Origin of the sequence: Vibrio sp. B4-6, assembly GCF_963888245.1 — a bacterium.
Classification (GTDB): Bacteria; Pseudomonadota; Gammaproteobacteria; order Enterobacterales; family Vibrionaceae; genus Vibrio; species Vibrio anguillarum.
This window is the reverse complement of record NZ_CAWPIM010000055.1, coordinates 173,015-230,685: the sequence shown is the minus strand read 5'-3', so window position 1 is coordinate 230,685 and position 57,671 is coordinate 173,015. Positions and strand designations below refer to the sequence as shown.

The window sequence follows — 57,671 nt, the reverse complement described above, 5'->3', positions numbered from 1 at the left end:
TTTTGCTTGGCACGCTTGCTGGAAGGTTTCTTTTTCGATAGGGCGCAGTTTTACGCGTTGCAATAGCTCTAGTAATGCTTCGCGACGGCCTTCTGATTCGACGGAAAAAATGATTTTCCCAGTGAAACTCTCACTAAATTGCCGGATGGCGGCTAAAGGCTCTTTATTTTGATGCATGACCGCCAAGTCGGGTAATGCACTGACCGCTAAATTGATCCGCCCTTGCTTTTCTGAAATCGGTTCCACATTGAGTTGTATCTGAGCCACGTTTTTGAAAAGACTGAAAAGCTCATCTTTTTTAAGCCACAATTCATGAGGTGGCAGCAACGGGCGAAGAGGGTCAACTTTACGCTGCTGGTAACGATATTCGACGTCGGTTAAAAACTGGTCAATCGCTGTTTCGATATTTCCTACGACAATTAGTTGGCTTTCTGGCGCGATATAATCGAACAAAGTTTCGGTGTGTTCAAAAAATAGTGGTTGCCAGTATTCAATACCGGCTGGCCAAATCCCCTTTGAGACTTGCATATAGACAGATTCTGGTTCACGACGCGCTTCAAATCGTTGACGCCAGCGGGTGCGAAAATCTTCAATTGCACTTTCTGTGGTGGGAAATTCATGAGCAGGTAGTAAGCGTATCTCACTGATCTCTTCAATTGAGCGTTGATTCTCAGGATCGAAGGTGCGTATGGTGTCGATTTCATCATCAAAAAAATCAATGCGATAAGGATCGCTGCTGCCCATTGGAAATAAATCAAGAATCGAACCTCGGCTGGCGTACTCGCCTGGGCCAAACACTTGATCAACATGACGATAGCCCGATTTTTCCAGCTGAAGACGCAGTTTATCTAAGGAAAACTGATCGCCAGTTTTAACCATCAGGGTATGCTGTAGCAGAAATTCTCGCGGCGTCTGACGCTGCAATATGGTGCTCACTGGCACAATGGTAATGCCTGTTTTCAAGCTCGGTAATTGATACAGGCGCGCGATGCGATCAGAAATGATCTCTTGATGAGGCGAAAAACTATCATAAGGCAAAGTTTCCCAATCAGGAAACAGCGCCACTTCGGCGTCACTAAACTGCTCAATTTCGTGCTGCAGCTTTAAGGCGGTTTGAGGATCAGGTACAGCCAGTAAAGTGTGGCTATTATGCTGGTTGGCCAGCTCTGCAATTGCCAACGCAAGGCTTGCACCACGTAGGTTACCAATGTGTTTTTTGTCGCCCGCGCCAGCAGGTTTAATCAGAGTCAGTAAAGAGTGTGTAGTCATGAGAACGCTTATGGTTTATTTCGGTCTAAAGAGCGTTGACGCAGCAATTTTTGCTGCTGGTACAGTGCGGCTTTAATCAAGAGATCTTGGTCAGTATCTCGCAGTAAATCGTATTTCATCGTGATGAGATAGTGTTGCTCGTCCGCTTGGCAATCAATCACCGAACTATAGCAATAAATAGCGGCTGCAGGGTGGTCCAAAAACAGTTTACAGCGGGCTTGGGTACCAATCTCTAGTGCATTTGGATAACGAAGAGAGAAGCGACTGGCACCAAATGTGCTGGTGATGAAGCGTGAATGTGGCTCATCTTGCTGTGACAGCATAAAGGTTAGCAACAAATTCAGTTTCGAATTTTGAGTATCAAGTAACTGAACGACGTGCTTGAAATCACTATTTTTCAGTTCTAGTCGTGCACTTTCGGTGAGTGCATCCAACTGGCTAAACTCACTGGCCACAATAAATGGGGCAGGAATCTCCGCTTCAAATATTGATTGGGAAGGTAGCATAAATGTGCTGTCTAAAAGTTCAATATTGGTTGTCAGTCCATAGTGAACCGTAAAAAATTCTTGCTCGGTCATAAAGGCATCCTTCTCATCGCTTTGTTGATTATCGTCATACCGGCGAACTAATCAAGGTATGTCCTTGTTATCGAGTCTATTTAACCGATTTTTGGCAAATTAAAGCTACAACCTTCCACCGTTTCTCGTTACAGTACTGAGCATCACTTTTAGGCGGTTTTTCTTATGTTTCATCCTATTTCGGCGTTCATCGGCTTGCGTTATTTACGTGGGCGATCCGGTGATAGATTCAGTCGATTTGTCTCTTATATGTCTACGGCGGGAATAACCATTGGCGTGATGTCACTGGTGACGGTGCTTTCGGTCATGAATGGTTTTGAATCCCAGCTCAAAAATAGAATTCTAGGTGTGTTGCCTCAGGCTGTAGTTTCGCAAAATGGCGATCGCACTTTGCTCACGCAAGATGTGCCTCAATTCATTAGCCAGCTCTCTAGCGCCAGAGCGGCTGAACCGATTGTACGCAGTGAAGCGGTTGTTCAAAGCTCATCGCAACTGGCCGCAGGCTTGTTGGTGGGAATTGAACCTAATCAAAATGATCCGATTGCGGCGCACTTGATTGCGGGTCAAGTGAGTGCGCTCAAGCCGGGCGAATATCAACTCTTCCTTGGCCATTCACTGGCGCGGGCGCTCAACGTGACAATTGGCGATAAAGTGCGTTTGATGGTCACTTCAGCTAGCCAATTTACCCCCTTAGGTCGTATTCCTGCGCAGCGTAATTTTACAGTCGCAGGCATCTTCAATACGGGGTCTGATGTGGATGGACAGCTGATGCTGACGCACATCAAAGATGCAGCGCGATTGCTTCGTTTACCACCAAATACTGTGTCGGGATGGCGGCTCTTTTTTGATGATCCTTTTGTGGTTGCAGACCTAGCTAGCGCACCTTTGCCTGAGGGATGGCAATGGAGTGACTGGCGAGATCAGCGTGGCGAGTTGTTCCAAGCTGTTCGCATGGAAAAAAATATGATGGGTTTGATGCTTGGGTTGATTGTTGGCGTGGCGGCTTTCAATATCATTTCCGCGTTGATCATGGTGGTGATGGAAAAACAAGCTGAGGTCGCGATTTTGAAAACGCAAGGCATGACAGATCAACAAGTACTGGCCATTTTTATGGTTCAAGGCGCGAGTAGTGGAGTGATTGGTTCGCTTGTCGGTGGTGTGTTAGGCGTATTGCTGGCGGATAACCTCAATGGATTATTAGAAAGCATGGGTGTAGCGCTGTTCTCTGTGGGGGGAACGCTGCCTGTAGTGATTAACCCCATGCAAATTATGTTGGTGGTGATAGCAGCCATCACGCTCAGCTTATTCGCGACACTGTTTCCTTCCTACCGCGCGTCATCCGTAAAACCTGCCGAGGCTTTAAGATATGAATAACCTTTTACAATGCAATAACGTATGCAAAACCTACCAAGAAGGGGAGCTACGGACTCAAGTGCTAAAAGGCGTCAGTTTTGGCATTCAAGCGGGGGAGTTAGTCTCAATTATTGGGACTTCTGGATCTGGGAAAAGTACGTTATTACACATTCTGGGTGCACTGGATGAGGCAACCGAAGGTTCAGTGTCGTTTTTAGGTCAGGATTTATCGAGCTTAAGCTCCAATAAACAAGCGAACATTCGCAATCAACATTTGGGTTTTGTGTACCAGTTCCACCATTTATTAGCCGATTTCACCGCTCTTGAGAATGTTGCCATGCCGTTGCTTATTGGTGGCCAAAAAGTATCGCGTGCTAAACAGGCCGCGCAAGCACTGTTAGAAAAAGTGGGGTTGGGACATCGTTTATCTCATCGACCCTCTGAGCTCTCTGGTGGAGAGCGGCAGCGGGTAGCGATTGCGCGAGCGCTTGTCAATCAACCCGATTTGGTGTTAGCCGATGAGCCTACGGGCAACCTTGATCACAAAACGGCGCTGGCGATTTATGATTTGATGCGTCAAATGAATCAAGAGTTTGGCACGGCATTTTTAGTGGTAACGCATGATAGCGAACTTGCTGCAAAAATGGACAGACAGATGCACATGCAAGATGGTTTGCTGATTAATGTGGAGGCATCGTAGATGTTCACCTCGCTCTCTTTAGTGATTGGTCGGCGTTTTAGCATGGCAAAGCAGCGTAATAAAATGGTGTCGTTTATCTCGCTCTCTTCCATTATCGGTATCGCTGTGGGCGTTGCGGTGATCATCGTGGGTTTGTCGGCGATGAATGGTTTTGAGAGAGAGCTGCAGAATCGCGTGTTATCTGTCATTGCACACGGAGAGTTTGAAGGGGTTCAACAACCCATCGCGAACTGGTCGTCATTAGTCAAGCAAGCCGTGCAGCATCCAAAAGTGGAAGCGGCCGCTCCTTATGTAAAATTGACGGCGCTGGCAGAGAAAGGCGCACAACTGAAAGCGATTGAGGTGCGTGGAATTGATCCGCAAATGGAGCGCGCCGTGTCGCGTTTATCTCAATTTGTCTCTTCCGATGCATGGCAAGGTTTTGTCGCAGGTCAGCAACAGGTCATTTTAGGCAAAGGAGTGGCGGATAAATTGGGCGCGGCAGTCGGTGACTATGTCACTTTGATGATCCCCTCTGCGAATGAGAGCGCTAAAGTTCAAGCGCCAAAGCGCGTGCGCGTCAAGGTCTCAGGGCTTTTGGAACTCAATGGCCAAATTGACCACAGCCTTGCATTAGTGCCATTGGCAGATGCACAAGCTTACGCCAAATTAGGAGAGCGAGTGACGGGCGTTGCTATCAAGGTCTCAGAGGTATTAAATGCAACTCAAATTGTAAGAGAGGTCGGCAATACGCTTGATCAATACGTCTATCTACGCAGTTGGCAGCAAAAGTTTGGCTTTTTGCACCGTGATATTCAGCTGGTCAGGACCATTATGTATTTGGTGATGGTGCTGGTGATTGGTGTGGCGAGCTTCAACATCGTTTCAACACTTATGATGGCGGTAAAAGATCGTGCGGCTGAAATCGCCATTTTGCGCACTATGGGCGCGACCGATGGATTAGTAAAACGAATTTTTGTCTGGCAGGGTGTTTTCTCTGGTGTATTAGGCAGTGTGATAGGTGGCGTGTTAGGTGTGTTGATTGCGTGGAATTTAACAGCGTTAATCAAAGGATTAGAACGATTAGTCGGCCATCAGTTTTTGTCTGGTGATATCTATTTTGTCGACTTTTTGCCATCACAAGTGAACCTATCGGATGTGGTGCTTGTCTCTTCGACGGCGATTGTGTTGAGCTTATTAGCTACTTGGTATCCGGCCTCTAGGGCCAGTCAACTGAATCCGGCGTCTGTGCTTAGCGCTAAATAATCTCAACTCGGATTCTTTTCGTGCATCAGCATTGAGCTATTTTTAGCAAACAAAAAGGACCATTTGGTCCTTTTTCAACATCATGCGACATCGTTTTACATGCTCAGTTGTATAGCCAGTCTCAATCTCTTGAAGCTTTTATCTCGTTTGGCGCTTTTGCCAGCTTCTTACGACAGAATAGCGCCATAAACCGTGAATGCCGAAGTAGCCGATTATGGCGGAGATCACTCCACACATCATGCAACCCAAAAGGAATGGCGGACCAATGGTACTCATTTGTTGCATGATAAAATGCCAAGAGAGTTCAAAGTGAAATGGTTGTGGTGGTGTTTGCATTACCCATGCGCCAAGCTTGTAGGCGAAGTAGAACAGCACTGGCATGGTGATGGGGTTGCTAATCCAAACCAAGGCTACAGAGAGCGGTAAATTGACGCCGCACATAATGGCAAGGCCAGCGGACATGATCATTTGACTCGGAAGTGGAACAAAAGCCATGAACAAACCTACGGCGAAGGCGCCCGCTGCTGAGCGGCGGTTCAAACACCATAAATTGGGGTTGTACAGCACATTGCCAAAAATTTTCAATGCCTTCTGACGCTTAATTACTTCATGGTTAGGCATAAAACGTTTGATGAACTTTCTTGGCATCGTGACATGACTCTCTTATCTAATTACTGGACCCTAGCTTCGTTTTCGCTAACCGCCATTTCTGCTTCTTATTGGCCTTGGATGCCAGATTGGAAATGGATTATGCCTCTATTCGCCATTCTTATACTCTCTGTCGGTTATAGAAAACTGCGCTTTCTCTCAGGAGTAACAATGGCTTTAATGGTCATTGTGATCAGCGGGAACTTATTACGTGAGCAGTCCAACACTATTTTTCAGACAGGTTCGGATATTACCATAAACGGACAGGTTAACAGCTTTTTTAGACAAATTACTCATGGTTATGAAGGAACAATTTCGATTCGATCAATCAATGGTCAAACCTTAGGCATTTTTTTGCGGCCCAAGGTGCGATTAATTGCTCCTTTACCGTTGAAGTATGGTGACGTGGCTGAATTCTCCATCACAGTAAAACCTATCTTTGGTCGGTTAAATGAGACCGGGTTTGATGCAGAGGCGTACTCTTTGAGCCAAGGTATTGTGGCTCGTGCAACGGTTAATAATGGACAGTCTTATCGCATTGAATCATTACCAGAATGGCGAGCACAATGGTACCAGAAGATCAAAACCTGGCTCGCTGATGATCCCAATCTTGGTATTTTAATGGCGCTTACGTTTGGTGAGCGCAGTGATATTTCAACGGCACAGTGGAAAGCATTACGAGACAGTGGGCTGATTCATTTGGTTGCCATTTCTGGTCTGCACATTGGCATCGCGTTTGGTTTTGGTTATAGCCTTGGGCTCGTATTGATGCGTTTGCATCATCGCATGGGGTGGTCGCCATTCGTCGTAGGAAGCTTGTGCGCACTAGGCTATGCTTGGTTGGCTGGCTTTACCTTGCCCACTCAACGCGCGCTCATCATGTGTTTGCTCAATGTGGCGATGATTGTCCTCAATGTCCGTATCAATACTTTGCAGCGACTGCTTATGACGTTATCGGCGGTGCTGCTTATCGATCCTTTTGCTGCGTTATCCAGTAGCTTTTGGATGTCCTTTATTGCTGTCTCGGTTGTGTTCTACCAACTTTCTCTACCTCAAACTAATCGATTTTTTTTATGGCGTTTATTGACGATGCAGATTGGGTTAGTGCTGTGTATGCTTCCGGTAACCGCTTATTTTTTCGGTGGGGTCAGTACCAGTGCGGCGCTCTATAACTTAGTGTTTATTCCTTGGTTCAGTTTTGTGGTGGTTCCGGCGATCTTTGTTGCTTTAGTGTGTACGGTTTTGACTTTTGATGGCGCACCTATGGTGTGGCATTGGGTGGCCAAATTACTCATTCCAGTTGATTGGTCAATACATTATTCAAGCCTCAGTTGGTTTCCTATTTCTGGGTCTGTTTTGGCTCTGTTGAGCAGTGCTCTGTTGCTGTTTGTGTTTTCACCGTTGATCTCGCGTTTTGCACTGGCGGTTTACAGCATCATTGCGATGGTTTCTTGGCTCACCATTCCGATAAAAACAGGTTGGCGGATTGATGTGTTAGATGTTGGGCATGGGTTGGCGGTGTTGATCGAAAAAGAAGGACGCTACGTGCTTTATGATACTGGTGCAAGTTGGCAAGGCGGTGATCACATCCAGGCAACAGTTGCCCCCGTGTTAAACAAACGGGGAGCTACGCAATTAGACGGGTTGATTTTGAGTCACTTGGATAACGACCATGCAGGTGGAAGAGCGGAAGTTGAGCGTGTTTGGCAGCCCAAATGGAAACGTGCTAGTCAAACGATAGCGGGTTACCAACCTTGTATTGCTGGTGAACAATGGCAGTGGCAACAACTCTCTTTTGATGTTATCTGGCCACCAAAAACTGTAGCGCGTGCTTACAATCCTCACTCTTGTGTGATTCGAATCTTTGACCAAAATACCGGTTTTTCAGTGCTTTTACCCGGGGATGTGGATGCCATGAGTGAGTGGTTACTTGCGCGAAAAGAGCAATCCTTACAAAGTCATATCCTGCTTGTACCACACCACGGTAGTAGGACATCTTCTACTGTTGCTTTGATTAGTAAGGTTAATCCTGAGGTCGCTATTGCCTCGCTCGCCAAAGGCGGACGCTGGCAATTACCTTCCGCACAGGTTGTTCAACGCTACCAGCAACATGGAGCAAACTGGTTGGATACGGGTGAAGCAGGGCAAATTAGCGTTATTTTTGGCATGCAGAATTATCAAGTTAGCAGCTTGCGTATCTCTCACTCTCAGGCTTGGTATAGGCAGATGCTCCGTAACGAGGTAGAATGAGCGCAATATTTTCTTAAAAACAAAGCATTTCTATGTCACTCAATACTGACGAAACCACTTGGCAAACCTTCAAACGCCTGTGGACCTATATCCGCCTATATAAATCTGGCCTAGCAGTTGCGGTTGTCGCATTGATTATCAATGCGGTCTCTGACACCTATATGGTGTCATTACTTAAGCCTCTTCTAGATGAAGGATTTGGTAATGCGGAATCCGATTTTTTGCGAGTGCTGCCTTTTATTATTTTGGGGATGATGGCGCTGCGTGGTTTAAGTGGCTTTGTCTCCTCGTACTGCTTGAGCTGGGTTTCTGGCAATGTTGTGATGTTGATGCGTCGAAAAATCTTCAATCAATTCATGCACATGCCTGTCAGTTTTTTTGATAGAGAATCAACGGGTGGTCTGTTATCACGTATCACCTATGATTCAGAGCAAGTGGCTGGGGCGACCAGTCGTGCATTGGTCAGCATTGTTCGCGAAGGTGCGAGTATCATCGGCCTATTGACCTTGATGTTTTGGAATAGCTGGCAGTTATCTTTGGTATTAATCGTGGTTGCGCCAGTGGTTGCGATGGGGATTGGTATTGTCTCTAAACGTTTTCGCAAGATCTCAAAAGGGATGCAGACCACCATGGGTGATGTGACCTCTTCAGCAGAGCAGATGCTAAAAGGGCACAAAGTCGTGCTGAGCTATGGTGGACAAGACGTAGAGCGTAAACGTTTTGACCATGTCAGCAATCAAATGCGCCAACAAACAATGAAGCTGGTTGCGGCGCAGTCCACTGCTGACCCTATTATTCAAATGATTGCTTCTTTAGCACTTGTCACTGTGCTGTTTTTAGCCAGCGTTGATTCTATCCGTGCCGAATTAACACCAGGTACTTTTACGGTGGTGTTCTCGGCAATGTTTGGCTTGATGCGACCACTGAAAGCGTTAACGAGTGTTACCTCCGATTTCCAACGTGGTATGGCGGCCAGCCAAACATTATTTGAGCTGATTGATTTAGAAATCGAGCGCGACACTGGCCAGTTTGAAGCCGAAAAAGTACGTGGTGACGTTAGAGTTCAGGATGTGACCTTTACTTATCAAGGTAAAGAAAAACCAGCGCTGTCTCATGTGAGCTTTGAGATTCCTCAAGGTAAAACGGTCGCGCTTGTTGGGCGTTCTGGCTCAGGGAAAAGTACTATCGCGAGCCTCTTGACTCGTTTTTATGATGTCGATTCAGGTGCTATCTATCTAGATGATCATGATATTCGCGATTATAAACTGAAGAACTTGCGCACCCACTTTGCGCTGGTTTCGCAAAATGTTCACCTCTTCAACGATACCATTGCCAATAATATTGCTTACGCGGCAGAAAATGAGTATACGCGTGAGCAAATTGAGCACGCGGCTAGGCTTGCTCATGCCATGGAGTTTATCAATAACATGCCTGATGGCTTGGATACCATGATTGGTGAGAATGGAGCCAGTTTATCGGGTGGTCAACGTCAACGAGTAGCGATTGCACGAGCGTTATTACGTGATGCACCCGTACTTATCCTAGATGAGGCGACTTCTGCGTTGGATACAGAATCTGAGAGAGCGATTCAATCAGCACTTGAAGAGCTACAAAAGAATAAAACGGTATTGGTCATTGCGCACCGCTTGTCGACGATTGAAGAAGCCGATGAAATTCTAGTGGTCGATGAGGGTGAAATTATCGAACGTGGTCATCATGCTCAGTTAATTGCACAGGATGGGGCGTATGCCCAACTACATCGAATTCAATTTGGTGACTAATCAGTGATTGAAAAAATCTGGTTCGGACATCACACAGCGTGTTTTTTGTTGTGGCCACTGTTGTGGCCACTGAGTGTCTTGTTTCGGTTGGTCAGTCAAGCACGTAAGCGAGCATTTCAAGCGGACAAAAAAGAGCGCTATAAAGCTCCTGTTCCTGTGGTGGTGGTGGGTAATATTACCGCGGGTGGTAATGGTAAAACACCGTTGGTTGTATGGTTAGTGGAAGCTTTACAAGAACAAGGTTTCAAACCAGGAGTTGTTTCGCGTGGGTATGGTGGTAAAGCTCCGATTTATCCATTAGTGCTGCAAAGTGACACGCCAACCACTCACTGCGGTGACGAACCTAAATTGATTCACCAGCGCACGGGTGCTCCGGTTGCTGTTGCACCAAAGCGCTCACAAGCAGTGCAAGCCCTGCTTCCGTTGGGTGTTGATGTGATCATCACTGACGATGGCCTTCAGCACTATGCATTGGAGCGTGATCTCGAATTTACAGTCGTGGACGGCGTTCGTCGCTTCGGTAATGAGCAGTTCATGCCTTTAGGTCCGTTAAGAGAGCCACTCTCTCGGTTAGCGGAAGTTGATTTTATTGTGACTAATGGCGGTCAAGCTCAATATGGCGAATTGGCTATGCACCTTTCACCTAGCTTAGCCGTTAACTTAGTGACCGGTCAGCAAGCGCCAGTGAGCCAGTTACCTGCATTAGTGGCTTTTGCTGGCATTGGTTATCCCACGCGCTTTTTTAATACATTAGAAGCTTTAGGTGCAAAGACGGTATTGACCCAAGGTTTTGCTGATCACCGAGAGTATCAATATTCAGAATTAGAGGCGCTTGCGCAACATGGAGCAAACGTCATCATGACAGAAAAAGACGCAGTGAAATGTGCGGCCTTTGCACAAGAAAACTGGTGGTATCTCCCCGTTTCTGCGCAATTTAGTTCGCCAGATGAAAGGCGTATTTTGGACAAAATAAAAGAGGTAATGGAGTCATATGGATCACCGTCTGCTTGAAATTGTAGCTTGCCCTGTATGTAAAAGTAAGTTGACTTATGATAAAGAAAATCAAGAGCTTATTTGTAAATTAGATCGTTTGGCCTACCCAATAAAAGAAGGGATTCCTGTGTTGCTTGAGCCAGAAGCGCGCAGCATGACGATGGATGAGGGGCGATAATGGCTTTCACCGTTGTTATCCCTGCTCGTTATCAGTCAACTCGCTTACCTGGCAAACCTTTGGCTGATATCGGCGGTAAACCCATGATTCAGTGGGTTTATGAGCAAGCGTTACAATCGGGAGCTGAGCAGGTCGTTATTGCTACTGATGATGCTCGTGTTGAAGCGGCTGTCCATGCGTTTGGTGGCAATGTTTGTATGACATCATCACATCACGAGTCCGGTACTGAGCGTTTAGCCGAAGTGGTGAAATTAATGGGCATTGCCGATCACCACATTATTGTTAACGTACAAGGTGACGAGCCACTCATTCCACCGAGCATCATCAAGCAGGTCGCTAACAATTTAGCCAACAGTAGCGCGCCGATGGCGACTTTAGCGGTTGAAATTACTGATCAAGCTGAAGTGTTTAACCCTAACGCGGTTAAAGTGGTAACAGATCAAGAGGGTTACGCGCTGTATTTCAGCCGTGCGACAATTCCTTGGGATAGAGACAATTTTGCAGCTGGTGGTCAAACGGTGATTCAGCCATTGCTACGTCATATTGGTATTTACGCTTATCGGGCTGGTTTCATCAATACTTATATCAACTGGCAACCCAGTGTACTTGAGAAAATTGAGTGTTTAGAGCAGCTTCGAGTACTGTGGTATGGTGAAAAAATTCACGTTGCCGTTGCTAAAGAAGCACCACCTGCAGGGGTAGATACACCAGAAGATTTAGAGTTAGTGAGAGCGATAGTAAGCCAACGTTAGCTAAAAAAGGAGCAATTATGCTCCTTTTTATCACCGAGTTAATCACGGTTTTATGCGTGCCATGACCTGATCTTTTACGATGAAGTGATGATAAAGAGCCGCTGCGATATGACCACCGATAACAGTCAATACAATCACCTGCATTACTTCACCGTGTAAAGTTTTCCCTATGTTATAAAGCCAATCACTCTTACCTATCAATGAGGGAATAGTATCGCCTGCCAGAGTTAATGTCCGACCTTTTCCTGCAAAACGAAGATAACCACTGATTGGAACAAGCAATGTAAGGAGGTAAAGGGCAGCATGCGCTCCATATAGCAGCTTCTGCATAAGGTCACTTTCATACACTGGCGCTGGTGCTGTTGTGCTTAGTTTTACGGCTAAACGAATCATCGATAATCCAAAAACAGCGACTCCAAACCATGCATGTAAGTTCAGCCATAACACTCGCATTTCGCTACCTTTATCGGAGAATGAACGAAATGAATCGCTTAGAAACAGCAATACGAACAGTAATGCTATAACCCAGTGTATAGCGATGATGATTTTGTTGTGCTTCATTAGTTAAATACCCTTATAAATATTAGTGATTTTATTTAAGCAAATATTTAATGAATGAAATGTGAACAAAGCTGTAAGGATGTATTACAAATATTTTTTTAATAAAAAATGCGCAACGAATGAGGTTGCGCATTATGAAGTCGATATTTAAGGTAACGACTTGTTCTTATGTGTCACGTTCGCCGTGTGGTGGGCAAGTCGCTAAAATTTCACGTCGGCCACTCTCTTTGACTTCCTCTAAAATGACATCAAACCCCCATAAACGGTAAAGGTGTTTTAGTACCTCATGACAGCTTTGATCTAAAGGAATTCTATCGTGTGGAACGTGTTGAAGCGTCAGTGAACGATCACCACGTACATCCACGTTATAAACTTGAATATTCGGTTCTAAATTACTGAGATTGTACTGTGCCGCAAGCTTTTCACGGATGGCGTGATAGCCAATATCATCGTGAATGGCACTAACTTCAATAAAATTCTTGCGATCGTCATCCACAATGGCAAACAGCTTGAAATCGCGCATTACTTTAGGTGAAAGATACTGACTAATGAAGCTCTCGTCCTTAAAGTTGTGCATAGCAAAATGAAGCGCATCTAACCATTCTGTGCCAGCAAGCTCAGGAAACCATTCCCTGTCTTCATCGGTTGGCTCTTCACAAATACGTTTAATATCTCGGAACATAGCAAAGCCAAGTGCATATGGATTGATGCCACTAAAATAGGGGCTGTTGTAAGAAGGTTGTGCGACGACACTGGTGTGGCTGTGTAGAAACTCAAGAATGAATTTCTCAGAAACAAAACCTTCATCATAAAGGTGATTCAAGATAGTGTAGTGCCAGAATGTGGCCCAGCCTTCATTCATCACTTGCGTCTGTTTTTGTGGGTAAAAATATTGGCTTATTTTCCTCACAATACGAACGATCTCCCGTTGCCATGGCTCAAGCAGTGGCGCATGTTTCTCAATGAAATAAAGAATGTTTTCTTGTGGCTCACTTGGAAAACGAACTTTAAGATCTTCTTCTTTGGTTTTTGCTTTGGGCACGGTGCGCCACAGTTCATTAACTTGTGATTGTAGATAAGCTTCGCGCTCTTCTTGACGTGCTTTTTCTTCTGCTATCGATATTTTTTCAGGTCGTTTATAGCGGTCAACACCATAATTCATTAACGCATGGCATGAGTCGAGCAGCGATTCGACTTCGGGTACGCCATATTTTTCTTCGCATTCTGAAATGTAGTTTTTGGCAAACAAGAGATAGTCAATGATAGAGCTCGCATCCGTCCAAGTTTGGAAAAGGTAGTTGCCTTTGAAAAACGAGTTGTGTCCATAGCAAGCGTGCGCCATCACTAAGGCTTGCATGGTGACGGTGTTTTCTTCCATCAAATAGGCAATGCATGGGTCTGAGTTAATCACGATCTCATACGCGAGCCCCATTTGGCCATGTTTGTAACCTTGTTCCGTTTGAATAAATTTTTTGCCAAATGACCAGTGGCTGTAATTAATCGGCATGCCAATGCTGGAGTAGGCATCCATCATCTGCTCGGAGGTAATAACTTCAATTTGATTAGGGTAAGTATCGAGACGATAAAACTCAGCTACCCGGCGTATTTCAGTATGGTATTTCTCCAAAAGCTCAAACGTCCAGTCAGGTCCGTCTGGTAACAATTTGCTCTTGCGTTTTGAAGTACCTTTCGCTTTTGTTGTCATTAGTATGCCTCCCTAAGCTGTTTCCTTTTGGAATAGCTCCCTAAATACAGGGAATATGTCATCCACGGTGCGAATGTTTTTAATCGCAAAATTGCCAAATGAGGGTTGTAATTTTTCGTACTCGTGCCACAAGGTTTGGTGTGAGCGACGAGTGATTTCAATATAAGCGTAATACTGGCAATATGGCAGAAGCTTATTGGTGAGGAGTTCTTTACAACGAGGCGAATCATCAGCCCAGTTATCACCATCGGATGCTTGAGCTGCGTAGATATTCCATTCGCCGAGAGGGTAGCGTTGTTCAATGATTTCATGCATTAATTTCAGTGCGCTAGAAACAATCGTGCCGCCGGTCTCTTGAGAGTAGAAGAACTCGTGCTCATCCACCTCTTTGGCTTGCGTATGGTGACGAATAAACACCACTTCGACATTTTCATAAGTGCGAGTTAAAAATAGATACAGCAACACGTAAAAACGTTTGGCAATATCTTTAGTCGCTTGATCCATTGAACCCGACACATCCATTAAGCAGAACATAACAGCTTGGCTCGATGGAATGGGGCGCTTTTCAAAGTTTTTGAAACGCAGGTCAAACGTATCAATAAACGGCACACTTTCAATTTTTTTACGCAACGCTTCGATTTCTTGTTTAAGTCGCTTCTCTTCTAATACTTGAGCGGGCTCTCTATTTTGAATGCGCAGTAACTCTTCTTCTAATTCCCCCATTAAACGACGTTTTCCCGCTGTCATTGCGGTGCGGCGAGCTAGTGATTGTTGCAAAGAGCGAACTACAGCAATGTTCGACGGTACACCTGCCGTTTTGAAACCCGCGCGATGAGTTTTCCATTCTGTAATCTTATTGATTTGATTTTTTTCTAGATTAGGCAATTCCAGATCTTCAAACAGTAGATCAAGATATTCATCTTTAGAGATTTGGAAAATAAATTCATCTTGGCCTTCGCCATCAGCACTCGCATCACCTTGTCCTGAACCATTGCCTTGTCCGCCACCTTTAGGTCTCTCAATTTTATCACCAGTAATAAACTGGTCATTACCCGGGTGAACCCGTTCTTTCAGGCCGCCTTTTCCTTGATGAAACACGGGTTCTTTGATGTCGTGATTTGGGATCGACACATCTTCGCCAGACTCGGTGTTGGTGATGGAGCGACGATTCACTGCGTCTGCAACAGATTCTTTGATCTGCTCTTTATGACGGCGTAAAAAGCGTTGTCTATTGACCGCGCTTTTGTTTTTACCGTTCAATCTTCTATCGATAAATTGCGCCATGAGTATCCCCTTGAAAACGTCACCTTTACGTTAGCCATTGTTCGTATGGCTAACGCATGTACAGGTTTTGGTTTGCTTGAAGTTAAGAAGATTTACGGACGCGTAAATACCACTCAGACAACAGCCTTACTTGTTTTTCTGTATAACCTTTCTCCATCATACGAGCGACAAAATCGTCGTGTTTTTTCTGATCATCCGATGAGGTTTTGGCATTAAAAGAGATAACAGGAAGTAGCTCTTCGGTATTTGAGAACATTTTTTTCTCAATGACGGTACGCAGTTTTTCGTAACTGGTCCAAACCGGATTTTGTCCATTGTTGTGCGCTTTCGCACGCAGTACAAAATTGACGATTTCATTTCGGAAATCTTTCGGGTTACTAATGCCTGCTGTTTTCTCGATTTTTTCTAACTCGTTATTGAGCGATGAACGATCGAAAAGTTGGCCAGTTTCAGGATCACGATACTCTTGGTCTTGGATCCAGAAATCAGCATAAGTAACGTAGCGGTCAAAAATATTTTGACCGTATTCAGAATAAGATTCCAAATAAGCCGTTTGAATCTCTTTACCAATGAACTCGACATAACGAGGCACTAAGTAGCCTTTTAAAAACTCCATATATCGTTCAGCGATTTCTTGAGGGAACTGCTCGCGTTCAACTTGCTGTTCGATGACATAGAACAGATGAACGGGGTTAGCCGCAACTTCCGTTTGGTCAAAGTTGAATACGCGCGACAGTATTTTAAAGGCAAAGCGAGTCGATAAACCAGACATACCTTCGTCAACACCTGCGTAGTCACGATACTCTTGATAGCTTTTTGCTTTTGGATCGGTATCTTTTAGCGTTTCACCATCGTAGACGCGCATTTTGGAGAAGAGTGACGAGTTTTCCGGCACTTTTAGGCGCGAGAGGATACTAAATTGACCAAGTAATTCTAGTGTGCTTGGTGAGCATGGCGCTTTGGATAGTTCGCTGTGTTCAAGCAGTTTTTGGTAAATTTTCACTTCTTCCGAGACGCGTAAACAGTAAGGGACTTTAACGATATAAACCCGGTCCAAAAACGCTTCGTTGTTTTTGTTGTTACGGAATGTCTGCCACTCTGATTCGTTTGAGTGCGCTAAAATCATGCCATCAAAGGGTAGGGCGGATAACCCTTCTGTCCCGTTGAAGTTTCCTTCTTGCGTGGCGGTTAAGAGTGGGTGAAGCACCTTAATTGGCGCTTTGAACATCTCAACAAACTCCATTAACCCTTGGTTGGCTTTACAGAGTGCACCGGAATAGCTATATGCATCGGGGTCATCTTGCGAGAAATGCTCGAGTTTTCGAATATCCACTTTCCCAACCAGTGACGAAATGTCTTGGTTGTTTTCATCACCGGGCTCTGTTTTTGCGACGGCAATTTGATCGAGAATTGAAGGTCGTACTTTGACGACTTTGAATTTGGAAATATCGCCACCAAACTCGTGTAAGCGTTTGGCCGCCCAAGGTGATGTAATTGAGCGTAAATAGCGTTTTTCTATCCCATATTCCTGCTTGAGGATTTCGCCATCTTCAACCACATCAAACAGGCAAAATGGGTGGTCATTGACTGGGCTACGAACGCCATTTGCAGACAAAACATAAATAGGCATTTGTTGCATTAAAGCTTTGAGTTTCTCCGCCAGTGAAGATTTACCGCCACCAACTGGACCGAGTAGATAGAGAATTTGTTTTCTTTCTTCTAAACCTTGGGCAGCGTGTTTGAGGTAGGAAACAATCTGTTCTATGGCTTCTTCCATGCCATAGAAATCCTCAAAAGTTTTATAACGAGAAATCACCCGGTTAGAGAAAATGCGACTCAATCGGGGGTGTTTTGCTGTGTCTATCAGCTCAGGCTCACCAATCGCCATTAACAGCCGCTCTGCTGCATTGGCATAAGCACTTTTATCTTCTTTACACAGAGCTAAAAACTCTTGCAGTGATAGCTCTTCATCCTTGGCGGCTTCATAGCGTGCCTGAAAGTGGTCAAAAATACTCATAGTGAATTCCCCTCTGAAAACTGTCTAACTGACAACACCGCTTAAAAACACAAATTAATAACAATTTAAGACTAGTCCGAGTTTGACAATTTTGCTTAACAATTATGTGTTTATTTAAATTTCGTGACAGTAATAACGTCGATCAGGTTGAACTATTTAGTGTATGAATATCAAGAGTTCGAGGGATAAGTTGGTGTTGGAGTTAACAACTGCGAGGGGGAATGTAAAAAAGACGCAGTGTCTGCGTCTTTTCATCTTTCGTCAGCCTACCTTGCTAGGTATTAAAATTTAGGCATTAAAAATTTGTGTAAATTCTGCGGTTGACAAATGGTATTGGCGAGGACAATTACGCCAAGCCGTTAACATTCGACGATATTTATCTGACATTGGCATTTGGCTGTTGAAGTGGTGATCGGCTTTATCAAATTGTGGGTAAAGCCCTTCAGACTCAACCAAGAAACGCACGTAATGAACGCGTTGTGACTCTTTAGCGATATCAAACCCTAAAAAGTGCAGGCGGCGCTGATCCACATTTTTGCTTTCTGCATCGGAGAGCATTTTGTGTGATTCTTGCATAGCGTGATACATCTCCATGATGTCGATCACTTCGCGGCACTCCGCTTCGGTCAAGCAGCCAAATTCTTTGTTGAGTTCTCGCATTTGCAGTTCATAACCACGTTCTACAATGGTTTGTAACCGCTTGTATTTTTTGGCGTTGTTGGGATCCATCTGTGACATCAAAAAATACTGATTAGATAGAATCAGTCGTTGAGCGTTGGTCATTTCCATGAAGGTAGCCTCACTAAATTTTATGTTCTATTTGATGGCATAAGGTTAACAGCAATTATCGACAATGAAACATGATCTCAACACGGATTTAATATGGAAAGCATAAAATGTGTGCAATTCTTGTTACTTTTTGTGTAAGTGGTTATAGATATAATCTTTGTCGGAAAAGACACGCAACCATTCTGGCTTAAATACGGATAGTATCGCTAACGCCATACCATTGAGCAGCCCTTCTGGGAAAGCGAGTAAAGGAACAAAAATTAGGTAATTATCGCGGATGACTTGCCAGTCATGTTGCCCAAGAAGCAATTGATAAGCGGTGTTAATGGCCAAATGCAGGCTACCCGTCAGGCCGCCATTTAAAAAACCAGCCACAAAAATAAACACAAAAATATTGCGCGGTAGATAATGATAACTCAAAGCAAACAAAGCATAACTAACTAGGATTGGCAGTAGCGATGATAGTAGTAAGTATTCGGGGATGTTAAAGAAGGCCAGTTTACCGACCGCCGCCAGTGCGAATGTAACAGGAATAGTTATAACAAATGCGCAGCGCCAGCCAAACATCATCGTGAGGGTTGTTAAACCGAGAAAATGGATAGGCAATCCTTCGGTCACTCCGGCTTGAGCTAACCACAAAAGAAAAAGCGCAAAAGAGGCAAAATAGGTGAGATGCTGAAAGGATTTCTCGGCCTTAAACTTTGTCCAAAATGAGTATTTAAAATCGCGAAGGGTCGTTAACCCAACAAGTAGCAGGAGCAATAGCACCGCAAGTTGTTCCAGCTGCATGGCTAGCCTCTCTATAAAAATACCAGCATTATGCTGGCATTTTTATGGTTATTAAATCAAGCAATCAATATTTTATGTTTGAGTGATACTGAGCTAAGATCCCAACGATTTTGTCCATGGTCTCTTTTGACGGCGGATTCACACCTTCTAATGGGTATTCTAGCCCCATTGCTTCCCATTTATGAGCGCCCAATTTGTGATAAGGCAGCAGCTCTACTTTCTCGATGTTATCCATATCTTTAATAAAATCACCAAGCATATGAGCCGCTTCTTCGTCATCAGTGTAGCCAGGAACAATCACATAACGGATCCACGTTTTTTTACCTATGGTGTGTAAGTAGCGCGCGAAATCTAAGGTTCGCTTATTCGACACACCAATAAAATCATGGTGGATCTCATCTTTCATGTGTTTGATGTCTAACATCACTAAATCAGTGGCATCGAGTACTTCATCAATCACGTCTGTGTGCTTGCGAATATAACCGTTGGTATCTAAGCAGGTGTGAATGCCCTCAGCTTGCGCTGCGCGGAATAAATCACGAACAAATTCAGGTTGAAGCATAGCTTCACCGCCTGAGCAGGTAATTCCGCCGCCAGAGGCTTTCATAAAATGGCGATAAGATTTTGCTTCGGTAATGATTTCTTCAACAGTCACTTCCTTGCCTTCATGGGTGTCCCATGTGTCACGATTATGACAATACATACAACGCATTAGGCAGCCTTGCATAAAAACAATGAAGCGAATTCCAGGGCCATCTACCGTGCCACAAGACTCAAAAGAATGAATACGACCAGTTGTTGACATCAGTTCATCTCGAATAGGTTATTTGCCCGTTATTTTATTACAAATGGTAGGGATTAAGTAGGGTTAATGTGCAATTGCCGCCGCATATCCTAAACCATATGTTGTGGCTCAAAATGAGTGTCATGAAATTCTGCACATTGACTACACTGTATAGAAATAAGAACTCGTTGAATGCGATAGGGTTTAAATAAGGAATAGTTCATGGATGTACAGTTTTCTCAAAAGCAAAAAATCAGTCTATTTTTAGTTATCCTTTGTGTTGGTTTTTTAGGTTTAGGGATTTATACCGCAAAGAGCTTGATGGGAATGGATGAACAGTATCGCTCCAGTGGCGAAGTGGCATCCGGTTCTGTGGCGATATTTACTACTCAAGCAAATTTGTTGTCGCTTGCATCAGAGCTAAACAACATGCAAGGCAATCAGGTCAACTCGATTTTGAATAAATTGGATCAGTTGATGGAAGAGGTGAATGCTAATGTTGCTTTCCTGCAAAAGACCAATTTTGCTCAAGAAGGGGAAGTGTTGCTCAAGGCGGCCAAACAATTTGACCAATTTTTGCGTCCTTGGTTGCAAGTGAAATCAGAAGTGGGTTTCAACGTTAACGAAGGTAAGCTGGGTGAGCTGAAAACGTTGGCCACCACGATAGAGAAAAAGATAGATGAGACGGGGATGGTTACAATCAACTCGGATTTTCAAGCCATGGTTAAGGCGCAGCAAAATTATTTATTAGAACCCACGGAGCAAAACTTAAAACTGTTTAATCGTGCTATGGCCAGTTTCGTCAATATGTCTGATTCTTATTCGATGTTGGATCTGTATGAAAAAGAGATACAACAATTTAAACAGGCTTTTTTACGTGTGAGTGAACTGTCTCAGCAATTGCAAGTGATGGAGAAACAAAGAGGCGATACAGAGGCGCAAGTTAAGTCGGTGATTCAAGATATTTCAACCAAGCTTTCCGCGTTGAGTGAGCAATATCAGTTGGCCGCAAAAACGACCGCATCGCAAACACAGTGGTCTGTATTGGCGGCCTGTGCGTTACTTGCCATATTGACCATTGCTATTTTCCTTACCTTTAGTTTTTCTCTTTCTCGTTCTTTGTCGCAAACAATTCACGTGTTGAACAATATCTCGCGTGGCGATTTGTCACGCCGTATGCCGATGACGAATAACGAAAAGGACGAATTCAATCAACTGGCATTGGCCATTAACCAAAGCTGTGAAAATTTAGGGAAATTGGTGAGTGGTGTGCAGAAAAGCAGTGAAGCCTTGTCTGGTGATGCCGCGTCACTGAATGTTGGATTAGACACTTTGGTGACAAATCAATCTGACGTTTTGGGACAAACGCAATTATTGGCATCGGCCACAGAAGAGGTCAGCGTGACGACCCAAGAAGTCTCCAATTCATTGGAGTTCGTTGCGGAACTCAGCAAATCTTCTATGCAAAGCGCAGAAGAGGGAGGAAAAGTGATTTCCGTTGCTATTACGTCACTGGTTGAGGTTGGTAAAATCCTAAGCTCGGCCGCAGGCCACATTCATCAACTTGAACAAGCTTCTGCAAAAGTAGACTCGGTGATGGACATCATTAATGGTATTGCCGAGCAGACTAACTTATTGGCACTCAATGCCGCAATTGAAGCGGCGAGAGCGGGAGAGCAAGGTCGTGGCTTTGCTGTTGTTGCTGATGAAGTTCGAAGTTTAGCGGTAAGAACGGTCAATGCCGTGGCCGAAATTTCCGGCACGATTGATACTATGCAAAAGGAAAGTGCGGAAGTAATCACTTATATTGCGCAATCTGAGCAGTCTATGCAGAGTGGGCAAGAGAAAGGTAATGAGGCGATACAGGCCATCGCGCAAATTATCAAAAAAGCAGATGAAGCGGCGAATAAAACAGAAGCCATTTTTGCATCGATTCGAGATTTGGCGACGACTAGCCATTCAATGGCGGATAATATGATACAAATATCTCGAGCCATGAAAGCCTTGGAAGAGAACAATGAACAGTTAAGAGCAATCAGCCAGATTGTGGATAAACGCTCTAGCAGCCTAAGTGTAGACTGCCAAAGTTTCACCATATAATTTCAGTTTGCTAAACGTTAGAAAAAAGCAAAAAGAGAAATATTACCGACACCGTGAATGGAGTTTTTATCTTCCTTATACTCAGGTGTGTTTGCGGTGAACGTTAAACTTGCACCGACTTGTTGAATATACCAAGCCGCACCAACTACGGCGGTCGCCTGAAGATTTTCCAAGTTAACTTGGTAATATTCAGATGGGTGATCCAATCCGTTTAAAGGCCTATCTCCTTCGATGGTAATGTCATTGAAGCGATAGCGTCCTTCTACACCTCCGAATAGAAACCATCCAGTATCCGAGGCACCAATCATCCCTGCCGATAAAGGGTTTTCTGCACTGATTTGAGCACTGCCAAAGTTACCCGCAAGATCGGTCCCCCAACGCATCATAAAACCTGTGGAGAGATCACTGCGAAAGTTACCTACATTGACCTCTGAAACGTTGGAAAGCTCAACGTCAGTTCCTGCATAGCTGCGGTATCGTGTCAGATTAAAGTGAGACAGATAACCCACGCTGCCGACGATTTTTTCCTCTACTTGGTAGGCCCAACCATTGGGTTCGTCAGATTTAGTGATGCTGTGCACTAACTTTTGCGCTTTCTCAGAAAGCGCAGCATCTCCGGTGGTTCCAATGGTTAAATTTGCCCGCGTGGCTTGTTGGGGATGCAAACTAATATAGTTAAGCTCGGTGTGTAAATACCCAGCGTAAGGTCGTTCATTCGGCTCTGGTTTGGTGAGAGAAATCTCCGAAGGAGTCCACATTTTGTGGCCAATGCTGATTTCCCATTTGTCCAATGGGGCCGCTCCCCAAACAGAAAGGCTGAGTGGTTTAGCCCACCAATATGGAGCAATCGCCCCTGAGGTGTAGCTTAAAAATAAACCATTGGTGTAGTCGCGATCTACGCCAAATACGCCATCGTTATCGAGGTTAAAAGCAACCGTTGCGTGTTGAGAGGCCAGCGCAGAAGCACTGAGTAACGTCAATGGAAGAATGTGAAATAGCTTCATACGAACACTGCAGAGTATAGACAAGCCCTAATCATATAGGAAAGATGCGCTATTCAGTTGATAAATAGGCAATTGAATCAAAATAAATGTGGTAAGCGTAACATTTGTGGTCGATGCATTGCGCATTTTTGATTTCTGAGTATAAAAAAAGCCCCACTCATCGAGCAGGGCTTAACTATTTTGCTAGTAATTTAACTGAAATTATAGCGATTCAGTGAAAGTACGTGCAATAACGTCAGCTTGTTGTTCAGCAGTCAGTGAGTTAAAACGCACAGCATAGCCAGATACACGAATGGTTAGCTGAGGGTATTTCTCAGGGTGTTTAACCGCATCTTCTAAAGTTTCGCGATTAAGCACGTTCACGTTTAGGTGTTGGCCACCCTCAATGCCTGCTTCATGGTGGAAGTAACCATCCATCAGGCCAGCAAGGTTTGCACGTTGACTTGCTTCTTCTTTGCCTAACGCATTTGGAACGATAGAGAAAGTATAAGAAATACCATCTTGTGCATCAGCAAACGGTAGTTTCGCGACTGAAGTTAATGATGCTACTGCACCTTTTTCGTCACGGCCATGCATTGGGTTTGCACCCGGTGCGAAAGGCATACCAGCACGGCGACCATCAGGTGTGTTACCTGTTTTCTTACCATATACCACGTTTGAAGTGATGGTCAGGATAGACTGAGTTGGAATTGCATCACGGTACATCTTAAGTTTACGGATTTTGCCCATAAACGTAGAAACAAGTTGGCATGCGATGTCATCAACGCGGGCGTCATTGTTACCAAATTTAGGATAATCACCTTCGATTTCGAAATCGATCGCTAGGCCATCTTCGTCACGAATTGGCTTAACTTTTGCATATTTGATTGCAGATAGAGAGTCAGCAGCAACAGACAGGCCAGCAATACCACATGCCATCGTACGTTTAACGTCACGATCATGCAGTGCCATTAGCGCGGCTTCATAGCTGTATTTGTCGTGCATGTAGTGAATGCTGTTTAGTGCGGTCACATATTGCTTCGCCAACCAATCCATGAAGTGGTCCATTTTTGCCCACAGTTCGTCATAGTCAAGATACTCACCTGCGATCTTGTCCATTTTAGGGCCAACTTGGATTTTCAACTTCTCATCAATACCACCGTTGATGGTGTAAAGCATGGTTTTAGCAAGGTTTGCACGCGCTCCGAAGAACTGCATTTGTTTACCTACAACCATTGGCGATACACAACATGCGATAGCATAGTCGTCAGAGTTCATGTCTGGACGCATTAAATCATCGTTTTCGTACTGGATAGATGAAGTATCGATAGATACTTTTGCACAGAAACGTTTAAAGCCGTCAGGTAGCTGCTCAGACCAAAGTACAGTGATGTTTGGCTCTGGAGAAGGACCCATAGTGTATAGGCTGTTTAGGAAACGGAAGTTAGAACGCGTAACGAGTGTACGACCGTCAAGACCCATACCACCCATTGATTCTGTTGCCCAAATTGGGTCGCCAGAGAATAGTTCATCGTATTCAGGAGTACGTAGGAAACGAACCATACGCAGCTTCATTACGAAGTGGTCGATCATTTCTTGAGCTTGTACTTCAGTGATTTTACCCGCTTCTAGATCACGTTGGATGAAGATATCTAGGAAAGTCGAAGTACGACCTAGCGACATTGCCGCACCGTTTTGTGATTTAACAGCAGCTAGATAGCCGAAGTAAGTCCACTGGATAGCTTCTTGTGCAGTTTCTGCTGGGCGAGAGATGTCAAAACCGTATTTTTCAGCCATTTTTTTCATTTGGCCAAGTGCGCGGTGTTGTTCTGCAATTTCTTCACGAAGTTGCATCGTTGCCGTTAGATCTTCGCCGTTCTCAAAACGCTCTTGTAGAGAAGTGAATTGAGCAAGCTTATCCTTCATTAGGAAATCAATACCGTAAAGTGCTACGCGACGGTAGTCACCAATGATACGGCCACGACCATAAGCATCAGGAAGGCCCGTCAGAACACCAGACTTACGACACGCTAGGATATCAGGAGTGTAGATATCGAAAACGCCAGCGTTGTGAGTTTTACGGTATTCTGAGTAGATTTTTGAAATCATAGGGTCAAGAGTTCTACCGTATGCTTTGCAAGAACCTTCAACCATACGCACACCACCGTTAGGGATGATAGCGCGCTTAAGTGGTTTCTCAGTTTGTAGACCCACGATAGTTTCAAGATCTTTTTCGATGTAGCCTGCATCGTGAGCAGTGATGGTAGAAATAACGTCAGTATCGAAATCGACAGGGGCCTTAGTCGCGTTTTCCTGTTTGATACCTTCCATTACTTTAGCCCAAAGCTTGTTTGTCGCTTCAGTACCTTCAGAAACTAGGAAAGATTCGTCACCTTCATACGGCGTATAGTTCTTTTGAATAAAATCACGAACGTTAACTTCGTTTTGCCACTCACCTGCAACAAAACTTTCCCAAGCTTTAGCAAATTGCTCTGCCATGACATACCTACCTTTTTAGTAGAAAAAACACGTACCGTCTTCACCGTTGAGCCAGTTATCCTCGAAAGGAGCAGTACACTCTATTAATACAATATCTATATTCACACTATTCAATTATCTGAATATAGATATTGTGCTTTTAAGCCTTGAATGCAAGATTAGACTAAAATTTTTTTGCAAACCTTAAACTAAATCAATAAAAGTTAAATTTTTCAAATAAAGTTTGGGTAGTGCGAGCACTACCCAAATTCGTATTAGTCCAAGCTCATTATAGCCAAGCTTTTAAACCGTATTGGTTTTCAAGCATACCAACCGCAAGCATAGCAATTAAACAGATGATCAGCACACCACCTGGAATGATGATTTTATCGATAAAAGACAGCTTTGATGCACGTTCTTTGTCGCCAATTAGGCCATTGTTATCGAGTAGCATGGTCAATGCCCACGCTAGAACAGGGTTCACCACAGCGCTACCAAAGATACAGATGCCCGCTGCTTGTGAATCTTTTGTGTTTCTTACCATTTGCATACCCGCTTCTAGTAAAGGAAGAAATACCCCTACTAATAGAGCAATACGCATCACTGGAGGCCAAACCGCTACGTCCATAGGGAAGCCAAGGATAGCAATAGTCATGACCAATAAACCTAAGATGATGGCACCACCAGGAATTGGGCGTTTAGCAATCGCCGCTGGGATCATATACGTTCCCCATGACGATGTGATATTACCACCACCAAGTGCTGTACCTACCATTTGACGAATTGAACACATGGTCATTGTGTCATCAACATCCATCAGTACTTTTTCAGTTCTCTTTGGATAGTTCAATTCTTGGAAAATTCGGTGACCAAGGAAATCTGGTGACCACATCGCAACGGCCAAAATAGCAAAGGGCAATGAGGCGATAAAGTGTTCTACTGTTGGCAAACCAAGCATCCAACCTTCAGTGGTTGAGCCCCACCAGTAAACAGGATTAAGGTTAGGTAAGCCCATTTGAGTTTCAAATTGAAGATCAAAGCCAGTACCGAATAAAAGCGCAATCGCAAGCCCTGTCATTGCACAGACAGGAATTGCTAACCAACGCATGTTGATTTTTGCAAGAAATGCATACAGCACAATATTGACACCTAAAACCACTAGGCCAACGTAACCTAAGCTGCCTGCGGCGACATCGGCCGATTGCAAACTGGTAGCCCAAGTTTGGATAGAACCAATTTGGCTCATTGTTCCGGTAAAGCCGAGGAAGATAAGCAACCCGCCTGCGGTTCCCTCGGAGGTTAGATTGACCAGTTTCGAGCCTCCTTTAAAGTAACTTAAGAGAAGACCAAAAACGCCAAGCAAAATTGCCAATGCCAAAGGGTGTGCACCGGCTAATGCGATTGAGCCGATAAGAGGGATCATTGGGCCATGGTTGCCAGCTAAGTTGGCTTTTGGGTTTAAGAAACCAGAGGCAATAACACAGAAGAAGAGGGCAGGAAATAACATCTCTACACGTGCAACTTCAATCGCGAAGTCTTTACCTAGATGAATGTGATCCCATGCTTGGGTTAGGCCATCAGCCCAAGACATCATTACCGCTGAGTACATGGCGATGATGCCGATTGTGCCCGCGATGGCTGGTACAAAATCTTCAAGTTCAAAACGGAAGTCACGACCAGGTAAGTTCAAACCAAAGCGACGGGGCTTCATGATTTGCAGTTCGTGGTCTAGGTAATCTGAACGGCTTGCAAACTCAGATGCTGGACGATGCAGCTCTTTATAGCTTTTCGTCTCGATTTCTGAGCGCTCATTGTTGACTACGTCTGGCATAGATTCCTCATATTTTTAAAAGTTAGTAATTCGTACTGAATCCTAGTAATCCGCGAAGAAGCGGTAATGTTTTTAATTGAATATGTAGCACATCTCATATGTGCTTGCATAACAACAACTAAAAAAGAGAGTGTGGTCATTTATACAACCTTATCTTTGCTCGCGAGTTTAGCTTGCTTATCCTTTAGGGTGATTGATCTTGATCACTTTAAGAATAAATGTGAAAGAAAACTACAGCAGCCTAATGAAAACGGGGGGTTGAGCCGTTACTTGCTTGAAATAAGTTTTCACATTGTGATGTTTGTAAAAGAGTTTCAATGATATTAATGACCTTAAATATCCTATGAATCTAGGTGTACTTTATACATAAATAGGTTGTCTATCTTTAAGTAAATGTTAACAAAATGAGTTAACTGTTAATTGCTTGATGTGCCATTTATATGCGCCATATGGAGAAGTATTGGCTAAAATGTGAATTTTTAATCAGATAAAATAACTAAATATCCTTATTTTCCAGGTTAATAATTTGTTGCATGTTTTCGGTGTGAATGCTAGTTTGTATCAAAAATGGGAGTTGGAATACTCTGCAGTAGCAAATACAGGGAGTTAAGCGCATGACTGATGTACCGGCGCTGAATATTAAAGAGCTGCACAAAACCTTTGGTCAAAACGAAGTACTAAAAGGAATCTCGCTAGAAGCTCGTAAGGGTGATGTGATCTCCATTATTGGTTCTTCTGGCTCGGGAAAAAGTACCTTTCTTAGATGCATCAATTTACTTGAAACACCAACCTCTGGTGATATTTGGGTCAATGGTGAACTCATTCAAATGAAAAAAAATCGGCAAGGTGAAGCTTCACCTGTGAGTGAAAAGCAGGTGCAACGAATTCGCTCACGCCTTGCTATGGTATTTCAGGGATTTAACCTTTGGTCGCACATGACGGTGTTAGAAAACGTTATTGAAGCACCAATTCATGTGTTAGGAGTACCGAAAGCACGAGCCATCGAGAGTGCTGAGGTGCTGCTAAAAAAAGTCGGCCTGTATGAACGTAAAGACTATTATCCTGGTCACCTTTCTGGTGGGCAACAACAACGTGCGGCGATTGCTAGAGCGTTGGCCGTGGAGCCAGAAGTCATGCTGTTTGATGAGCCCACTTCTGCACTTGATCCTGAATTGGTGGGTGAAGTGTTGGGTGTTATGAGAGACTTGGCAGAAGAAGGCCGTACTATGCTGGTAGTGACTCATGAAATGGCCTTTGCTCGCGATGTTTCAAACCATGTGATGTTCTTGCACCAAGGTTTAGTGGAAGAGCAAGGAGATCCAGCCATCCTGTTCACCCAGCCTAAATCTGAACGGTTAAAACAATTTATATCCTCTATTTATTAATGTGTTCATTATGTTGTGGTATTCGTCACGACATAAATATTAAGCAAAACCAACATAAACATAGCATGATAAATAAGTAAGACCTCAATCACAGGAGTATGGAAATGAAAAAGTGGTTATTAGTTGCAGCCGTTGCTGCTAGTGCAATGACTGGTATGGCCCAAGCGAAAGAATGGAAGACGGTTCGTTTTGGTATAGAAGGGGCTTATCCTCCTTTTAGCTGGACAGAGGCTGATGGATCTCTCAAAGGTTTTGATGTTGATATGGCCAATGCGTTGTGCAAGGAGATGAAAGTGGAATGTAAAATCGTTCCACAAGACTGGGATGGCATTATCCCATCACTGCTCGCACGTAAATATGACGCGATTATTGCAGCCATGTCGATTACCGACGAGCGCAAGAAAAAAGTCGATTTCACTGGTAAGTACGCATTAATTCCCAATAAATTTATCGCCAAGAAGGGAGCCGCGTTGGATTTTTCTAAAGAAGGTCTAAAAGGGGTGAAAATTGGTGTACAACGTGCAACAACGCACGATAAGTATCTTACTGATAATTATGGCGATGCAGTTGAAATTGTCCGCTATGGTTCATTTGATGAAGCCTATCTTGACCTAGCCAATGGCCGTATTGCGGCAGTATTGGGTGATGCCTCTGCATTGGAAGAGGGTGTGCTTAACAAAGCGGGCGGCGAAGCGTATGAGTTCGTCGGCCCATCATTAACCGATCCGAAATGGTTTGGCGATGGTTTTGGTATTGCGGTTCGTAAACAAGACAAAGATCTCACTCAAAAACTTGATATGGCGATTAAATCTCTTCGTCAACAAGGGATTTACCAAGAAATTGCGACCAAATACTTTAATTACGATGTATACGGTGAATAAGCTGTAACATCATATCTTACCCATATAATTAGAAGGTGAGAGTGGGCCGAGCATATGAATATGTTTATCGATCACTCTGTCATTAGGGCTGGTTAGCTCAGTGACGCCACCTTCTCAATTATGATGGGAATCCATTGATTCTTAACGGCTGGATCCTAGTTCCAGAAGTACCCAGCCGTTAAATTCTCCAGGGACTAGGGATGAATTATGTTGGACCTACACGGATATGAAGCCTCAATTTTGAAGGGAGCGGTGCTGACCATTGAAGTTGCCGTGCTCTCTTTATTACTTGCCATGTTACTTGGCATGCTAGGTGCGCTAGCTAAGCTTGCACCTTACCGTTGGGCAAGAGCCATTGCCACTCTTTACACGACCATCATTCGCGGTATTCCAGACCTTGTGTTAATGATGCTTATTTTCTTTGGCGGTCAAATATTGTTGAATAATAGCCTTTATTCAATCAACGAATGGCTAAACAATTGGTTTATGGCAAGTGACCCGAGCCATGAATGGACCGCTTATCTCCCCGATTATATTGATGTTAGCCCTTTCATTGCTGGAATACTAACCATAGGTTTCATTTTCGGTGCCTATATGGCTGAAACCTTTCGTGGCGCTATTATGGCGGTTGATAAAGGAGAGATGGAAGCGGCGAAAGCGTATGGTATGAGTTCTACCTTAGCATTTAGACGCATTTTGCTTCCTCAAATGGTTCGTCATGCATTGCCAGGGTTTGGTAACAACTGGTTGGTATTGCTCAAAACGACGGCACTTGTTTCCATTATTGGATTAGAAGATATGGTCAGAGTCAGCTCACTCGCGGCGGGTTCGACAAAAATGCCATTCACCTTTTATATGGCTGTCTCAGTGATCTTCCTTTTCTTTACCAGTGTATCAACCGGTTTTCTCAAATTGGTTGAGCGCAAGTTCAGCATTCACACGAGGTAAATATGGATTTTTCCCTTATTGCTCAAAGCCTACCAATTTATTTTAGTGGGCTATGGACAACGGTTTGGCTGGTGGGGTTGTCGTTAATCATCGGTTTGAGCTTTGCCATCCCCTTAGCGATTGCTAGAAATAGCCACAACTATTTGATTCGTACTCCAGCATGGGCTTATACCTACTTTTTTCGTGGTACACCGTTATTGGTCCAGCTTTATCTCATCTACTATGGAATGGATCAATTTTTCCCGGTGAAAGATACCTTATGGGAAAACGCTTGGTTTTGCGCGTTGGTTGCTTTTGTTCTCAATACGTCCGCCTACACGGCTGAAATTATTCGCGGCGCGATCAATGGGTTGCCGAAAGGCGAAGTTGAAGCGGCGAAGGCATACGGAATGAGTACTTGGAAAACGTATCGACGAATTATTCTACCGAGTGCGTTAAGGCGTGCACTGCCCGCTTATAGTAATGAAGTTATCTTCATGCTTCACGGTTCGGCGGTTGCTGGTATTGTTACCATTATGGATTTAACGGGGGCTGCGCGTTTAGTGAACTCTCGTTATTATGCCCCATTCGAGTCATTTTTAACCGCAGGTTTGTTCTATATGGGCTTGACCTTCATTATTTTGTTCTGCTTTAAACAGGCTGAAAAACGCTTCTTAGCTTATTTGCGCCCATTAAGCTGAAGGGCTGCGAGTAGCAATTTGTTGTACCGAGTTTGTTTCTATAATCAAGGCATAGATTAAAATAAGAAGCGCGCTGAATGCGCGCTTCTTATTGGCATGTGACTTTCTGTTCCTACAAAGAAAAACTGGACCAAATTGGCGCGTGATCAGAAGGTTTTTCTATTCCTCGAAGTTCATAGTCGATGCCGACTTCTTGGCATTTTTTTGCTAGGTTCGGGGTCGCTAAAATGACGTCGATTCGTAGCCCGCGGTTATCATCAAAGCCGCGTGAGCGATAATCAAACCACGAAAATTGATCATTTACATCCGGATTTAACTGACGGAATGTGTCAACAAAACCCCAGTCTATTAAAGTTTGTAACCATTCACGCTCTTCAGGTTGGAAAGAGCATTTTCCCGTTTGCAACCAGCGTTTTCTATTGGCTTCACCAATCCCAATATCCAAGTCGATAGGGCTGATGTTAATGTCTCCCATCACAATTATTTGTTCGTCAGGGGAATGATGTGACGTTAAGTAACCCATTAGATCTTTATAAAACTGACGCTTATAGGGATATTTTGTTTCATGGGAAATATTCTCCCCTTGAGGAAAATAGCCGTTGAGTATGGTTGTTTTTTGGCCGTTGTCATCTTCAAAAGTGGCCATAATCATGCGTTTTTGATGATCTTCATTATCGCTAGGAAAGCCTTTCTGTACTGAAATGGGTTCCTTTTTGCACAACATGGCGACGCCATAATGTGCTTTTTGACCATGAAAATAGACGTGGTAGCCCATGGCTTCAACATCCTCAAGAGGAAAAGCGTCATCGTGTACTTTGATTTCTTGAAGTCCAATGACATCAGGTTGATGCTTATCAATAATCGCTTGCAGTTGATGAAGGCGAGCTCTCAAACCGTTGATGTTAAAACTGATGACTTTCATAAGGGATCCTTAAGATGAGTTGTGCGCAAGATGTTACCATTTCAAGGCGCAAGGACAAGACGAAAAGCGAATCAATTGTAATACGTAAACTTTTTGAATAGTCAGAAAGGATATTTTTATTAACATTTATGTAAACTTACGATTGATCTCTCAAGTCAATATGCTCTAATTAAAGTCGTCACCATTTCGTCTGAAAACCCTATTAGCGCAGCATAAGGATGTAGTATGCGAACACTTTCGGTTCAATGGAAAATAACCCTTTTAGCCGGCCTTTGCCTGTTAATTACGTCATTGTCTCTCATTGGTTTTTCTGTTTATAACGCAGTGAATAACCAACAAGCAATAAAACAACAAAGTTCAGATTCTGTGATCAATAAATCGCAGCAGTTATTAGAAACTCGGGCGCTGCTCAATGCCACCGAAGTATCTGAATATCTCAGTGAAGCCATGTATCGGGCTCAAATGCTTGCTGATACGGCCTTGTTTTTCAAATCAAATACCGAAGAAAATTTTGGTGAAAGCGAAGCGTTAAGGACATCTTTAGATGAAATGGTTCGCAAGACGGTAGTCAATTATCCCAATGTTCAGGGGGCTTATCTCGTCTTTAAGCCAAATTTGCTCGATAGCGAGGATGACAACTACCAGAATGCTGACTATGTAGGCTCAAATGAAATAGGTCGATTCGCTGCATACTGGATAACGTCCTCCAATGGTGAAAATGTGGTGGCAAATGTATTAAGCGAAGTGGCATTGAAGGATGAAGGAAACAGTGAGCGTTTCGCCTGCCCGTTAACAACAGCTAGTGCATGTATCTCATCGCCTAAAATCGTGATTCAAGACAATGGAACGTTTCTTACTTCTTCTCTCTCTGTGCCCATTTTGATTGATGGCGTTGCGATTGGCTTTTTTGGCATCGATTTAAAACTTAGCCCACTGGTAGCGATTGCACTGAGTTCAGATCAAAGTCTATTTGGTGGTAGTGGTAAGGTCTTTATTGTCAGCTTAAATAACACGCTTATTGCGACTGATGAGCGTGAATTAACCTTAGGTGCGCCACTGGCTGATTCAGTTTTGACTACAAAGGAGATTGCCAATCTTCTAGCCGAGGGTAAAGTCCATTCTCAATGGAATTCAGATCGGCAGTGGTTGTCTGTCTTTGCTCCCATTCAGGTGGCGAACCAGACTTGGGGCGTGGTTTTTGAAATGCCGACATCGAGTGTGCTAGCTGATGCCAATCAACTGGATCAGATCATTACTCAACAGGTAGAGAATGGCGTTAGAGCGGAGCTATTAGTCGGCGCATTGCTAGTCTTTTTAGGGCTCGCAATCATTGCGTTAGCTGCAACCCAAATTGTGAAACCTATTCGAGCGGTCGTGGAGCGGTTACAAGATATTGCTTCTGGCGAAGGGGATTTAACTCAGCGGCTTGTCATCAGTAGTCATGATGAAATCGGTGATTTGGCACGCGGCTTTAACCAGTTTTTAGACAAATTACAGGCTATCATTCAGCAGATCGTAGAAAGTGCGAACCAAGTAGCTCAAACGACTGAACAGGCACGGCAGTCTGCCGTACAAACGCGTAGCCGTAGTGAGTCTCAATTTAAAGAGATGGATATGGTGGCGACTGCCTCTGAAGAAATGACACAAACAGCAAGTCTCGTTGTGCAAAATGCCGAGGCTGCGGTGCAAGCTGCTTCACAAGCTAATCACTCCGCACTGACTGGGCAGGATGTCATCCGTGCCTCTGAAGCTGAGATGCATAAGCTGGTGGTGCGAATGAGTGATGCGGTGCCTGTTGTTGAAGAGTTGGCTCAAAATAATATCAATATTACCGAAATTTTAACGGTCATTGAGGGAATTTCACAGCAAACCAATTTGCTCGCATTAAATGCGGCTATAGAAGCTGCTCGGGCCGGAGATCAAGGGCGAGGGTTTGCTGTTGTCGCCGATGAGGTACGTAATTTAGCCCAGCGGACTCAGAATTCTGTGGGTGAAATACGCAAAGTGATAGAAAAAGTCCAACAAGGTACTGAGGGCGTAGTTGAGGTGATCCAGCAAGGAAACGCGTTAGCAAATGGAACTGCGATGCAAGTTCAAAAGGCCGTTGCTGAATTAGAAATAGTGTTTGAATCCATCTCAGCAATTAACGATATGAATAGCCAGATTGTAAAAGCGGCCCAAGAACAGCAAGCCGTCTCTGGTGAAGTCAACCTCAACCTATCCAATATTCGTGATCTTAGCGCGCAGATATTGACACTGGTCGGTGAATCAGAATCGGTTGGTGCTCAGATAAGCCAACTCTCGGCCAAGCAACAACAGTTGGTTGGACAATTTAAAGTCTAACGGCTGGAAAGAGTAAGAAGTAGATGTTTGCTTCTTACTCTCTCGCAGTATCATCCAGTTTACGCAATAAATCCTGCTGTACGATTTTCAGCGCTTCAAGTGCGGTGTGTGGTTCAATCTGATTGGTTTCTAATAAATAGATGAGATCGACAGCGAGCTTTATCTCTTCAGACGCACCGTCTAGCGGTACAGTAGGATCATTCATGTTATTGGTTTTTCTCCCTGAACGTAATTTGTTTTTCGATCTTAGCCTTAGCTTCTTGGCAACGCTTGAGCCGCTGCTCTACGGTCAATAACGCTTTTTGTGCTTGCTGCTGACTAACAGTAGAAGTTTGCTTGAGTCCGAGTTCTTTTTCTCTCACCATATCCATCAGCCTCCGCTCCCATTCTTGGTGCTGGGCCAGCTCTTGATATAACGCATTGATCGGTTTGCGATAATAGCTGCGATGCTTGGGCTCACTTTTTCTGATCGATACTGTCGATATTTCGCGTTGGATTGCCGCAATTTGTGCAAGCAGTCGATCGGTTAGATATTGAGCTCGTTGACTGGTTAGCCGTTGGCTCTCTTGTTCGCGCATGATGGAGTCAAAGGTCGCTTTTGCTTCCATAACACAAGGGATTAATAAGTGCGCTTTACAGTGGAACAGGCGCTCATCAAATAGAGCCTGATGGTGTTCACCACGAGTTCGGTCAACACTGGCGGCTTGTTGTTTCAACTCTTCAATTAAGGACTTCAATTGAGAAAAATGGTTCATAAGCCTGCAAACCACGCATCATAAGTCAGCTTAATTACAAGCACACTGACCACACTCACAAACACCGGACGAATAAATTTAGCGCCGAAACGAATCGCTGAATGTGCGCCAACAAAAGCTCCAGCCATCAAACAAACTCCCATAGTCAGTCCCAGCACCCAGTCAATATGCCCCAAAATGGCAAAGGTAACCAATGACGTTACATTACTGGTAAAATTCATCGCTTTAGCAAGGCCAGAGGCCAATAAAATGTTGAGTCGGTATAACGCCATCGAACTGACTGTCCAAAATGCGCCAGTCCCCGGCCCTGCCAGCCCGTCATAAAATCCAAGTATCAAGCCTTGCGCATACTGCTTTTTGTGAAGTACAGGGCAGGGAGGCGGGCTGACATTCTGGTGTGCATGTGGTGTTTTATGCCATATCGTATAGATAGCGGCAGCTAGAATAATGAGCGGCAGCACTTTTTGTAGCCAATCGGTGCTGATCGCATCGACAGCAAAAGTACCTATGGTTGCGCCAATTAAGGTGGCAATGAAAGCTCTGACCCAGCAACTTGGTTGAAACAACTTCTTCTGATAGTAGGTTAATGCGGCAGTTGATGAGGCAAATGTTGCCGCTAGCTTATTCGTTCCTAGTGCGATGTGCGGCGGAAGACCGATCGATAATAACGCGGGTACAGTAAGCATGCCACCGCCGCCAGCGACTGCATCGATAAAGCCAGCAATAAAAGCAACAAGCGCCAACACAATCAAAGTGGTTGGCTCAACAAATTCCATGAATAAAATCGGCCCTGAGTAATGAGATGAAAGGGCGTAGTGTTAAGCCCTAGCTAATATTCTATTGTTCTTTTAAATGGAGGAAGCGAGTCCAATAATGATTTTCCGTAGCGTTTTGAAACGATTCTGCGATCGAGAATCACGACTCTACCAGAATCACGCTCTTTGCGCAGCAATCTCCCGACGGCTTGGATCAGCTTTTTGCTGGCTTCAGGAACGGTTATCTGAATAAAAGAGTTTCCGCCTCGCTTCTCTATGTATTCGGCGTGAGCTTGCTCAACTGGAGAGGTTGGTACGGCAAACGGAATTTTTGTGATCACCAGATTCTCCAAAAGTTCTCCTGGTAAGTCTAGCCCTTCCGAAAAGCTACTGGTGCCAAACATTACGCTCGTTTTACCACACTGCACTAGCATTTTATGTTTATTTAGAATTTCTGTGCGTGATATTTCACCTTGGACTTGCAGCGCCCAGCCTCGTTTAACAAAATCTGTTGATATTTTTTCAGCCACTTCGCGCATTTGCCAGTAAGAAGCAAATAGCACTAAATTAGCTTTGTTTGGCTGAATAAACTCAGCGAGACGCTCTACCAGATAATCAGTATACTCTTTCGCTTGCGGTTCAAAACGCATTGCTGGAATGAGTAACTCGGCCTGATTTTGATAATCAAACGGTGAAGCGAGTGCTAGGAAACGTGTGCCATCTTCTGCCTTTTCACTGATCCCTGCTTGCGAGCAAAAGTAGCTGAACGAGTTAAGAGCTCGCATCGTCGCGGAGACTAAGATTGCGCCTATGCAGCGGCTCCAGATCTGTTGATCAAGTTGCCAACCAATTTCTAGCGGTGAAACGTTAACAATGAAATCACCTTCACGTTCAGGGTGAATTTCAAGCCAACGTGCCAAAGGGGCTCCTTTTTCTCGCTTGGGCTCCGCCATAAGCAACCATACTTGGGCAAGGTTCTCTAAACGCTGAATATAAAAGCCTAATTCAGTCAGTGCTGGTTCTGCCAACCGAGCAGCGAGTTCGCCTTCCTTAACTCGTTCAGCAATCAAGTCCGCAATTTTAGCGACGGATTGATTGGCTTTTTGAGAGAGCCGCTTCAGGGTTTTAGACTCTTCTTCAAGCCATTGTGGCAGTTCTCCATGCTCAAAACGGTATCGCTTTTCTTCAAATTGTTCGGGTACAAACTGCTTTGTCAGTTGGCTCAAGCTTGGGATAAGTTGTTGCAGTGTCTCTTGCAGTTCGTTACGAAAACGTGCCACTCGTTTTTCTTCGGCTAAGCTTGAAAACTTGGTTACGGATTGATTGAGTTTTTCCAACCAACTAGCTGCGCCTTTCAAGCTTGCGGACGCTGAAGCGTGATCTCGTGCTACATGAGGTAAGTGGTGTGCTTCATCAAAAATGTAAATGGTGTTTTCGGGCTCAGGCAGAATGACACCACCGCCAAGGTCAGCATCCGCCATGACCAGGCTGTGGTTGGCAATAATGACATCGGCTTTATCCAGTTCCGAACGCGCCTTTTGAAAAGGACAATCTCTGTGGCCAGCAAAGCTACCATTACAACTATGCTTATCACTAACAATCAGTTGCCATAACTCATCTTTAATCGCTTTTGGCCATGAGTCGCGATCACCGTTCCATTTTCCTTGAGCCAGTTTTTCATACATGGTGGTGAATAATTCAACGTCTTTTTTTTGTGGCTTTGATTCGAACAGGGCAATTTGTGAGCCATCTACTCCACACGCAGCCGCGAGTTTTTCGGTGCAACAGTATCGTTGACGTCCTTTGGCAAGGATAAAAGAGAATTGACGATCAGTGATGCGTCTAAATAAAGGCAAATCTTTGCTGATCAGCTGTTCTTGAAGTGCCACTGTGGCTGTCGAAACAACAACCTTTCTATTATTCAACACTGCAACAGGAACCGCTGCCATTAAATAGGAGAGTGATTTCCCTATTCCTGTACCCGCTTCAGCAATCAAGATTCGGTTGGACTTGTGATATGAACCACACAATGTTTTTGCAATCTCAGCAACAAGATAATTTTGTCCTCGACGAGGAATGAAGTTTTCGAGCTGAAATTGCAGGTTTTGATAACTATCCCGAATGGATTTTTGGATTTTTGTTGTAAGCATACACAGACCTAAATAGCAGAGTGCCGAGTCTAGCACAGTTCACTAAAGGATACGCAGTTCACGAAATCGTATGCTTTTAGATTAAATCTAGATCTTGTTCACAAAAAAAAACTGAACCTTCAGGAACTTATGTTTAATTCTCATTGTGGAAAATATAAAACTACCCATTGGGTTAAATGGTGACATAAATATATATTTAATCTTGCCAAACTAAGTTTTATTGGTGTTTAACTCTAATGTTTCATTATTGTTAGTTTTTAGATTGTGTGATGTTTTTGCTTGGAAGTTACCCGTAATTTTATGAAAATATCATGTAACTATATGTTTTTAATTGTTTTTACCTTTATTTTTGTTTGTTTTTTAGGATATTTGACATGCAGGATAATCTTTTGCAATCTAATCCTTGAGATTTAATGGCGGCAACGAACCGAGTTTAAATTTGGAAGTTGCCAGCAAAAACAAAGGGAACCGGATAAGGAATTCCCATACATAAGAAAAGGCAGTGGATTAATTATGAAAAAGACTCTATTAGCACTAGCAGTGCTTGCAGCAGCAAGCTCAGTTAACGCAGCAGAAATTTACGCTAATGACAGCACTTCAGTTGGCCTTAAAGGCGAAATTGATGCTTACCTAATTCAGAAAGAAAAAACAGCTTCTGATGTTAAAACAAAAGAATCTGCTGATTTCTCTACTTGGGCAAAAATTCAATTAGATGCTTCTCATAAGCTATCTAATGGTCTAACCACTTTTGGTTCTTTTGAGTTTGAAGGTGACGGTTCTGCTGGGGTAGTAGTAGACGACCTATATGTCGGCGTGAAAGGCGATATCTGGGGTGTGGCTGTTGGTGAAACGGGGGACTTCGCAGAATCTTTTGATGCAATTCAAAAAACCGATATTGCTAACGAAGGTAACTACATCGGTCTAGATCGTCCTTACGAAAGCAAAACTGATGGTCTTGCACTGAAAGTGACTCCAGTTGGTGGCCTAACCTTAGTTGCGGATGTATATACTAATAACACTGACAAACTAGATAACTCTTACGGCCTATCGGCTAACTACGCGATGGAGATGTTCTCTGTTGGTGCTTCATTCAACAGCAGCGAAGTTTCTAAAGGTTATGACGCAAGCTCGTTCGGTGTATCTGCTTCTGTTGATGTTGCTGGTTTCTTCTTCGCGGCAACTTATCTAAGCACTGAAGGTTTAAGTACGCTTGGTGCGGTAGATACACAAAGTGTAGCCCTAGCTGATAAAGATAAAAAAGTACTTGCTGCTTTAGAAGGCGATGTATGGAACTTGGCTGCATCTTACAAGGTCGATGATCTTCGCCTATATACAACTTACGCATACGGTGATTTCGATAAGCTGGTAAGCTTCAGTGATGTAAACAACAAAACTAAGCTGGATGCTCAAGTTACAGATTTGGTTGTTGGCGTAGACTATGCCGTATCTAGTAACGTGCTAGTTTTTGTTGAATATGAAACAGCGAAAGCTAAGAAAGATTTTGCTGGTAACAAATACCAAGATATTACTCTAGGTGTTTACTACACGTTCTAATCCGAGTAATTTGATGAACTAAAAGCCGACGCTTAGCGTTGGCTTTTTTCATATAGGAGCTGTAAAAGAAAATGGTAAAGAACGTTATTGTAAGTTTATTGATGTTAGTGAGTTTTTCTTCATTATCTCAATCGCTTGATTTGCAAAGAGGCATTACTTTGGAAGTGCTGAATGAAGCGCTATTCACGGATGAAGAAAAACCAATATTTATTGATGGTGAAAACCAATTGGTTCTCACCTTTGCTGGTCGCTTAAAGAAAGTGGCTAAGCCAGAGTATTTCTCGTCTCTCCCTTATGTCATTCGAACAGAGATTAAAGCTGGGGATAAGCTATCTGTGGAGCTTGTTTCGGGTCGATACGAAGTTATTCAGGAGAAGCAGTTTAAGAGTGAGCCGATTTTTGTTTTGAAGAAAAACGGAGTCGAAGTCACAGATAGTAAACAATATCGCCTTGAGCCAGAAAATGGTTCGCTGATGCCTTATTCAGATATTCGTTCTTTGACGATTAAGCAAAACCGCAAAGAGGGTGTCATTTTTGAATCTGGAAAGTTTCATCATTTGACCGACGAATTAAAATCGTTGGGCACTTCAGCTCAATCGACAAAATATACTGAATCGGAAGCGGCCTTACAGCTAAAAATTTGGTTTAGTAAAGCTTCAAAAGAAGAAAGACGAGAGTTTTTGGATTGGGTTGTGCAAGGTCTTTATACTGAATAGGTTACTCCGTACTACACCATAATTCCAGGGTCCAAAGTCACATAGCTGTGTGTGACTTTGAATCTCTTACCCACAACATTTCTTAAATTTCTTGCCGCTACCGCAGTGGCATGGGTCATTTCGTCCTAGCTTCGTTGGTGTGTTCTCCTGTGGAAATTCACCGTCAATGTAGAACCAGATACCATCTTCTCGTATAAATCGTGAACGTTCTTGCAGACAAAATTGCTCTTGATTGTACTTATAATAGGCTTTGAAATGAACGAAGCCTTCATTTTCGTTGTTGCGGATACTTGCGGAGATGACGTCTAGCCCACACCATTGACTGTTGATTGATTCTTCAATCACGTCGCGTTGCTGTGGTGCATTGCAACTCGGATGATAGGTATTGATGACGAAATCAACCAAGCCCAGAACATGGGCACTATAGCGGGCTCTCATCAGTTGTTCTGGATAGATGGCTAAAGCTGAATCACTGTGGATTGGTTCACAACAGTGTTGGTAATCTAAATGGCTACCACAATAGCATTGGCTCATAAATCCTCTCAAATTGCCCATTCATATAAGACGGGGAAGTTTAAGGAGATCTAAACTCGATGTCTACTCAGGAGTGGACACCCAGTAAATCGGCTGTCCATTTCACAGCTTCGTTGTAACACTCTTTCACCACGGGCTCTTCGATATTTAACGCATGAGCAATTTTCTCAACCTTTTGCCAGTCAGCCTGTTCATAAGCTCGAGTTAATTCAAGTACCAGACCTAATTCTCCTTTCCCCTCTATTAGTGCAAGTTTAACGTATTCGTCGATAGGCATCTCTTCCATGATACTTTCTAAAGGTTGATCAAGTAGGCTATCGAGTAGCGAAAACATTCCTGTCAGGAAGGCCGAACCGGGTTCGACGTTCATTTTTGCTTTCACACCAATCAGCTCGCAATATCTTGCCCTTTGAATGGATAAGCCATACAAATAATCCGGTTTAGATTCTTGCGTCGAAGCAATCGCAACCAAGGAGATGAACTTTCTCAATCGTTGTTCACCGAGATAAATCAGCGCTTGTTTAAATGAATGGATCTTTGAACTGACTGTCGCGGATGAGTTAACAAAGGTTAACAGTTTATAAGATAGGGTCAGGTCGGTGGCGACAAGCTCCTCAATGGCTTTGTAATCTAGGTTAGATTTGGCTATTTCTTTGAACAGTTGCACCACAGTAAGAAATGCGGGCTCTAACGCTTTGCGCTGTAACATCTCTGGTTTGCTAAAAAAGTAGCCTTGAAAATAGGTAAAGCCCGCCTTTTTAGCTTGCTTAAACTCTTCATAAGTTTCTACTTTTTCAGCAAGGAACTCAATTTTCGTTGCGCCAAGTTTTTGAATAAAGCGAGCTGCTTTTTCAAGGGAAACAACACGGATGTCAAATTTGATAATTGACACATAGGGGAAGAAGACGAGCCAGCCTGAACTGGGTACAAAATCATCAAGCGCAATTCGGTAACCAAGCTTCGCCATCTTTTTAATTGCTTCTAATAACTCTAAAGTTGGTTTGCAATCTTCCAATACCTCAACGACCAAATTTTGCGCAGGAAAAAGCGTAGGCACGAGGTTAATCAGACTTTGATAAGGAAAATTGACAAACCCTAAATGCTTACCCAGCGTATTGTAATGAGTGGATAAAAAATGATCAGAGAGTAACCGGCTCGTTGCTAAGTCTGGGTCTATATCTGGAAAGGTGTTCTTAGGGCCGTCTCGAAATAGCAGCTCGTAGCCGATAGTTTTTCGGTCACGATCGAGTATAGGCTGTCTGGCGATATAGGAGTATTTCAAGGCAAGACTCTTATCTAATTATTGATATCATTGATATTACTTATTATAGCTTAGCTTTTGATACGAACAATTAATAGTATCAGAGTGCGACTTGGCATCAGTTTTTAGAACTAAATGGCCGAGTTTGCAGTTCGTAACCATCATTAGCATAGACTAAGACTGAGCCTTGAGTGTACCAGTCACCCAAAACAATTCGCGTTGCGGTGCCATGAAGTTGATTTCTGTGATGAATCTCTGGTCGATGAGTATGGCCATGAATCATTAAATCGACCCTATACTGGGTCAGAACTCTATCCACTTCACTTTGTGTGACATCCATAATATCCATAGATTTCATTTGCTTATCATTATGGATGCCCGACTGTACTTTACCCACAATACGAACCTTTACAAAAAATGGCAGCCGATTAAATACCCATTGTAGCCAAGGCTGGTGAACCTTCTTTCGATAGGCTTGATACTTTATATCGTCAATACAGAGTGTATCACCATGCAACACCACGGCTTTTTTCCCGTAAAGGTCAATTACTTGTTCTTCTTGGAGAAGAGTGATTCCGGTTTCTTTCGCAAATCGTTTGCCAAGCAAGAAGTCGCGGTTTCCTTGAGTAAAATAGCAAGGAACCCCTCCGCGAGTCAGTTGCTTAAATTCCGATTTTATTTGGTTGGCGAAAGGTGAATTATCATCGTCACCTATCCAAAATTCGAAAAGATCGCCAAGCACGTACAGTGCATCGGCATGAATGGCTTCTTCGCGCATGAAACGGATAAAACAGTCAGTGATATCTGGTCGAGAAGGGCTTAGGTGTAAATCAGAAATAAATAGTGTATGCATAATAAAAATAAGGAGCGCATAGCGCTCCTTTTACCGTTACTCTTCGATGGTTGTGCCAGAAATGAACACTTCTTCTAGTGGAACATCTTGATGCATGCCCATAGAGCCTGTGCTCACGGCTTTTATTTTGTTCACAATATCCATACCTTCGATCACTTCAGCGAACACGCAGTAGCCCCAGCCATCTCGGCTTTCTGAACGAAAATCTAGGAATGTGTTGTTGTTCACGTTGATGAAAAACTGAGAACTTGCAGAGTGTGGATCCATAGTGCGCGCCATGGCAAGAGTACCGATCTTATTGCTTAGGCCATTGTTGGCTTCGTTTTTAATCGTTGCGCGAGTTGTTTTTTCTTTTAGGCCAGAGGTCATGCCGCCGCCTTGAATCATGAATCCATCGATAACGCGGTGGAACAGAGTGTTATCGTAAAAACCGTCACGGCAGTACTGTAGAAAGTTTGCGCTTGTTTCTGGTGCTTTTTCTTCATTAAGTTGAATTTTAATATCACCAAAATTCGTGTGAAGGATGATCATGATAGTTACCTTTATCTATTTTTCGTTGAGGCCCGGATTTTAACTGAACTTTGGACACATTCAAATCAACAAATGTCTTTATGGGCCGTATTATTGCGAGAGAATAAGGATGACCAAGCTAGGCTAGAGTTGTTATACTGTGAAGCCATTTTAGTTCAAACAGTTATTAGATAGAGATCATGCTGAAAATATATAACTCAATCACTAGACAAAAAGAAGAATTCAAACCAATTCATGCCAACAAAGTGGGTATGTATGTCTGTGGAGTCACCATTTATGATCTCTGTCATATTGGCCATGGTCGCACCTTCGTTTCTTTTGATGTGATTTCTCGCTACTTGCGCTACTTAGGCTATGACCTTACATTTGTGCGTAACATCACTGATATTGATGACAAAATCATTAAACGTGCTGCCGAAAATGGTGAATCTTGCGATTCGCTAACCGAGCGCTTAATCGCAGACATGCATGCAGATTTTGATGCATTGAATATGAAACGTCCAGATGTCGAGCCTCGTGCAACCGCTTATATCCAAGAAATCATAGGCTTGGTGCAACGACTGATTGAACGCGGTTTTGCTTACGTTGCTTCTAATGGTGATGTGATGTTTGAAGTCAGCAAATTTGACGAATACGGCAAGTTATCCAAACAAGATCTCGATCAGCTTCAAGCGGGCGCTCGTGTTGATGTTGATCTTGCTAAGCGTAGCCCACTTGATTTTGTGTTGTGGAAAATGTCGAAGCCGGGCGAGCCCACTTGGGAATCCCCATGGGGAGAAGGACGCCCGGGCTGGCACATCGAATGTTCGGCGATGAATTCAGCGATTTTGGGTAACCACTTTGATATCCATGGTGGAGGCTCTGATTTGCAATTTCCTCACCATGAAAATGAAATTGCTCAATCATGCTGCGCACATGACACTCCCTATGTGAACACATGGATGCACAGTGGTATGGTGATGGTGGATAGAGAAAAAATGTCTAAATCATTAGGGAATTTTTTCACAATCCGCGATGTACTTGCTCACTATGATGCGGAAACGGTGCGCTATTTCTTGATGTCGGGCCATTATCGCAGCCAATTAAATTACAGCGAAGATAACCTAAAACAAGCGCGTGCCTCGCTAGAGCGTCTATACACAGCGTTGAGAGGGTTGGATTTAACCGTAGCAGTTGCAGGTGGTGAGGAGTATGTCAGTCGCTTTACGATGGCGATGAATGATGACTTTAATACGCCAGAGGCTTATTCCGTCTTGTTTGATATGGCACGTGATATCAACAAGTTGAAGACAGAAAATCTTCAGCAAGCCAGCGCTCTTGGCGCACTTATGCGTGAGCTTGCCGATGTGATTGGCATTTTGCATCAAGATCCAGAAGCGTTTCTTAAAGGGGACACTAATGGCGACGAACAAGTGGCTGAGATTGAAGCTTTGATCAAACTGCGTAATGACTCACGTGCAGCAAAAGATTGGGCTAATGCTGACGTGGCACGCGATAAGTTGAACGAACTCGGCATCATTTTAGAAGATGGCCCAAGTGGGACTACTTGGCGTCGTAAATAATCAGGCAGTTAACTTGTCGATGATGGGCTTGAACTTTATTGGTTAAGCCCATTTTGTTTTTCGTCCACGATTAAGGTTTTCATGTCAATTATTTTAGGTATAGATCCCGGTTCGCGAATCACAGGTTATGGTGTGATCAGGCAGCATGGACGATATTTGTACTATCTTGGTAGTGGATGTATTCGTACCTCCGAAAAAGAGTTACCTGGGCGGCTCAAGCAAATTTACGCTGGCGTGACGGAAATCATCACACAGTTTCAGCCTGATGTTTTTGCCATTGAGCAAGTATTTATGGCAAAGAATGCGGACTCAGCACTCAAACTCGGGCAAGCAAGGGGCAGTGCTATCGTGGCGGCGGTGAATGCGGATCTTCCAGTCTATGAATATGCCGCTCGACTGGTTAAACAATCTGTAGTTGGTACGGGTAGTGCTGATAAAGCGCAGGTGCAACATATGGTCCAGCAAATGCTCAAATTATCGGCTAAGCCACAAGCGGATGCCGCTGATGCTCTGGGTGTGGCAATTTGTCATGCGAATACCAATAAAACCTTGATTGCGTTAGCTGGGCGGGCAAGCAGTGCTAAAAAAGGCCGATATCGCTGAAAAACCGATCTCGAGCGAGGTGGTATTTTTCTACTGGCTATACATCCAGTTATTTATTATCATCCGAGTCAAATAACCTCATTTCTCTAAGGAATTTCCTGTGATTGGACGTCTTCGCGGCATTCTGATTGAAAAGCAACCTCCAGAGCTATTGATTGAAGTCGCTGGCATTGGTTATGAAGTCCAAATGCCAATGAGTTGCTTCTATGAACTCCCTAAATTGGGCGAAGAAGCAGTCATTTATACCCATTTTGTGGTCCGAGAAGATGCACAGCTTTTATATGGTTTCAACACGGTAAAAGAGCGAGCTTTATTTCGTGAAGTGATTAAAGCGAATGGCGTCGGGCCAAAATTAGGCTTGGGTATTTTGTCCGGAATGACGGCCGGTCAATTTGTTTCATGCGTTGAGCGTGAAGATATCTCCACATTAGTTAAGCTTCCTGGCGTGGGTAAAAAAACCGCTGAACGTTTGGTTGTTGAGATGAAAGATAGGCTGAAAGGTTGGGGAGCCGGTGACCTCTTCACTCCCGCTACTGACGCTGCACCAGTCGATAACAATTCCTTGGAAGCGCTCACGAGCAATGCGGAAGAAGAAGCGATCAGTGCGTTACTTTCTTTGGGTTATAAGCCTCAACAAGCTTCTAAAGTAGTGGCACAAGTAATGAAAGCTGACATGACCAGTGAAGCGCTGATTAAAGAAGCCTTGAGAGCAATGGTATGATTGAAGCTGATCGCTTAATTGCTCCTGATAGCCCTATTTTTAAAGATGAAGATATTATTGATCGCGCGATTCGTCCCAAAAAATTAGCGGATTATCGTGGCCAAGATCATGTACGCAATCAAATGGAAATCTTCATTAAAGCGGCACAAATGCGCAGCGAACCACTCGACCATCTCCTGATTTTTGGCCCTCCAGGGCTTGGAAAAACAACATTAGCCAATATCGTTGCCAATGAGATGGAAGTGAATATCCGCACAACTTCTGGTCCGGTATTGGAAAAAGCAGGCGATTTGGCGGCATTACTGACTAACCTTGAAGAGAACGACGTTCTTTTTATTGACGAAATTCATCGCTTAAGTCCGGTGGTTGAAGAAATTCTTTATCCCGCAATGGAAGATTACCAGCTCGATATAATGATTGGCGAAGGTCCAGCCGCTCGGTCCATTAAAATCGATTTACCCCCTTTTACGCTGATTGGGGCAACAACTCGCGCTGGCTCGTTAACCTCACCCTTGCGTGATCGCTTTGGTATTGTACAGCGCCTTGAGTATTACAAAATTGATGATCTACAGTACATAGTGCAAAGAAGCGCGGACTGTTTAGGATTGTCGATGGAAGCGGATGGTGCACTTGAAGTGGCTAGGAGAGCAAGGGGAACGCCTCGGATTGCCAACCGTTTATTGCGCCGAGTTCGAGATTACGCTGAAGTAAAAGGCAACGGGCACATATGTATAGAGACTGCAGATAAAGCGCTAAACATGTTGGATGTTGATAGCCAAGGTTTCGACTATATGGATAGAAAGCTATTACTAGCGATTATGGACAAATTTGGCGGTGGCCCTGTTGGTCTCGATAACCTAGCCGCTGCAATCGGCGAAGAAAAAGATACCATTGAAGATGTGTTAGAACCCTTTCTTATCCAACAAGGTTATTTACAACGGACACCAAGAGGACGAATGGCGACCGATCGCGCCTATCTTCACTTCGGAATTGAAAAATAAGTTTACACCTCATCGTCATTTTTAGGTGGTAAGCACAAAGTGTGAACTACATCTTATTTATGATAATTTCCTTATCACTAAAGAGTTAATGATGTGAAGTGTATTGTTAACTCTCTGTGTGATTCGTTGTATTAATTTCTATCCCTTTCACTAAATACTCACAACAATTTCATTCTTCCTTTGATGTGGATCATTTTGTTCTTTTTTTGTTCAGATTTGCCGCGTGAAAATTGATGTAAATCAAGGCGTTTTTCTCCCATAAATCTTTTGAAACAACCTGCATTTAGAAGTAGTATTAGTCTCAGCTATATTAGCTGATGCTTAACAATTAACTAACCATAACGGTACATGCTTGCAACAAAATTCTGATATTTTTCAACATTTGATGAGGTTATATCACTGATGGATTTTGAGGAATTTTAACCCGTTTAGCATGTCAAAAGTGTCATTCAGCCGGCACAAAGGAGTTACCATGATTGACGTCGTTGATCTATCGCGGTTGCAGTTTGCACTGACAGCGATGTATCACTTCCTGTTCGTTCCATTGACTCTAGGTATGGCTTTTCTTTTAGCCATCATGGAATCTTTGTATGTAATGACTGATAAGCAAATCTATAAGGACATGACAAAGTTCTGGGGTAAGCTTTTTGGTATTAACTTTGCCCTTGGGGTGGCCACTGGCCTCACTATGGAGTTCCAGTTCGGTACAAACTGGTCATACTATTCCCACTATGTAGGTGACATTTTTGGCGCCCCTCTTGCGATTGAAGCACTTGTAGCCTTCTTTTTAGAATCAACCTTTGTCGGTTTGTTCTTCTTTGGTTGGGATAGACTATCAAAACGCCAGCACTTGGGCGTGACTTGGTTGGTTGCTTTGGGGTCCAATTTCTCGGCACTTTGGATCTTGATTGCGAATGGTTGGATGCAAAACCCAGTTGGCGCAGAATTCAATTTTGAAACTATGCGTATGGAAATGGTTAGCTTTGCTGAAGTCGTTTTCAACCCTGTCGCTCAAGTGAAATTTGTGCATACCGTAGCTTCTGGTTACACCACTGGCGCGATGTTCATTCTTGGTATTAGTTCATATTACTTGCTGAAAGGTCGAGACGTTGCGTTTGCACGCCGCTCATTCGCTATCGCTGCATCATTCGGCATGGCCGCTATTTTGTCCGTGATTGTGCTTGGTGATGAATCAGGATATGAAGTGGGTGAAGTTCAAAAGGTGAAGCTGGCTGCGATTGAAGCTGAGTGGCACACGGAACCTGCGCCAGCTGCATTTACACTGTTTGGTTTGCCTAACCAAGACGCCATGCACACCGATTATGCAGTGAAAATTCCGTACGTGATGGGTATTATCGCTACACGTTCACTGGATACCGAAGTCACAGGGTTACGCGATCTACGCGATCAACACGTTGACCGAATTCGTAACGGTATGTATGCCTATGAACTGTTAGAAAAATTACGTGCAGGCGAAAAATCACCAGCAAACATTGCCGCTTTTGAAGAAGTGAAAGGCGATTTGGGCTACGGCTTATTGCTAAAACGTTATACCGACAAAGTGAACGATGCAACGGAAGAGCAAATTCAAGCCGCCGCCGATGATTCAATTCCAACCGTATGGCCACTATTTTGGTCATTCCGCCTGATGGTTGGTGTCGGTTTTGTGATGCTATTTGTCTTTGGTGCAGCATTTATTCAAACTTGCCGTCAGAAAATTGAGCAAAAACAATGGGTACTTAAAGCCGCCTTGTTCAGTATTCCTCTACCGTGGATTGCAATTGAAGCGGGTTGGTTTGTTGCTGAATATGGCCGTCAACCATGGGCTGTTGGTGAAATATTGCCGACCAATGTTGCTGCTTCTGCGCTAACTCTGGGCGAATTATGGACCTCATTGTTTGCGATTCTTGCACTGTACACAGTGTTCTTGATTGCTGAAGTTTACCTGATGGTTAAATTTGCTCGTAAAGGGCCTAGCAGCCTGAAAACTGGTCGTTATCACTTTGAGCAAAACGCAAACTCTGTTGAAGACAGAGTTAGCCGTCAAGTCGAAGCATAAGGCAGGGAGATAGAATAATGTTTGATTACGAAATCTTGCGACTAATTTGGTGGGTGCTGATCGGCGTACTGCTGGTTGGTTTTGCAATCACAGATGGTTTTGACATGGGCGTTGGTGCTCTTGTTCCAGTCATTGGTAAGAATGACAGTGAGCGTCGTGTCATGATCAACTCTATTGCTCCACACTGGGATGGTAACCAAGTTTGGCTTATCACGGCAGGTGGTGCACTGTTTGCGGCTTGGCCGTTAGTCTATGCGACATCATTTTCCGGATTTTATTTGGCTATGATTGTTACATTGGCTGCATTATGGCTTCGTCCGATCGGTTTGGATTACCGTTCAAAAATTGAAGATCCAAAGTGGCGTAATACTTGGGATATCTGTATTTCAATTAGTGGCTTTGTACCACCAGTCATCTTTGGTGTTGCCTTTGGCAACTTACTACAAGGCGTGCCATTCCAACTCAGTGATTTCATGATGCCAACGTATCACGGTTCATTTTTTGGTCTGTTGAACCCATTTGCTCTGCTTTGTGGCTTAGTCAGCTTGTTTATGATTATTTTACAAGGTGCCGCTTGGCTACAGATGAAAACCACCGATGAGCTGCATGCACGCGCTCGTGGCGTCGCTCAACTAATGGGCTTGTTGGTTACTGTTACTTTCGTCGCTGCAGGGTTTTGGATCCAAAACATCGATGGTTACGTGATTACCAGCGTAATTGATACACATGCTGCATCAAACCCACTCAATAAAGAAGTGATACGTGAGGCGGGGGCGTGGATGGCTAATTTCAACGCTTACCCATTACTATGGATCGCACCAGCTTTGGGTGTTGCCATGCCACTACTTGCTGTGTTGGCGTCGCGTTTTGAAAAAGGTGGTCTCGCATTCTTGGCTTCTAGCTTAGCCAATGCGGGTGTGATTTTCACCGCTGGTTTTGCGATGTTCCCATTTATCATGCCTTCAAGCTTAGTACCAAGTAACAGCTTGACCATGTGGGACTCAACATCGAGTGAATTGACGTTGAACTTAATGACAGTGGTCGCTTTTGTAATGGTACCTATCATTCTTGGTTACACCACTTGGACTTACTACAAGATGTTTGGTCGTCTTGATAGCAAGTTTATTGAAGAAAACAAAAACTCACTTTACTAAGGAGCATAGATATGTGGTATTTCGCATGGATTCTAGGTGTGCTTTTAGCTTGTGCATTTGGCATCATCAACGCTCTTTGGTTAGAGCATTCTGAAATGATGGACAAAGACAGTGAGTAAACTTGCAATGCAAGTCACTGAGTACCATAAACTGGTTGATAAGACTCTGCTCAGAGTCTTATCGCTCTTGCTTGGTTTTTATCATATCGCCATGATTATGTGGGATCCCGAGTTGTATTCTCAGAGCATTGGTGGTTTTAACGCGGTTATTTCACCACTCATGATATGGGCGCTGTGTGCAAGTATGGTTTTTGGTGTTGGCTTTAGACCACGCAAATGGTTTTGGCAATTATTGTTTAGCCCCTACATTTCATTATCGATCTTAATTTACCTAACGATTATTCGACTAGTTTGATATTTACTGTGTATGAATAACCTGTCGAAGGTTGATTAACGACCCACATTAGTGCTGCCTCTTTGAGACAGCACTAATTTTTTGTTTCAAGTTTTGTAAAAGTCCACTCAATGCTTGTACTAACGTCAATGAGTTGCGTTATAGTATCCGCCTAAATCTGCATATGTGTTGGAACCTTTGTGCAAAATACAGCCTCAGCCTTTCATTGGCCTGTAACGATTTACTATGAAGATACGGATGCTGGTGGTGTCGTCTATCACTCAAACTATCTTAAATTCTTTGAACGAGCCCGAACTGAAATGTTACGCGCAGTTGGAGTGTCTCAGCAGACGCTTTTGCAGCAGAACATTGGTTTTGTGGTCAGGCACGTTGACATCGATTTTCTACAAGCTGCACGTTTAGACGATATGCTGACGATAAATACTGTGATTTCGGCATTGAAAAAAGCCTCACTGATCTTCTGTCAGGAGCTCGTCAATCCTGAAGGTAAAGTATTGTGTAAAGCAATAGTTAAGGTAGCATGCATCCACAATCAGAACATGAGGCCAAAAGCGATGCCTCAATCAATAATTTTGGAGTTAACCCATAGTGACTGCTGATATCTCAATTCTCGATCTGTTTTTGCAAGCCAGCTTATTGGTCAAGATGGTGATGCTAATCCTTTTGGGGATGTCTATCGTTTCGTGGGCGATGATCATCAAACGTAGTAAAGTTCTTTCCCAAGCAGAAAAGAACGCTGATGCTTTCGAAGACAAATTTTGGTCTGGTACTGACTTATCCGTTATTTATCAAGATGTCAAAAAGCGTAAAGATGAACTTTTGGGTACAGAAGAGATTTTTTATTCTGGCTTTACCGAATTTGCACGTTTACGCAAGACTAACGCCACTTCACCCGATTTCATTATGGAAGGGACGGGACGTGCGATGCGAGTTGCTGTCGCAAGGGAAGTGGACGAGTTAGAGACCAGTCTGCCATTTCTAGCGACCGTGGGTTCTATCAGCCCATACATTGGATTATTTGGTACGGTATGGGGAATCATGCACTCATTTATTGCGTTAGGTGCGGTGAAGCAAGCGACGTTAGCAATGGTGGCTCCTGGTATTGCAGAGGCGCTGATTGCGACCGCCATGGGTTTATTTGCGGCTATTCCTGCGGTGATGGCTTACAACAGGTTGAGCAATAAAGTCAGCAAATTAGAGCATAATTACGCCACCTTTTCTGAAGAATTTCATAGCATTCTTCACCGCCAAGCGATGGCTGGTAGGGAATAGACGATGGTGGGTTACCAGCGTAAAAAACGCAAGTTGACAGCTGAGATTAACGTTGTCCCTTATATCGACGTTATGCTCGTGTTGCTGATTATTTTTATGGTGACATCGCCGTTTGTCACTCAAGGCGTTGATGTCGAACTTCCTAAAACCACTACGGCAAAGTCGGCATCTGATCTGAAAGGCGACAGTGATAGTAGTTTTATCATCGTGGAAATAGATAAAGAAGGTCGTCTCGGGTTGAGCGTAAATAATGAGGAAGTCGAGCGGGGTCTTTCGCTGCAAGATGTCATCATTAGAGTCAAAGCTGAATTGTCGTTGAAACCGGATTCACCGGTTGCGGTTGGCGGTGATGCTGCAACGCCTTATGCAGAAGTGATACTGGTTCTGGATGAATTGAATCGTGCGGGCATTTCAAAAGTAGGTCTGCTAACCGAAATTAAAGGATAGTTTGTACTGTTCATGAAAGATCATAAATCCAAAAAAAGCGATTACAAAAAGCCCATCATTATCTCGGCTGTTTTGCATATAGTGTTGATCATTGCTTTGTTATGGGGTTCGGATTTTAGCCTAACTAAGCCCGAGCCTGCAGGGCAGATGGTTCAAGCTGTGGTGATTGATCCACAATTGGTACAAAAACAGGCCCAGCAAATTCGTAACCAGCGTGAAGCTGCTGCCAAAAAAGAGCAGGATCGGCTGGATAAGTTACGCCGCGAAAGTGAGCAGTTGGAAAAAAACCGCAAGGCGGAAGAAGAGAATATTCGCCAACTAAAAGAACAACAAGCTCAGGAAGCGAAAGCGGCCAGAGAAGCTGAAAAGCAACGTGCCGAAAAAGAACAAGAGCGTAAAGTGGCAGAAGAACGAGCTCGGAAAGAAAAAGAGCGAGCGGTAAAAGCGGAAACGGAACGTAAGATAAAAGAAGAAGCGGTAAAAAAAGCAGAACAGGAGCGCATCGCTAAAGAGGCTGAAATTGCGAAAGCGGAAAAAGAACGCATTGCCCGTGAAAAAGAGGCAGAACAAGCTAAAGAGAAAGCTCGTAAAGAGCGAGAAGCAGCAGAGCGAGCCGAGAAAGAGCGAATAGCCAAAGAACAAGAGGCGAAGAAAGCGGCCGAAAATGCAAAAAAAGAGAAAGCACGTCTAGAGAGATTGGAGCGTGAACGCAAAGAACAAGAAGCGGCGCTGAATAACATTTTTTCTGGGTTAGAAACAGAAGCAGAGCAAAATAGCTCAGCTCGTTCCCAATTTGTAATGAACGAAGCTCAGCGGTATGGAGCAATCTATACGCAGCTCATTCAACAAAATTTGCTGATTGAAGACAGTTTTAAAAGTAAACAGTGCAAAGTGAACCTACGGCTCATTCCAACGGGAACTGGAGCAATAGTCGGTAATCTAAGCATTATTGATGGTGACTCAAGGTTATGCGCGGCGACAAAACGTGCTGTGGCGCAGGTGGGGACGTTTCCGCTGCCCAAAGATGATCTTGATGTAGTCAATCAATTGAAAAACATTAATTTAACTGTAGAACCAAATTAAAAGGAAAAGCTTGTGTTAAAGCGATTGATGTTAGGATGCTTACTTGTCATCGCAAGTAGTGTACAGCTCGCCAACGCCGCATTGGAGCTTGTGATCACCGACGGCATTAATTCAGCAAGGCCGATTGCTATCGTACCGTTTAAGTGGGAAGGCAAAACAAAATTACCGCAGGATGTCTCTGCGGTGATCGCGTCAGACTTGCAACGTAGTGGTAAATTCAGCCCGATTGCGACCAGCAAAATGCCACAAACGCCTTACAATGAAACCGATGTGAAGTTTGATGCTTGGACCAGTATTGGTGTTGATGCTTTGCTCACTGGTAGCATTACGCAAAATGCAGAAGGTAACTATGTCATCAACTACCAATTGGTAGATGTAGTGCGTGGTCAACTGACACAAGGCCAAAGCAAAGCATTAAGTAACGATGGACAGTTGGTGCTTTCTAAAGATCATGTTTTATTCAATAAAGTTGCCACCGTACCAGCAAACCGAATGCGTGAGTATGCGCATCGAATTTCAGATTTGGTCTATCAAGAACTCACGGGTGATAAGGGTGCGTTTCTCACTCGTATTGCCTACGTGGTGGTCAACGACGATGAACAATATCCTTACCAGCTAAGGGTTGCTGACTATGACGGTTACAATGAACGTTTAGTACTTCGTTCAAAACAGCCTTTGATGTCACCGACTTGGTCACCTGATGGTAAGCAACTGGCGTATGTGAGCTTCCAAAACGGCCAAGCGGAAATATTCATCATGAATATTTATACTGGCGAAAGAGAGAAAATGACCTCGTACCCACGTCATAATGGGGCACCAAGGTTCTCACCAGATGGGAAAACTCTCGCCTTGGTGTTGTCTAAAACGGGCAGCTTACAGGTTTATACTCTGGACTTGGCAACCAAGAAGCTGAAACAAATAACGAGTGGCAGATCAAATAATACAGAACCGTTCTGGCATCCTGATGGTAAATCGCTAATATTTACTTCGGATCGGGGTGGTAAACCACAGATATATCAAGTAAATTTATCAGACGGTTCTACCAATCGTCTGACATGGCAAGGCAGCCAGAATTTAGGTGGACAAATAACGCCTGATGGTCGATTCCTTGTCATGGTAAACCGAAGTAATTCGGGTTTTAATCTGGCGAAACAAGATTTGGAAACTGGTTCAGTGCAAATTCTAACAAAGACTTTGCTCGATGAGTCTCCAAGTATTGCACCCAATGGTGGTATGGTCATATACAGTTCTATTTATAACAAAGCGAATGTACTTTCGATGGTGTCTATAGATGGGCGTTTCAAAGCTAGATTACCGGCAACAAATGGTCGCGTTAGGGCTCCTGCGTGGTCTCCGTTTTTATAGCAAGTAAGTATCAAAAAGTAAGGAAAAAAAATGCAACTTAATAAAGTTCTTAAAGGGCTACTGATTGCGCTACCAGTACTTGCAGTAACTGCATGTAGTTCAAGCGATGAAGCGACAAACGCTTCTGGTACTCAAACTAACCAGTCTACTTCAGGTTCAGCAAACAGCGTTGATACAACTGTAGTTTCTCCAATTGATGCGAATGGCCAACTCTCTGAACAAGAGCTAAAGGAACAAGCTCTTCGTGAAACTCAAACCATTTATTTCGCATTTGATAACGCGACAATTGCTGGTGATTACGAAGATATGCTTGCTGCACACGCAGCTTACCTAAGCAAAAATTCAGCAATGAAAGTTACCATCGAAGGCCATGCTGACGAACGTGGTACGCCTGAATATAACATCGCGCTAGGTGAGCGTCGTGCACAAGCTGTAGCGAAATATCTACAAGCGCTAGGTGTACAAGCTGACCAAATCTCGATCGTTAGCTATGGCGAAGAGAAGCCACTTCTTCTTGGTCAATCTGAAGAAGTGTATGCGAAGAACCGCCGCGCGGTTCTCGTATACTAATCGAGGAATCGCCTCATGTTCAGTAACTTAAAGCGAATTGTAACGCTTACGTTACTGGCAAGTGCAGCGGGTCAAGTACTCGCTGCACCAGCTCCAGTATCCGATCTTAGCAATAGCTCTTCAGCAAGCACATCTCGTGCTCAACAATCATCATCTGAATCTAATGTACAACGTCTTGAACGTCTGCTTGAAAACCGTAATAGCGTTCAACTCAAAATGCAGCAGCAGCTCGATGATATGGCACTTGAAATCAGCGAACTACGTGGCCAGTTAGAGCGTAATAGCTACGATATGCAGCAAATGTTGCAGCGTCAGCGTGAACTCTTTATCGAGTTAGATCGCGTACGTGGCGAAATGAAGAATACAACCGCAAGTTCGTCACAGCCGACAACGGACACTGATATTGCAGGAACGTTTAGCAGCAATGTTGATGAACAAACTGCCTATCAGAATGCGGTTGATTTAATCCTGAAGAAAAGGGATTACAGTGGTGCTATTGCAGCGTTTCAACAGTTTCAAAAAGATTATCCAGATTCTAATTTTGCGTCTAATGCCCATTACTGGTTAGGGCAGCTCTATTTTGCGAAAAAGCAGGATAAAGAAGCGACGCAAAGTTTTGCCGCCGTGCTCACTTACAGTGACTCCAATAAACGTGCTGATGCGCTGGTTAAGTTAGGTGATATTGCCAAGCGTAATAATAATACTGCGCAAGCAAATAAGTATTATCAGCAAGTTGTGGATGAATACCCTACAAGTGCGTCTGCCAAGGTTGCTAAAGAGAATTTGAATTGATAACAATTTGAGTTAATAAAAAGAGGCCTTGTGGCCTCTTTCTTCGACGGCACTATTTATGAATCGCTTTTGATCCTTCGTTAGGTGCGGTGTACAATGCTCGGATTCTTGGAAGTTGCGTAGAGCAAGAGCAATGAGCCACATATTAGATACGATTGAAACTATTTATCCATTTCCGCCAAAGCCCATTCCACTGACGGTTGAGCAAAAACAAGCCTATACAGCAAGTATCAAACAACTCTTAAAAGAAAAAGATGCTGTATTAATTGCGCATTACTATACCGATCCTGAAATTCAAGCTCTCGCTGAAGAAACCGGCGGTTTTGTTGGTGATTCATTAGAGATGGCCAAGTTTGGTAATCGCCATCCTGCCAGTACATTGATCATCGCTGGTGTGCGATTTATGGGCGAATCAGCAAAAATCTTAACCCCTGAAAAACGCATTTTAATGCCAACCTTAAAAGCAGAATGCTCTTTGGATCTGGGGTGTCCTGCCGATAAATTCACAGAATTTTGTGATGCACACCCAGATCATACCGTTGTTGTGTATGCAAACACATCGGCGGCGGTCAAAGCTCGTGCCGATTGGGTGGTTACATCGAGCATTGCACTTGATATTGTTGAGCACTTAGATGCGGAAGATAAACCCATAATTTGGGGGCCAGATCGCCATTTAGGCTCATACATCGAGAAAAAAACGGGCGCAAAGATGTTGCTCTGGCAAGGTGAATGCGTAGTACACGACGAGTTCTCTGCCGATGCATTGCGTAAGATGAAAGCACTGTATCCTGATGCAGCCATCCTTGTGCATCCAGAATCACCAGCCAGTGTGGTAGAACTTGCGGATGCTGTAGGCTCTACAAGCCAGTTGATTAAGGCAGCAAAATCCTTACCTCAACAGAAAATGATTGTGGCAACCGATAAAGGCATCTTTTTTAAGATGCAGCAGTTAGTCCCTGAGAAAGAATTGATTGAAGCACCGACGGCAGGGGCAGGGGCAACATGCCGAAGCTGCGCGCATTGTCCTTGGATGGCGATGAATGGTCTTCGAGCGATTGAGTCAGCTCTTATGGAAGGCGGTAAAGATCACGAAATTTTCGTCGATGAAGCCGTGAGAGTGAAATCACTCATCCCATTAAACCGTATGTTGGATTTTGCTGAACAGTTAAATTTGCAAGTCAAAGGGAATGCCTAATTCCTTTCGGCGGTAGTGGATGAAAAAAGGCTCTTATTCAGAGCCTTTTTATCGCAAGCAAATTGATTTGAAATTAACGTTATTCGAAAATAAAACT

54 protein-coding genes (1 of these 54 cut by a window edge) are annotated in these 57,671 nt (G+C 43.8%); 32 read left to right on the top strand and 22 right to left on the bottom strand.

Annotated features, from left to right (window positions below):
- Both mfd and AACV20_RS13875 read right to left on the bottom strand, forming a co-directional pair.
- On the bottom strand, positions 1-1,269 hold the 5' end (the start) of the coding sequence (mfd, locus tag AACV20_RS13880; RefSeq protein ID WP_170907486.1) for a transcription-repair coupling factor. 2,193 nt of this gene lie to the left of the window's left edge; only the first 1,269 of its 3,462 coding nucleotides appear in the window; it begins with the start codon at positions 1,267-1,269; the stop codon falls past the left edge of the window.
- Positions 1,270-1,277: 8 nt separating this feature from the next.
- Positions 1,278-1,847, bottom strand: coding sequence for a hypothetical protein (locus AACV20_RS13875; protein ID WP_017048079.1), 570 nt, complete (start codon positions 1,845-1,847; stop codon positions 1,278-1,280).
- Between the two features lie 165 nt (positions 1,848-2,012).
- Between AACV20_RS13875 and lolC the strand changes: the two genes are divergently transcribed.
- From lolC to lolE, 3 genes are read left to right on the top strand one after another with little or no spacing between them, the layout of a single operon-like run.
- The gene (gene lolC, locus AACV20_RS13870) at positions 2,013-3,221 is read left to right on the top strand and encodes a lipoprotein-releasing ABC transporter permease subunit LolC (RefSeq protein ID WP_017048078.1); all 1,209 of its coding nucleotides are present in this window, start codon (positions 2,013-2,015) and stop codon (positions 3,219-3,221) included.
- Positions 3,214-3,900, top strand: a complete 687-nt coding sequence (gene lolD, locus AACV20_RS13865) for a lipoprotein-releasing ABC transporter ATP-binding protein LolD (protein ID WP_170907485.1) — start codon at positions 3,214-3,216, stop codon at positions 3,898-3,900. Before lolC ends, lolD begins: the two co-directional genes overlap by 8 nt.
- Positions 3,901-5,145 carry a lipoprotein-releasing ABC transporter permease subunit LolE gene (gene lolE / locus AACV20_RS13860; RefSeq protein ID WP_170907484.1) on the top strand — a complete coding sequence of 415 codons (1,245 nt, stop codon included), beginning with the start codon at positions 3,901-3,903 and terminating at the stop codon, positions 5,143-5,145.
- A 138-nt stretch (positions 5,146-5,283) separates the two neighbouring features.
- Here lolE and AACV20_RS13855 read toward each other — a convergent pair whose 3' ends face one another.
- Positions 5,284-5,793, bottom strand: coding sequence for a DUF2062 domain-containing protein (locus AACV20_RS13855; RefSeq protein WP_017042300.1), 510 nt, complete (start codon positions 5,791-5,793; stop codon positions 5,284-5,286).
- Positions 5,794-5,799: 6 nt separating this feature from the next.
- Here AACV20_RS13855 and AACV20_RS13850 point away from each other — a divergent pair, with 6 nt between their 5' ends.
- Genes AACV20_RS13850 through kdsB form a run of 5 tightly spaced genes read left to right on the top strand, consistent with a single transcriptional unit; the run spans position 5,800 to position 11,747 of the window.
- Positions 5,800-8,043, top strand: coding sequence for a DNA internalization-related competence protein ComEC/Rec2 (locus AACV20_RS13850; protein ID WP_249929755.1), 2,244 nt, complete (start codon positions 5,800-5,802; stop codon positions 8,041-8,043).
- Between the two features lie 32 nt (positions 8,044-8,075).
- Positions 8,076-9,824 carry a lipid A ABC transporter ATP-binding protein/permease MsbA gene (gene msbA / locus AACV20_RS13845; RefSeq protein WP_170907483.1) on the top strand — a complete coding sequence of 583 codons (1,749 nt, stop codon included), beginning with the start codon at positions 8,076-8,078 and terminating at the stop codon, positions 9,822-9,824.
- Between the two features lie 3 nt (positions 9,825-9,827).
- Positions 9,828-10,835: a tetraacyldisaccharide 4'-kinase gene (gene lpxK / locus AACV20_RS13840; RefSeq protein ID WP_170907482.1), complete on the top strand. Its 1,008-nt coding sequence runs from the start codon at positions 9,828-9,830 to the stop codon at positions 10,833-10,835.
- Positions 10,816-10,995, top strand: a complete 180-nt coding sequence (locus AACV20_RS13835; RefSeq protein ID WP_013856535.1) for a Trm112 family protein — start codon at positions 10,816-10,818, stop codon at positions 10,993-10,995. The genes lpxK and AACV20_RS13835 overlap by 20 nt, the downstream gene beginning before the upstream one ends.
- The gene (kdsB, locus tag AACV20_RS13830; protein ID WP_017045182.1) at positions 10,995-11,747 is read left to right on the top strand and encodes a 3-deoxy-manno-octulosonate cytidylyltransferase; all 753 of its coding nucleotides are present in this window, start codon (positions 10,995-10,997) and stop codon (positions 11,745-11,747) included. Before AACV20_RS13835 ends, kdsB begins: the two co-directional genes overlap by 1 nt.
- A gap of 42 nt (positions 11,748-11,789) precedes the next feature.
- Here the strand turns inward: kdsB and AACV20_RS13825 are convergent, their stop codons facing one another.
- The 7 genes from AACV20_RS13825 to pflA form a co-directional block, all read right to left on the bottom strand.
- Complete coding sequence (locus AACV20_RS13825; protein ID WP_170907481.1) at positions 11,790-12,308, bottom strand: cytochrome b; 519 nt, start codon at positions 12,306-12,308, stop codon at positions 11,790-11,792.
- 166 nt (positions 12,309-12,474) lie between these two features.
- Complete coding sequence (locus tag AACV20_RS13820; protein ID WP_013856538.1) at positions 12,475-14,013, bottom strand: SpoVR family protein; 1,539 nt, start codon at positions 14,011-14,013, stop codon at positions 12,475-12,477.
- 12 nt (positions 14,014-14,025) lie between these two features.
- Positions 14,026-15,297 (bottom strand): YeaH/YhbH family protein, encoded by a 1,272-nt coding sequence (locus AACV20_RS13815; protein WP_017042294.1) that lies wholly within the window; start codon positions 15,295-15,297, stop codon positions 14,026-14,028.
- 82 nt (positions 15,298-15,379) lie between these two features.
- Positions 15,380-17,314: a PrkA family serine protein kinase gene (locus tag AACV20_RS13810; RefSeq protein ID WP_013856540.1), complete on the bottom strand. Its 1,935-nt coding sequence runs from the start codon at positions 17,312-17,314 to the stop codon at positions 15,380-15,382.
- Positions 17,315-17,602: 288 nt separating this feature from the next.
- On the bottom strand, positions 17,603-18,103 hold the full coding sequence (locus tag AACV20_RS13805; RefSeq protein WP_013856541.1) for a YfbU family protein: 501 nt from the start codon (positions 18,101-18,103) through the stop codon (positions 17,603-17,605).
- 123 nt (positions 18,104-18,226) lie between these two features.
- Positions 18,227-18,892 carry an energy-coupling factor ABC transporter permease gene (locus AACV20_RS13800; protein WP_019280921.1) on the bottom strand — a complete coding sequence of 222 codons (666 nt, stop codon included), beginning with the start codon at positions 18,890-18,892 and terminating at the stop codon, positions 18,227-18,229.
- A gap of 64 nt (positions 18,893-18,956) precedes the next feature.
- On the bottom strand, positions 18,957-19,697 hold the full coding sequence (gene pflA / locus AACV20_RS13795) for a pyruvate formate lyase 1-activating protein (RefSeq protein WP_013856543.1): 741 nt from the start codon (positions 19,695-19,697) through the stop codon (positions 18,957-18,959).
- 201 nt (positions 19,698-19,898) lie between these two features.
- On the opposite strand from pflA, the gene AACV20_RS13790 reads away from it, so the two are divergent.
- On the top strand, positions 19,899-21,776 hold the full coding sequence (locus AACV20_RS13790; RefSeq protein ID WP_170907480.1) for a methyl-accepting chemotaxis protein: 1,878 nt from the start codon (positions 19,899-19,901) through the stop codon (positions 21,774-21,776).
- 17 nt (positions 21,777-21,793) lie between these two features.
- Here the strand turns inward: AACV20_RS13790 and AACV20_RS13785 are convergent, their stop codons facing one another.
- The 3 genes from AACV20_RS13785 to AACV20_RS13775 all read right to left on the bottom strand — a co-directional run bounded on the left by AACV20_RS13785 (position 21,794) and on the right by AACV20_RS13775 (position 27,068).
- Positions 21,794-22,780: a lipid A deacylase LpxR family protein gene (locus tag AACV20_RS13785; RefSeq protein ID WP_170907479.1), complete on the bottom strand. Its 987-nt coding sequence runs from the start codon at positions 22,778-22,780 to the stop codon at positions 21,794-21,796.
- Positions 22,781-22,981: 201 nt separating this feature from the next.
- Positions 22,982-25,258, bottom strand: coding sequence for a formate C-acetyltransferase (gene pflB / locus AACV20_RS13780; RefSeq protein WP_013856546.1), 2,277 nt, complete (start codon positions 25,256-25,258; stop codon positions 22,982-22,984).
- A gap of 268 nt (positions 25,259-25,526) precedes the next feature.
- Positions 25,527-27,068, bottom strand: coding sequence for a DUF3360 family protein (locus tag AACV20_RS13775; protein WP_017042289.1), 1,542 nt, complete (start codon positions 27,066-27,068; stop codon positions 25,527-25,529).
- Between the two features lie 614 nt (positions 27,069-27,682).
- Here AACV20_RS13775 and AACV20_RS13770 point away from each other — a divergent pair.
- The 4 genes from AACV20_RS13770 to AACV20_RS13755 all read left to right on the top strand — a co-directional run bounded on the left by AACV20_RS13770 (position 27,683) and on the right by AACV20_RS13755 (position 30,962).
- Positions 27,683-28,453, top strand: coding sequence for an ABC transporter ATP-binding protein (locus AACV20_RS13770; RefSeq protein WP_013856548.1), 771 nt, complete (start codon positions 27,683-27,685; stop codon positions 28,451-28,453).
- 104 nt (positions 28,454-28,557) lie between these two features.
- Positions 28,558-29,334, top strand: coding sequence for an ABC transporter substrate-binding protein (locus tag AACV20_RS13765; protein ID WP_026028918.1), 777 nt, complete (start codon positions 28,558-28,560; stop codon positions 29,332-29,334).
- Between the two features lie 207 nt (positions 29,335-29,541).
- A complete protein-coding gene (locus AACV20_RS13760; protein ID WP_017050383.1) occupies positions 29,542-30,282 on the top strand; it encodes an ABC transporter permease in 741 nt (246 codons plus the stop codon).
- A gap of 2 nt (positions 30,283-30,284) precedes the next feature.
- The gene (locus AACV20_RS13755; protein WP_094123469.1) at positions 30,285-30,962 is read left to right on the top strand and encodes an ABC transporter permease; all 678 of its coding nucleotides are present in this window, start codon (positions 30,285-30,287) and stop codon (positions 30,960-30,962) included.
- A 112-nt stretch (positions 30,963-31,074) separates the two neighbouring features.
- On the opposite strand, the gene xthA is transcribed toward AACV20_RS13755, so the two are convergent.
- Positions 31,075-31,884, bottom strand: a complete 810-nt coding sequence (gene xthA / locus AACV20_RS13750; RefSeq protein WP_170907478.1) for an exodeoxyribonuclease III — start codon at positions 31,882-31,884, stop codon at positions 31,075-31,077.
- A 225-nt stretch (positions 31,885-32,109) separates the two neighbouring features.
- On the opposite strand from xthA, the gene AACV20_RS13745 reads away from it, so the two are divergent.
- Complete coding sequence (locus AACV20_RS13745; protein WP_170907477.1) at positions 32,110-34,227, top strand: methyl-accepting chemotaxis protein; 2,118 nt, start codon at positions 32,110-32,112, stop codon at positions 34,225-34,227.
- A gap of 34 nt (positions 34,228-34,261) precedes the next feature.
- Here AACV20_RS13745 and rsmS read toward each other — a convergent pair whose 3' ends face one another.
- Genes rsmS through dinG form a run of 4 tightly spaced genes read right to left on the bottom strand, consistent with a single transcriptional unit; the run spans position 34,262 to position 37,887 of the window.
- A complete protein-coding gene (gene rsmS, locus AACV20_RS13740; protein ID WP_013856554.1) occupies positions 34,262-34,432 on the bottom strand; it encodes a pleiotropic regulatory protein RsmS in 171 nt (56 codons plus the stop codon).
- Between the two features lies 1 nt (position 34,433).
- Positions 34,434-34,982: a primosomal replication protein PriC gene (gene priC / locus AACV20_RS13735; RefSeq protein WP_170895413.1), complete on the bottom strand. Its 549-nt coding sequence runs from the start codon at positions 34,980-34,982 to the stop codon at positions 34,434-34,436.
- The gene (locus AACV20_RS13730; protein ID WP_170907476.1) at positions 34,979-35,758 is read right to left on the bottom strand and encodes a sulfite exporter TauE/SafE family protein; all 780 of its coding nucleotides are present in this window, start codon (positions 35,756-35,758) and stop codon (positions 34,979-34,981) included. The genes priC and AACV20_RS13730 overlap by 4 nt, the downstream gene beginning before the upstream one ends.
- A 53-nt stretch (positions 35,759-35,811) precedes the next feature.
- Positions 35,812-37,887 (bottom strand): ATP-dependent DNA helicase DinG, encoded by a 2,076-nt coding sequence (dinG, locus tag AACV20_RS13725; RefSeq protein ID WP_038172098.1) that lies wholly within the window; start codon positions 37,885-37,887, stop codon positions 35,812-35,814.
- Between the two features lie 513 nt (positions 37,888-38,400).
- Here dinG and AACV20_RS13720 point away from each other — a divergent pair.
- Together AACV20_RS13720 and AACV20_RS13715 are read left to right on the top strand one after the other, a co-directional pair.
- A complete protein-coding gene (locus tag AACV20_RS13720; RefSeq protein WP_170907475.1) occupies positions 38,401-39,441 on the top strand; it encodes a porin in 1,041 nt (346 codons plus the stop codon).
- A gap of 71 nt (positions 39,442-39,512) precedes the next feature.
- A complete protein-coding gene (locus tag AACV20_RS13715; protein WP_017045198.1) occupies positions 39,513-40,157 on the top strand; it encodes a DUF2057 family protein in 645 nt (214 codons plus the stop codon).
- Between the two features lie 66 nt (positions 40,158-40,223).
- Here AACV20_RS13715 and AACV20_RS13710 read toward each other — a convergent pair whose 3' ends face one another.
- From AACV20_RS13710 to AACV20_RS13695, 4 genes are all read right to left on the bottom strand, one after another.
- Positions 40,224-40,691, bottom strand: coding sequence for a YchJ family metal-binding protein (locus AACV20_RS13710; protein ID WP_170907474.1), 468 nt, complete (start codon positions 40,689-40,691; stop codon positions 40,224-40,226).
- A 67-nt stretch (positions 40,692-40,758) separates the two neighbouring features.
- Positions 40,759-41,973 (bottom strand): EAL and HDOD domain-containing protein, encoded by a 1,215-nt coding sequence (locus AACV20_RS13705; protein WP_170907473.1) that lies wholly within the window; start codon positions 41,971-41,973, stop codon positions 40,759-40,761.
- 97 nt (positions 41,974-42,070) lie between these two features.
- Positions 42,071-42,805: a UDP-2,3-diacylglucosamine diphosphatase gene (lpxH, locus tag AACV20_RS13700; RefSeq protein WP_170907472.1), complete on the bottom strand. Its 735-nt coding sequence runs from the start codon at positions 42,803-42,805 to the stop codon at positions 42,071-42,073.
- Positions 42,806-42,841: 36 nt separating this feature from the next.
- A complete protein-coding gene (locus AACV20_RS13695) occupies positions 42,842-43,336 on the bottom strand; it encodes a peptidylprolyl isomerase (RefSeq protein WP_010319203.1) in 495 nt (164 codons plus the stop codon).
- Positions 43,337-43,515: 179 nt separating this feature from the next.
- Between AACV20_RS13695 and cysS the strand changes: the two genes are divergently transcribed.
- The 16 genes from cysS (at position 43,516) to nadA (ending at position 57,574) form a co-directional block, all read left to right on the top strand.
- Complete coding sequence (gene cysS, locus AACV20_RS13690; RefSeq protein ID WP_170907471.1) at positions 43,516-44,898, top strand: cysteine--tRNA ligase; 1,383 nt, start codon at positions 43,516-43,518, stop codon at positions 44,896-44,898.
- A gap of 81 nt (positions 44,899-44,979) precedes the next feature.
- On the top strand, positions 44,980-45,501 hold the full coding sequence (gene ruvC, locus AACV20_RS13685) for a crossover junction endodeoxyribonuclease RuvC (protein WP_013856565.1): 522 nt from the start codon (positions 44,980-44,982) through the stop codon (positions 45,499-45,501).
- A 100-nt stretch (positions 45,502-45,601) separates the two neighbouring features.
- The gene (gene ruvA / locus AACV20_RS13680; protein WP_013856566.1) at positions 45,602-46,222 is read left to right on the top strand and encodes a Holliday junction branch migration protein RuvA; all 621 of its coding nucleotides are present in this window, start codon (positions 45,602-45,604) and stop codon (positions 46,220-46,222) included.
- Entirely contained in the window at positions 46,219-47,223 is a 1,005-nt protein-coding gene (gene ruvB, locus AACV20_RS13675) for a Holliday junction branch migration DNA helicase RuvB (protein WP_017042275.1), read from the top strand. Before ruvA ends, ruvB begins: the two co-directional genes overlap by 4 nt.
- A gap of 472 nt (positions 47,224-47,695) precedes the next feature.
- Positions 47,696-49,282, top strand: coding sequence for a cytochrome ubiquinol oxidase subunit I (cydA, locus tag AACV20_RS13670; RefSeq protein WP_170907470.1), 1,587 nt, complete (start codon positions 47,696-47,698; stop codon positions 49,280-49,282).
- A gap of 17 nt (positions 49,283-49,299) precedes the next feature.
- On the top strand, positions 49,300-50,436 hold the full coding sequence (gene cydB / locus AACV20_RS13665) for a cytochrome d ubiquinol oxidase subunit II (RefSeq protein WP_170907469.1): 1,137 nt from the start codon (positions 49,300-49,302) through the stop codon (positions 50,434-50,436).
- An 11-nt stretch (positions 50,437-50,447) separates the two neighbouring features.
- Positions 50,448-50,555 carry a cytochrome bd-I oxidase subunit CydX gene (gene cydX / locus AACV20_RS13660; protein ID WP_000270284.1) on the top strand — a complete coding sequence of 36 codons (108 nt, stop codon included), beginning with the start codon at positions 50,448-50,450 and terminating at the stop codon, positions 50,553-50,555.
- On the top strand, positions 50,548-50,850 hold the full coding sequence (gene ybgE / locus AACV20_RS13655; protein ID WP_013856571.1) for a cyd operon protein YbgE: 303 nt from the start codon (positions 50,548-50,550) through the stop codon (positions 50,848-50,850). The genes cydX and ybgE overlap by 8 nt, the downstream gene beginning before the upstream one ends.
- Positions 50,851-51,029: 179 nt before the next feature.
- The gene (ybgC, locus tag AACV20_RS13650) at positions 51,030-51,449 is read left to right on the top strand and encodes a tol-pal system-associated acyl-CoA thioesterase (protein WP_170907468.1); all 420 of its coding nucleotides are present in this window, start codon (positions 51,030-51,032) and stop codon (positions 51,447-51,449) included.
- Entirely contained in the window at positions 51,439-52,122 is a 684-nt protein-coding gene (gene tolQ / locus AACV20_RS13645; RefSeq protein ID WP_013856573.1) for a protein TolQ, read from the top strand. Before ybgC ends, tolQ begins: the two co-directional genes overlap by 11 nt.
- A gap of 3 nt (positions 52,123-52,125) precedes the next feature.
- The gene (gene tolR, locus AACV20_RS13640) at positions 52,126-52,569 is read left to right on the top strand and encodes a protein TolR (RefSeq protein ID WP_017050375.1); all 444 of its coding nucleotides are present in this window, start codon (positions 52,126-52,128) and stop codon (positions 52,567-52,569) included.
- Positions 52,570-52,581: 12 nt separating this feature from the next.
- Positions 52,582-53,652 carry a cell envelope integrity protein TolA gene (gene tolA / locus AACV20_RS13635; RefSeq protein ID WP_017048055.1) on the top strand — a complete coding sequence of 357 codons (1,071 nt, stop codon included), beginning with the start codon at positions 52,582-52,584 and terminating at the stop codon, positions 53,650-53,652.
- 27 nt (positions 53,653-53,679) lie between these two features.
- The gene (gene tolB, locus AACV20_RS13630; RefSeq protein WP_094146918.1) at positions 53,680-55,017 is read left to right on the top strand and encodes a Tol-Pal system beta propeller repeat protein TolB; all 1,338 of its coding nucleotides are present in this window, start codon (positions 53,680-53,682) and stop codon (positions 55,015-55,017) included.
- Between the two features lie 30 nt (positions 55,018-55,047).
- On the top strand, positions 55,048-55,587 hold the full coding sequence (gene pal, locus AACV20_RS13625) for a peptidoglycan-associated lipoprotein Pal (protein ID WP_013856577.1): 540 nt from the start codon (positions 55,048-55,050) through the stop codon (positions 55,585-55,587).
- A gap of 15 nt (positions 55,588-55,602) precedes the next feature.
- The gene (gene ybgF / locus AACV20_RS13620) at positions 55,603-56,379 is read left to right on the top strand and encodes a tol-pal system protein YbgF (RefSeq protein ID WP_019280925.1); all 777 of its coding nucleotides are present in this window, start codon (positions 55,603-55,605) and stop codon (positions 56,377-56,379) included.
- A gap of 133 nt (positions 56,380-56,512) precedes the next feature.
- Entirely contained in the window at positions 56,513-57,574 is a 1,062-nt protein-coding gene (gene nadA, locus AACV20_RS13615) for a quinolinate synthase NadA (RefSeq protein ID WP_026028138.1), read from the top strand.
- The last annotated feature ends 97 nt before the right edge of the window (positions 57,575-57,671 follow it).

Bases quoted from the DNA above. Each gene is read 5' to 3' on its own strand.
- AACV20_RS13815 (WP_017042294.1), bottom strand. From the start codon at position 15,297: ATGGCGCAATTTATCGATAGAAGATTGAACGGTAAAAACAAAAGCGCG.
- AACV20_RS13720 (WP_170907475.1), top strand. From the start codon at position 38,401: ATGAAAAAGACTCTATTAGCACTAGCAGTGCTTGCAGCAGCAAGCTCA.
- AACV20_RS13805 (WP_013856541.1), bottom strand. From the start codon at position 18,103: ATGGAAATGACCAACGCTCAACGACTGATTCTATCTAATCAGTATTTT.
- AACV20_RS13765 (WP_026028918.1), top strand. From the start codon at position 28,558: ATGAAAAAGTGGTTATTAGTTGCAGCCGTTGCTGCTAGTGCAATGACT.
- AACV20_RS13760 (WP_017050383.1), top strand. From the start codon at position 29,542: ATGTTGGACCTACACGGATATGAAGCCTCAATTTTGAAGGGAGCGGTG.
- AACV20_RS13785 (WP_170907479.1), bottom strand. From the start codon at position 22,780: ATGAAGCTATTTCACATTCTTCCATTGACGTTACTCAGTGCTTCTGCG.
- AACV20_RS13835 (WP_013856535.1), top strand. From the start codon at position 10,816: ATGGATCACCGTCTGCTTGAAATTGTAGCTTGCCCTGTATGTAAAAGT.
- AACV20_RS13695 (WP_010319203.1), bottom strand. From the start codon at position 43,336: ATGATCATCCTTCACACGAATTTTGGTGATATTAAAATTCAACTTAAT.
- AACV20_RS13755 (WP_094123469.1), top strand. From the start codon at position 30,285: ATGGATTTTTCCCTTATTGCTCAAAGCCTACCAATTTATTTTAGTGGG.
- cydX (WP_000270284.1), top strand. From the start codon at position 50,448: ATGTGGTATTTCGCATGGATTCTAGGTGTGCTTTTAGCTTGTGCATTT.
- ruvB (WP_017042275.1), top strand. From the start codon at position 46,219: ATGATTGAAGCTGATCGCTTAATTGCTCCTGATAGCCCTATTTTTAAA.
- AACV20_RS13745 (WP_170907477.1), top strand. From the start codon at position 32,110: ATGCGAACACTTTCGGTTCAATGGAAAATAACCCTTTTAGCCGGCCTT.
- lpxH (WP_170907472.1), bottom strand. From the start codon at position 42,805: ATGCATACACTATTTATTTCTGATTTACACCTAAGCCCTTCTCGACCA.
- AACV20_RS13730 (WP_170907476.1), bottom strand. From the start codon at position 35,758: ATGGAATTTGTTGAGCCAACCACTTTGATTGTGTTGGCGCTTGTTGCT.
- AACV20_RS13820 (WP_013856538.1), bottom strand. From the start codon at position 14,013: ATGACAACAAAAGCGAAAGGTACTTCAAAACGCAAGAGCAAATTGTTA.
- rsmS (WP_013856554.1), bottom strand. From the start codon at position 34,432: ATGAATGATCCTACTGTACCGCTAGACGGTGCGTCTGAAGAGATAAAG.
- tolA (WP_017048055.1), top strand. From the start codon at position 52,582: ATGAAAGATCATAAATCCAAAAAAAGCGATTACAAAAAGCCCATCATT.
- priC (WP_170895413.1), bottom strand. From the start codon at position 34,982: ATGAACCATTTTTCTCAATTGAAGTCCTTAATTGAAGAGTTGAAACAA.
- AACV20_RS13850 (WP_249929755.1), top strand. From the start codon at position 5,800: ATGACTCTCTTATCTAATTACTGGACCCTAGCTTCGTTTTCGCTAACC.
- pflA (WP_013856543.1), bottom strand. From the start codon at position 19,697: ATGTCAACAACTGGTCGTATTCATTCTTTTGAGTCTTGTGGCACGGTA.
- pal (WP_013856577.1), top strand. From the start codon at position 55,048: ATGCAACTTAATAAAGTTCTTAAAGGGCTACTGATTGCGCTACCAGTA.
- AACV20_RS13810 (WP_013856540.1), bottom strand. From the start codon at position 17,314: ATGAGTATTTTTGACCACTTTCAGGCACGCTATGAAGCCGCCAAGGAT.
- msbA (WP_170907483.1), top strand. From the start codon at position 8,076: ATGTCACTCAATACTGACGAAACCACTTGGCAAACCTTCAAACGCCTG.
- AACV20_RS13715 (WP_017045198.1), top strand. From the start codon at position 39,513: ATGGTAAAGAACGTTATTGTAAGTTTATTGATGTTAGTGAGTTTTTCT.
- cydB (WP_170907469.1), top strand. From the start codon at position 49,300: ATGTTTGATTACGAAATCTTGCGACTAATTTGGTGGGTGCTGATCGGC.
- lolC (WP_017048078.1), top strand. From the start codon at position 2,013: ATGTTTCATCCTATTTCGGCGTTCATCGGCTTGCGTTATTTACGTGGG.
- tolR (WP_017050375.1), top strand. From the start codon at position 52,126: ATGGTGGGTTACCAGCGTAAAAAACGCAAGTTGACAGCTGAGATTAAC.
- lolD (WP_170907485.1), top strand. From the start codon at position 3,214: ATGAATAACCTTTTACAATGCAATAACGTATGCAAAACCTACCAAGAA.
- AACV20_RS13790 (WP_170907480.1), top strand. From the start codon at position 19,899: ATGGATGTACAGTTTTCTCAAAAGCAAAAAATCAGTCTATTTTTAGTT.
- dinG (WP_038172098.1), bottom strand. From the start codon at position 37,887: ATGCTTACAACAAAAATCCAAAAATCCATTCGGGATAGTTATCAAAAC.
- ruvC (WP_013856565.1), top strand. From the start codon at position 44,980: ATGTCAATTATTTTAGGTATAGATCCCGGTTCGCGAATCACAGGTTAT.
- pflB (WP_013856546.1), bottom strand. From the start codon at position 25,258: ATGGCAGAGCAATTTGCTAAAGCTTGGGAAAGTTTTGTTGCAGGTGAG.
- AACV20_RS13855 (WP_017042300.1), bottom strand. From the start codon at position 5,793: ATGCCAAGAAAGTTCATCAAACGTTTTATGCCTAACCATGAAGTAATT.
- AACV20_RS13875 (WP_017048079.1), bottom strand. From the start codon at position 1,847: ATGACCGAGCAAGAATTTTTTACGGTTCACTATGGACTGACAACCAAT.
- tolB (WP_094146918.1), top strand. From the start codon at position 53,680: ATGTTAGGATGCTTACTTGTCATCGCAAGTAGTGTACAGCTCGCCAAC.
- AACV20_RS13770 (WP_013856548.1), top strand. From the start codon at position 27,683: ATGACTGATGTACCGGCGCTGAATATTAAAGAGCTGCACAAAACCTTT.
- ybgF (WP_019280925.1), top strand. From the start codon at position 55,603: ATGTTCAGTAACTTAAAGCGAATTGTAACGCTTACGTTACTGGCAAGT.
- cysS (WP_170907471.1), top strand. From the start codon at position 43,516: ATGCTGAAAATATATAACTCAATCACTAGACAAAAAGAAGAATTCAAA.
- AACV20_RS13710 (WP_170907474.1), bottom strand. From the start codon at position 40,691: ATGAGCCAATGCTATTGTGGTAGCCATTTAGATTACCAACACTGTTGT.
- xthA (WP_170907478.1), bottom strand. From the start codon at position 31,884: ATGAAAGTCATCAGTTTTAACATCAACGGTTTGAGAGCTCGCCTTCAT.
- kdsB (WP_017045182.1), top strand. From the start codon at position 10,995: ATGGCTTTCACCGTTGTTATCCCTGCTCGTTATCAGTCAACTCGCTTA.
- lolE (WP_170907484.1), top strand. From the start codon at position 3,901: ATGTTCACCTCGCTCTCTTTAGTGATTGGTCGGCGTTTTAGCATGGCA.
- AACV20_RS13800 (WP_019280921.1), bottom strand. From the start codon at position 18,892: ATGCAGCTGGAACAACTTGCGGTGCTATTGCTCCTGCTACTTGTTGGG.
- nadA (WP_026028138.1), top strand. From the start codon at position 56,513: ATGAGCCACATATTAGATACGATTGAAACTATTTATCCATTTCCGCCA.
- AACV20_RS13775 (WP_017042289.1), bottom strand. From the start codon at position 27,068: ATGCCAGACGTAGTCAACAATGAGCGCTCAGAAATCGAGACGAAAAGC.
- cydA (WP_170907470.1), top strand. From the start codon at position 47,696: ATGATTGACGTCGTTGATCTATCGCGGTTGCAGTTTGCACTGACAGCG.
- AACV20_RS13825 (WP_170907481.1), bottom strand. From the start codon at position 12,308: ATGAAGCACAACAAAATCATCATCGCTATACACTGGGTTATAGCATTA.